This is a genomic window from Brucella sp. LJL56 (assembly GCF_054871705.1).
This window is the reverse complement of record NZ_JBTXLQ010000003.1, coordinates 1-57671: the sequence shown is the minus strand read 5'-3', so window position 1 is coordinate 57671 and position 57671 is coordinate 1. Positions and strand designations below refer to the sequence as shown.

Below are 57671 nucleotides of genomic sequence, written 5' to 3'. Positions count from 1 at the left end.
AACGTCTGCTCTATTTCATTCAGACGGTTGTTGGCGCGTGTTGGGTGATCGGGGCTCGGACGCCTACTGTTCTTCGCCATGACGCTCGATAACACTGATCTTCACGGTGCTGTGAGATCAGTTTTATCCGAATGAAGCAAAGCTGTGAGCCGAAAATTTCTTCGTGTATATGATTTTGCCTTTCTATTCCAAATTGGAATGGCAAGTCTAAAATTGCATTAGCCAGCGTATAAATTTGCTGCCTATAAATTCAAATAACAAAACTGCTGGTCAAGGGAAGCTGTTCTCCGGTTTTTCTTCACGCTCTTGAAAAAGCATGAAGATCAGCTTGGAGCAACGGCGGCTGACGCGCCTTTCAAACGAGCGCAAAAAATGGGGAAATGAATGACGGATGCGAAGCGCGTTCCGAAGGAAATGTCTTGTCCTTCTGAAAAAAAAGCGCAGCAAATCAATGATTTGGAGCTGAAAAGTGACGCCGTTGGGGCGGTAGGCACCGCGCAGCCGAGGCATGAGTTCCGTTTGCAAGTCAGCGACATACATGAGCTTTCCGTTCTGGAATATGGCAATCCGAAAGGTATCCCCGCTGTCTTTCTGCACGGCGGTCCCGGTGCGGGCGTCTCGGCCGCGCAGATCGCCAGTTTCGATCTCGACACCTATCGTGTCATTACCTTCGATCAGCGTGGCGCGGGACGTTCCACCCCTGTCGCTGAAATTGCTGAAAACACCACACAGCATCTGATCGCGGATATTGAAGCCGTGCGCGAGAGATTGGGCATCGAACGCTGGCTTGTGGCAGGTGGTTCCTGGGGATCGTGTCTGTCGCTTGCCTATGGCGTCGCGCATCCGCGGCGCTGCCTCGGCTTTCGGTTGCACGGCATATTTCTGGGCGGGCAGGATGACGCCGACTGGTGGTTCCATGGTTGCCGCGCCGTTTTCCCTGATCACTGGCAGGAATTTGCTGCATTCGTGCCGGAAGAGGAGCGTGGTGATCTGCTAGCCGCTTATTACAAGCGGCTCACGTCAGGTGATTTGGTGCAGGAACAGGCTGCGGCCCAGAGCCTGCGCGCATTCTCGGCGCGTACCCAAACCTTGGAACCGGACGCAAGGCACGTTGCCAAGCTTTTGAAGCCGGAAGCAGCCTTGGCGGTATCGCGCATTTTCACCCATTATTGCATCAACCGCGCTTTCCTTCCGGACAATTATCTCATCGAGAATATCGATCGTATTCGTCATCTCCCTGCTGAAATCGTGCAGGCGAGATACGACATGGTGACGCCGATGATGACGGCGTGGAAACTCAAGGAAGCCTGGCCGGAGGCCGGATTCACCATCGTCACACTTGCCAATCATCAGTCGACGGTCGGCCCAATGGTCGATGCGTTGGAAGCCGCCTCCGCCCGGCTGGCGCGGCAGTTGTTGTGAGCGCACTCATCCATATCTGGAATTAAGGAAAGTTCGATGTTCGATACAAAGGCCGCCGATACCTCGCTTTCGATGACGCACTACATCGATATCTGCAAGGCGGTGAAGCCCGCTGTCTCGCCGGACGGCGAACTTCTGGTCTATCTCAGCGATGAAAGTGGTACGGCACAGGTCTGGGCGCGCCCTCTTACAGGCGGTACGCCGCGCCAGCTTACCAATCTGCCGGAACCGGTCGGCAATCTTGCCTTCAATCCCAAGAGCCGCGACCTGCTCATTACGACCGACTGGGGCGGCGACGAACGCCATCAGCTCTGGCTGATCCAAAATGCCGAAGGCGAGCCGCACCTTCTTACCACCGATACTACGGTGGTTCATGCCTGGGGTTGCTGGTCGCCGGATGGCACACAGATCGCCTATGGCGCTAATTATCGTGACCGTTTCCACATGGATATTCATGTGATGACCATTGCAACCGGCGAGACGAAATGCGTTTACGAGGGGATCGGATGGCGCACGCCGGCCGCCTTTGCGCCCGACGGCAAGTCGTTGCTGGTCAATGATTGTCAGCGCGCAATGACGGATCAGGATTTCTGTCGCCTCGATCTTGAAACTGGCATCTATGAAAATGCCCTGCCGCATGAAGGACGGGCACGCTATCAAGCGCCGAAATTCTTCAAGGATGGCTCCGGCATTCTGCTGATTGCTGATCAGGAACGCGAATATCTCTCTGTCATGGTCAAGCCGCACGACGCGGCATCGCTGACTAAACTTGCGACCTTCGGCGGGCAGGATGTCGAAGCGCTCGCTATCTCACCGGATCAGCGCAGGATAGCACTCGTCCTGAACCGTCAGGGCTGGAACGACGTGGTTCTGATTGGCCGGGACGGGGCGGTACTCAAACGGCTTGAAATGCCGGTTGACGCAGTGGTCACTTCCGTTGCGTGGACACCGGATGGCACGTCACTGATCATGCCTGTGGAAGGTGCTGCGACGTCAAGCGACATCTGGCGCTGCGATGTTGAAAGCGGTGCTTTCACGCGCCTGACAGACGCACCAAAGGCCAAGGTTAAATTACCAGCTTTCCTCGAACCGATAGTGACAAGCGTTGCAAGCTTTGACGGTTTGGAGATTCCTTATTTCGTCTACAAGCCGGAGCGTGCTGCAGGTCTCGATGGTTATCCGGTGATGATAATCGTACATGGCGGTCCTGAAGCCCAGTGGAAGCCGGATTTTCGTGCGGACATTCAGTACATGCTGGCGCAAGGCATCATGGTCATCGCGCCCAATATTCGCGGCAGTACGGGATATGGCCGCGCCTACCAACACCTGGATGATCGCGAATTACGCATGAACAGCGTTGCTGATCTCAAGGCGGTACGCATGGCGGTCGCGGCACGCAGCGATGTCGATGCAAACCGTATCGGTGTGTTCGGTCGTTCCTATGGTGGTTTCATGGTCTTGTCGGCCATGACCGAATATCCCGATCTGTGGAAGCTTGGCGTCGAATATTACGGTATCGCCAATTTTCTCACCTTGTTGCAGACCACCGGACCGTGGCGCAAGGAACTGCGCGCCATCGAATATGGTCATGCGGAAACCATGCGGGATGAACTGGAGCGGTTCTCACCCATCAACCGCATCGGCAATATAGCAGCGCCGCTGATGATCGCCCACGGTCTGGAAGACCCGCGCGTCACCCCGTGCGAGAGCGAGATGGTCTATTCCTGCTTACGCGGCCTCGGCAAGCCCATCGAGTATCTGCGCGTGCCGCATGAAGGCCATGGCTTTGCGCGTATCGAAAATCGCCGCCGCGTGTTTGGCGCGCTTGCCCGTTTCATCGACGAGAATCTTTAAAGCATTGTTGGGAGAGTACGCCGTGAAGAATGGTGAAGAGATCTGGGATCTAGTGGATGCGAAGAAGGCTGATTTTGAAACCTTGAGCGATCGTGTCTGGGGGATGCCCGAGATCGCCTATACCGAATACAAGTCCTGTGCCGAGCACACCGAAATGTTGAAGGCACAGGGTTTTCGTATCACCGAGAATGTGGCTGGCATTCCCACTGCCGTGATGGGCGAGGCGGGTAAGGGCGGACCAGTCATCGCCATTCTTGGTGAATATGATGCGCTGCCGGGTCTTAGTCAGGAAGCGGGCATAGCAGAGCCGCGCCCGATCCCCGGTACGGGACATGGTCATGGTTGCGGCCACAATCTTCTGGGCTCCGCTGCCATTCTGGCTGCGACGGCGGTCAAGGATTGGCTGGAACAGGCCGGCAAGAAGGGTCGCGTGCGCTACTATGGCTGTCCGGCAGAAGAAGGCGGCGCGGCCAAGTCTTTCATGGCGCGAGCGGGCGCTTTCAACAATGTCGATATTGCCATCTGCTGGCACCCGGCTTCGTTTACGCAGGTCGATGACGCCCAATCGCTTGCCAATACGCGGATGGATTTCGAATTCACCGGAAGGGCCTCCCACGCCGCTGCGGCACCGCATCTGGGGCGTTCGGCTCTGGATGCGGTGGAGCTGATGAGCGTCGGCTGTAACTATCTGCGCGAGCATATCCCGTCCGATTGCCGTCTTCACTATGCTTATCTCAATGCGGGTGGCATCGCGCCGAACGTCGTGCAGGCCAAGGCCAAAGTGCGCTACGCCATCCGCGCCACTGATCTGCCGGGCATGTTCGCCCTCAATGATCGGGTGAAGAAGGTTGCAGCGGGCGCAGCAATGATGACGGAAACAACCGTCAATATCTCCATCATGAGCGCGGTCTCGAACCTGCTGGGCAATACGCCACTGGAAATCGCGATGCATTCGAACATGGAGCGTTTGGGCGGCGTGCCGTTCGATGATGCGGACCGTGCCTTTGCAGCGGAGATACAGGCGACTCTTTCGAAAGAAGATATCGAAACCGACTATCTGCGTGTCGGCCGGCCTTTGGCGGAAAACGAACCGCTTTGCGACTACGTGCTGCCGCGCGAACAGAAGGGCGTCCCGATGATCGGCTCCACCGATCTGGGCGATGTGAGCTGGGTCGTGCCGACTGTTCAGGCACGCGTGGCAACGCACGCTATCGGTTCGCCGGGCCATTCCTGGCAGATCACCGCGCAAGGCAAGATGCCGGCTGCTCATAAGGGCATGGTCTATGCTGCCAAGGTAATGGCGGGCACGGCGCTCGATGTTCTTCAAAATGAGAAGATTCTGAACGACGCCAAAGCCGATCACAAGGCTCGCACGGCAAAGACGCCCTATACGTGCCCGATTCCGCCGGAAGTCAACCCGCCGCTGCAACCGCGTCCGACCGATTGACTGGCTAAGAATATGCATTTCGTGCCCTGCGTCCGCGCGCGGCACCTCTCGAAAATGCCCAACCATAAAAGGGGATAACAATGCAAAAACAGAAGACATCCATCCTGCGCCGCACCACGGCGCTCGCGCTTGCCGCCGGTATGGGCGCCGTGACGTTCACAGCCGAAGCCGCCTCGCCGCCGAACGCACTCGTCATGGCCTGGAATATCGACGCTATCAGCACTTTTGATCCGGCGCAGATCGGCGAAGCCGCGACCAATGAAATTATCCAGAATATCTGCGATCCCATGGTCGATTTCGATCCGGCTGACGAGACCAAGATCGTGCCGCAGCTTGCCAAAAGCTGGGAGGTTTCGCAAGACGGGTTGCAGATCACATTCCACATGCGCGATGATCTGACGTTCGACAATGGCGACAAGGCGACGGCGGGTGATATGGCGTGGTCGCTCCAGCGCGCGGTCAAGCTCGGTTTCGGCAATGCAGCGACGCTGACAGAATACGGTTTCACCAAGGACAATGTAGATCAGACCATTTCGGCGCCGGACGACAACACAGTCGTTTTCAAGCTGGACAAGCCTTATCCGGTCAATCTCATCCTGGCGGCGATCGCCGCCAACCGTGTTGCCAGCCTTCTGAACCAGAAGGTGTTGATGCAGAACCAGGTCGATAACGATATGGGCAACAAATATCTGGCCACCCGGTCGGAATGCGTTGGCCCCTACAAGCTGATGCGGTGGAACCCGGCCGAAGTGGTTATCCTCCAGGCGACCGAAAATTATTGGGGTGAGGCGCCGAAGCTCAAGCAGGTCTTGATCCGCCATGTTTCGGAAGCGGGAACCCAGCGACTGTTGCTCGAAAAGGGCGATATCGACATCGCCCGTGACCTGACGCCGGAAGATCTGCGCGATCTGGAAACTCAGGACAAGGTGACCGCCTCACGCTCGCTGAAGCCTTCGCTGTTCTACTGGAACTTCAATAATGCCGATCCGATCTTCGCCAATGAGAAGGTACGCCTCGCGATGCGTTATCTCATCGACTATGAGGGCCTCGGCAAGACGGTCATCAACAATGTCGGCGTGCCGCGTGCAAGTTTCGTGCAGCTCGGTGCTTTCGGCGCGCTGGACGAGAAGGAAGGGCAGCCCTTCAAACTTGATGTCGAAAAGGCTCGCGAACTGCTGAAGGAAGCCGGTTACGAGAAGGGCTTCGAGACGACGATGTTCATCAGTACCGCGCCTTATGCCGCTCCGATTGCCCAGAGTATTCAGGACGCGGCCGCCAAGATAGGTGTGAAGATCAAGATCGAACGCATGGCCAATGCGCAATTGTTCAGCCGTATCCGTGGCCGTGAGTTCCAGACTTCGCTGATGGGCTGGCAGACGACTGTTCCGGACGCGCATGGCAATGCTTCGCGTCAGATATTCAATCCCGACAACCGGGCTGAAGCCAAGCAGACCATGTATCCGAGCTGGCGCGCGAGCTATTTCAACGATGCCGTGAACAAGGAAGTTGACGCTGCCCTGTTCGAGAAGGATGAGGCCACGCGCAAGCAGATGTATATCGATCTGCAGAAAGAGATGATGGAGAAGGGGCCGCATGCCTTCATTTTCCAGATTTACAATGTCGCCGGTGTCAACAAGGCCATGAAGAACTGGAGCTGGAACGGCTTCCGCGTCTACTACGATCTGGCCGCAAAATAACGGAAATTACGCACCCGGCGGCTTCTCTCAAAGTGGTTGGGTGCACATCGTTTCAATGGATGACCGCATGGTCGCCTGTGGTTCGCTTCGCGACCCGGACCGGGCATCCCGTTTTTCTCTTTCGGGAATTTGCAGATGACGACGCACGAAATCATTGAAGATGTGGAGGCGGTGGACCACGATCGGGAGGCCGGACCCGTACTTCAGTTTCTCGCCGCCACCGCGCGTCTGGTCGTTTCAGTGGCAATTACGCTTCTGGGGCTGATCACGCTGACCTTTTTCATCAGCCGCCTTTTGCCACTTGATCCGGTCATCGCGATGCTGGGCGATAATGTGTCCCAGGAAGCCTATGACACGATGTATAGAAAGCTGGGGCTCGACCAGCCATTGATCGTGCAATATGGCCTTTATCTCAAGAACGCGCTGATGTTCGATTTCGGCAACGCGCTGACTTCCGGTCGTCCGGTACTGGAAGATATTGCGCGCGTCTTCCCAGCCACCATCGAACTGGCGACCATGGCCATCGTCATCGGCACCGCGTTGGGCATTCCGCTCGGTGTTTTCTCTGCCATGTATCGCAATTCGCCGCTGGACCATGCCGTGCGTATGGTCAGTCTGCTCGGCTATTCAACACCAAACTTCTGGCTCGGCCTGATGGCGCTGCTGATTTTCTATGCCACGCTGGGCTGGATTGGCGGGCCGGGTCGGATAGACTTCATTTACGAATATTCCGTCGAGCCGACGACCGGCTTCCTGCTTCTCGACAGCGCGATGCAGGGCCAGTGGGATGCTTTTGGGAACGCCGTAAGCCATATCATCATGCCCGCGCTGATCCTCGCATTCGGCTCGATGGCCTATATCAGCCGCATGACGCGCGGTTTCATGATCGAGCAACTTAATCAGGAATATATTATCACAGCACGCGTCAAGGGGTTGTCCTGGGCGCGTACCGTCTGGGGCCATGCCTTCCGCAATGTTGCGGTTCAGGTCGTGACGGTTGTGGCGCTGTCCTATGCTTTCCTGCTGGAAGGTGCGGTGCTGACCGAGACAGTGTTCGCATGGCCGGGCTTCGGGCGTTACCTTACCAATGCACTTCTGGCTGGTGACATGAACGCAGTGGTCGGCTGTACGCTTATCGTCGGCATTCTGTTCGTCGGTATCAACCTGATCAGCGATCTTCTGTATCGCGTCTTCGATCCCCGCACACGATAGGAAACTGCCGATGAACACGCACACCAGCACGTCGCCGGCGCGAACTTCCAGTTCTCTGCGGGCCTGGCTGACCGCTCCCGTACCCACTTCTGCTTTTCAGGCTAATATACAGCAATTGCGCCGGTCCTGGTTCAAGCTGATGGCCAACACATCCGCTGTCTTTGGTCTTGCGGTCATCGTCCTTCTGGTCCTGGTGGCGATTTTCGCGCCCCTGATCGCAACACACGACATCGGTGCCAACAATCTTGCCAATCGGCTTCAACCACCGTCATGGGGCCATTTCTTCGGTACAGACGAACTGGGTCGCGATATTTTCAGTCGCCTTGTCTATGGTTCGCGCATCACACTCTACATCGTAACGCTGACCGCCGTCATCGCTGCACCTATCGGCCTCATCGTGGGTACCACCGCAGGCTATATGGGCGGCTGGGTCGATACGGCGCTGATGCGCATCGTCGACATCTTTCTCGCCTTTCCCAGTCTTGTGCTTGCGCTGTCCTTTGCCGCAGCACTCGGGCCGGGTATCGAAAATGCCGTCATAGCCATTTCGCTCGCTGCATGGCCACCCATTGCGCGTCTTGCCCGCGCGGAAACATTGACCATTCGCTCGTCGGATTATGTGGCTGCCATTCGCCTGCAGGGCGCTTCAACCATGCGGGTGATTGCGAGGCATGTCGTTCCTATGTGCATTCCCTCGGTCGTGATCCGCATCACACTCAACATGTCGTCGATCATCCTAACCGCTGCGGGCCTCGGCTTTCTCGGCCTTGGTGCGCAGCCGCCAAGCCCGGAATGGGGCGCGATGTTGTCCAGTGGCCGTGAATTTATGATGACCTCTTGGTGGCTTGCCGCAGTGCCGGGCACCGCAATCCTGCTTGCGAGCCTTGCATTCAACCTGTTCGGTGACGGCTTGCGCGATGTCCTCGACCCTAGAAACGGATAAAATCAATGACAAAACCATTGCTTGAAGTCGATGATCTGTGGGTGTCTTTTCCCGGTGCTGATCGCAACATCGATGTCGTTCGCGGCATCAGCTTTTCCATCGGGCGCGAAAAAGTCGGCATCGTGGGTGAATCCGGCTCCGGCAAATCGATGACCGGGCGCTCGATTCTCAAACTCACACCAAAGACGGCGCAGATCCGTGCCAAGGCCCTGCGTTTCGGCGAGGTTGATCTGTTGTCAGCCAGCGAACGCCAGATGCGCAGCGTGCGCGGCAACCGTATCTCAATGATCCTTCAGGACCCGAAATATTCGCTCAACCCGTTGATCCGTATCGGCGATCAGATCATGGAAGCCTATCACCTGCACCATCGTGTGAAATCGGCCGAAGCACGACAGAAAACAATTTCCATGCTGGAGGCAGTGCATATTCGCGATCCCGAGCGTGTCATGCGTCTGTTTCCACACGAGATTTCTGGCGGCATGGGCCAGCGTGTGATGATCGCCATGATGCTGATCCCCGAACCGGACATGATCATCGCCGACGAACCAACCTCCGCGCTCGATGTGACCGTGCGGCGCCAGGTTCTAACTATACTCGACGAACTGGTCAGCCGTTCAGGCACGGGGCTGATGTTCATCAGTCATGATCTCAACCTGGTTGCCGATTTCTGCGATCGGGTACTGGTCATGTATGCGGGGCGTATCATGGAAGATCTGCCGGCGAAGGAGCTGCACAAGGCGCGCCACCCTTATACGCAGGCACTGCTGGCCAGCCTGCCGCGGCTCGACCATCCGGTCGATATGCTGAAGGTGCCGGAACGCGACAAAAGCTGGCTGACCGAGCAGACGCTGGTGGGAGGAAACTCATGATACATGCAGCCAGTTCTTCATTTGTGGATGTCTCGGACCTTTCCATCAGCTTCGGCAAGGGGCGCAAGCGGGCCGCCGTCGTCAGGAAGGTGAAATTTCATATCGAACGCGGCGAAGCCTATGGTCTGATCGGTGAATCCGGTTGCGGCAAATCCACGATCCTGCGCGCTCTTGCCGGTCTCATCCCGCATTATCAAGGCAACTTCAGCTTTGACGGACGGAAGATGAGCGGCGAGCGCGACAAAGCATTTTTCCGTCGCGTGCAGATGGTGTTTCAAGACCCATATGCCTCGCTGCACCCACGCAAGCAGGTGCATAAGGTGTTGGCGGAATCGCTTGCCATTCACGGCATGGACCGCAAGGACGAGCGGGTTCGCGACATATTGCAAGCGGTGGGTCTCGGTCCGAGCTTTCTCTATCGCTATCCGCATGAATTGTCCGGTGGCCAGCGCCAGCGTGTCGCCATAGCACGTGCACTTATCATCGAACCGGACGTGCTGCTTCTCGATGAGCCGACATCCGCACTGGATGTTTCCGTGCAGGCGGAAATTCTCAATCTGCTCAAGGTGCTGCGCCGTGAGCGAAATCTGACATACCTCATGGTTTCGCACGATCTCGCCGTTGTGGCGCATATCTGCGAGCGTGTTGGGGTCATGCACAAAGGCATCATTCTGGAAGAATTGACGGCGGAAGATCTGCGCCGTTCGCGCGCCAAAGCCGAATACACGCAGGAGTTCCTGCATGCCAGTGTGGAAGCTGTTGCACATAATCAGTCTGAGGAAATACGAGTATGAACTATCATTCGGTGGCCAATCCGGGACAGGAATGGGAACGTCTGAAAAGCCCTGCTGCGGCGGGGTGGTCTGAAGTTGGGCTTGGTGCCGTCGACGCTTGTGCCGAAAGCCAGGAAACCGATGCGCTGATGATCGTTCAGGGCAACAAGATCGTCCACACATATGGCGACATCACGCACAAATATCTCTGCCACTCCATCCGCAAGAGTATTCTTGCCGCGCTGATGGGACAGGATGTAGCCGATGGCACCATTGATCTCAGCCTGACGTTGGAGCAGCTAGGCATTGATGACAATGAAGGCTTGAGCGAAGTAGAAAAACAGGCGACGGTCTATGATCTCCTGACCGCCCGTTCCGGCATCTACCATCCAGCGGGCTACGAGACGCCATGGATGCGGATGATCAAGGAAAAACGCCATTCCCACGCTCCCGGTACCTTCTGGTGCTACAACAATTGGGATTTCAATGCGCTTGGCACGATTTTTGAAAAATTGACCAGCAAGACTGTGCACCAGTCTTTCGACGAGCGTATCGCAAAGCCACTCGGATTTGAGGACTTCTCGCTTCATGGTGACAAGCCGGACGGCTGGCATGATCGTTTTACAGAAAGTCGTCATGCCGCCTATCCGTTTCGCCTTTCGACTCGCGATCTGGCGCGTTTTGGCCAGCTTTATCTGCGCGATGGCCGCTGGAATGGCGAAGACATATTGCCTGAAGGCTGGGCGCAGGAATGTGTCATGCCTTATTCCGATGCCGGCGCGCGTGGCGCCTATGGCTATATGTGGTGGCTGGAGCGCGACGGTGTGTTTTTTCCCGGTGTGGTGACTCCGAAAGGCAGCTATGCAGGTTTCGGTGCAGGTGGACATTTCTGCATTGTGCTGCCAGCGCTCGACATGGTGATCGTGCATCGCGTGGACACGGACATGGCTGGACGCCAGTTGAACCGACACAAGTTCGGACGTCTCCTGAAGCTCATTCTCGACGCATTTCAGGGGTGAAGCCATGCAGCGAGAGGAGATGACGGTCGCAACGGCGATTGCTTCAGCATGTGTGAAGCCAGTGTTGAGCGAGAATGCACGTGAACTTGCACGCGACGCAATTTTGGATACGTTGGCCTGCATGGTGGCAGGCTGCGGCGATGACAGCACACAAAGCGTGGCGGCGGCCTTTGACGAATTCAACACGAGCGGAAACGCCCTTCTGATTACGGGTGGCGTTGGCAGTCCGATGCTCGCGGCGTTGGTCAACGGCACTGCGGCGCATGCGCTCGATTTCGACGATAATTTCTTGCCGGGCATGAGCCATGCCTCGGCAGTGATCGTGCCCGCTATAACTGCGCTTGCTGATCTGGATAGGACTAAAGGCGCCCGCCTTGTCGACGCTTACCTGGCTGGCCTGCAGGCTCAGGCGCTAGTAGGCGAGGGACTTGGGCAGGCGCATTACACAGCCGGTTGGCATGGCACGTCGACTGTGGGCAGTATCGGCACGGCTGTCGCCGCAGCCCATATGCTGGCTCTTGATGTCGATGAGACGGCCCAGGCGATCACTATTGCTGCCAGTTTTGCATCCGGCACCAAGGGCCAGTTCGGCACGCTGATCAAGCCGTTTCACGCAGGCATGGCAGCGCGCAATGCGGTGGAGGCCGCCTTGCTTGCAAAGGCCGGAATGAAGGCACGACACGATATTCTGGAAGGTGATCAGGGTATTCGCGAACTGTTCGCGGGTGACCCGCGCCTTGGCTGGAGTATAGAAGATATTCTCGTCGATAGACCGCATGTGATCGAAACGGCAGGCGTTATGCCTAAGCGACATCCCTGCTGTGGGTCTACGCATATGATCATCGATGGATTGCTTGATCTTCAGGCAGAACACGGGTTCGGTGCCGAGGATGTCGTCGCTATAGACACATTGGTGGGAATCGCGAATTACCGGAATCTTGCCTATACGCAACCGACGGACCAGATGCAGGCCCGCTTCTCCATGCAATATTGCGTAGCACGCACCCTGCGGCAGAGATATCTCGCACTTGCGGATTTCACGCCGCAGGCTGTTACTGCCCTCGCAGATGATCCGCTGCTTGGTATTGTCAATATGCGCAGCTATTCCTTAGAGGAAGAACGGGCATCAGCGGAAAAGCTGCCCCATATTGCTACTGTTACCCTGAAGGACGGACGAGTGTTGCGTGCATCGCGTAGCTTCGCTGTTGGTACCCTGCAGCAACCTTTTGGTGCTGATGACCGGACGCGAAAATTTCTTGATTGTTGTTCGGCGATTCCGAAGGCAGATCAGATTTATTCGGATTTGTACAACCTTGATGATATAGCCAACTTGAGTGCAATTGTTGGACTTTTCTTTCGGCCGTGATCCGTTCTAACTCGGTTCTCGAGTGAGGCTTCCGGCGTTATGCCCGGCTTTCTGGGAAACCAGTTGCGAGGCACGGCGCCAGAAGAGCTCAGCCTGCTTGTTTCTGAATTGGAGCGCTCGGTAAACGCGGATTTCAATCAACAGATCAGTGTCCGTTTCGCCAGCACGGACAAGTACACCGCGTTTCATTTCATCGTCGACGAGGCTTTCGGGTATCCATGCCACACCGTGTCCGGAGACCGCCATTGCCTTGAGTGCAACTGACATTCCGTTTTCATAAACTGTGCTCAACTGAAAGCCATGTTTTTCGAACAACCAAGGCAGGGCAAGAGAAAAGAACGAATTACCGCGATAACTGAGGAAGGCCGTTGGTAGCGATTTGTCCTTGAGGCTGTGAAGGGCGTGCCCATTCGGCGTAGGAGCGGATACTGGAATGACCCTCTCGGTCCCCAATGCCAGAAAGGGGTAGGTGCCAAGATCATCCATCTGGGGAACAGCAGGATGCGCATAAGTCAGAAAGAAGTCGCAATGCCCGCTGACGAGCGTGGAAATATTGCCGACGAACGATGAGTGAGGATCGGCAAAACGTGCGCGAAATGAAGCACCGGATGCTTCGATCTGCGCCATCCAATGCGGGAAGAATGTAAGCGATAGAGTGTTGAGCGTTGCAAAAGAAATGATTTCCCAGGTAGCACTATAGCCATCGCTGACGCTCTTGCGAGCACTGAGCAGCATTTCGAGAGCATCCTGTGCTCGCGGAAGGAAGCATTCTCCGGCCTTTGTCAGACCTATGGGGTTTGAAGATCGATCGACCAATGGCAGGCCAACCCAATCCTCAAGCTGTTTGATGCGTTTGCTGAGAGCGGATTGCGTAATGTAGCGGTCTCCCGCAGCGCGGGAATAGCTTCTGTGTTCAGCGAGACTGACGAAATCTTCAAGCCATTTCAGTTCCATAGTCTGTACCGCTGCATCAGATAAGCAAAAGTGATCCCATCTTGATTTATAACGCGATCCGGCTCGATTGAGGTAGACCTCATCTGAGGTTTTCGATCAAACAGTAATCTGCTTAAAGCTGTTGCAGACAAAATTATGCGGCAGATAGTCCCTACAGCGAATCGCGTACGCGCTCCCAAGCCTTCGTCAAATGGCGTCCTAGCACCTCGGAAAGCCGAGTTGCATCACGGGCTTCCAAGGCCAGTATCATTTCTTCATGCTCAGCTACTGCTGCGGCCCATTTCTCCGCGCCTTCGTGGCCGACGAAACGGATACGTTTCAATCGTGTCTGCAGCATCTGGTGAATGTCAGCTAGCGTGGGGTTCTTGGCAAGGCGGACAATGGCCAGGTGAATCTGCTGATTCAGCTTATAATACTGGAGGCGGTCAGCATGATTATAGCGCTCGATCATTTCGTTGTGCAGCGTGCGGACCTCAGCGATTTCCTTGTCGGACGCCAGCTCGCAGGCGAGCTTTCCGGCAAGTTCTTCCAGAGTGCGCAGGACCGTGAGCATGTCTTTCACGTCGGCGGCACTGAATCGCTTCACAACGGCGCCACGACTTGGAACAAGCTCGACCAGACCTTCGCTCGCCAGATACTTGATCGCCTCACGCAGCGGTGTCCGGGACACGCCAAGTTGCTCCCCGAGTTGGCCTTCATGCAGACGCGTACCGGGTTCTAGCTGCCCTTCGATAATCATGTCGCGCAGATGGTTGACGAGCATGTCGTGCAAGGCAGTGCGGCGGAACGCCTGTGAGCCGTTGTCGGCTTGCTCGTTTTTTTGAATTTCGTCCATCGGCCTTTTTCTCAAAGAGTGGGTTCGAATCCTCACCTCACCAACTGTGGCGAAGATGGCTGGCCTGCTCTTAGCCGTCAATATAAAATGCTGCATACAGAATACAAAATGCTTGCGTCATTCAAGGGGCTGACATGCATGCTGCATACAGAATGCAGTTGAGGAGGATGCTAATGACCGTCACTGGCACTGAACCGAACGTAATTGCGCTTGCAATGGGGGATCCATCCGGTGTCAGTCCGGAGTTGACGGCACGTCTTCTCTCTTTGCCGGATGTCAGGAAGGAAGCGCATATCGTCGTCTTTGGTGATCGTCGCGTTCTGGACGAGGGTGCACACGTCGCGGGTGTCGAGCTTGATCTGGAAGAGGCCAGCCTCGAAAGCGCGCCGAACATGCCGGTCGGCAGGCATGTCTTCGTTGACTTGAAGAATCTCGATCCAAAGGACGTTGTGCGTAGTGAGGCCACGTTGGTGGGCGGGACGTTTGCCACCCAAAACTTTCGAGCAGCGCTGAAGTTTGCCGCTGCAGGTCACGCGCAGGCTGTTTGTTTCACTCCGTTCAACAAGCAGGCCATGCGATTTGCCTATCCTGGTTACGATGATGAAATCCGCTTTGTTGCTGATGTGTTGAATTTCACTGGCAAGGTGCGTGAGTTTAACGTTCTGGAGAAAGTCTGGAACGCGCGCGTGACGTCACATATTCCGCTCAAGGATGTGGCCTCGACTCTGACTGTTGAAGGAATTCTTGCCGAGCTGGAGCTGGCTTGGGCCTGTCTAAAGAAGGCGGGGCACGACAACCCAAAGATTGCAGTGGCCGGTCTCAATCCGCATGCCGGTGACGGCGGCAGTTTCGGTATGGAAGAAATCGAAATCATCGAACCTGCCGTTAAGGCAGCCAGGGCTAAAGGGTTCGATGTGGATGGGCCGTTCCCGGCTGATACGGTGTTCTTGCGTGCTCTGAAGGATGGCTTTCAGGCAGTGCTGACCATGTATCACGATCAGGGGCAGATCGCGATGAAGCTGATGGGCTTCGACAAAGGGGTGACGGTGATGGGTGGATTGCCGTTCCCGCTTTGCACGCCTGCGCACGGAACAGCCTACGATATTGCCGGGAAGGGCGTTGCCGACGTGGGAGCCACGCGCGAAGCGATCCTGCTTGCGGCACGAATGGCGAAAAGAGCAGCGGCGCTTTCAGACGCTGCCTGATTTTCGACATTTTAACACTATCGGCATGGGGGGAGGCCTGTGCCGTTTAACTGGGAGGATAGACCATGAAGAAGTCTTTGCACATTGCTTGCCTCGCGGCGGGAGTGGCGGTCATTGCATCGTCTGCACAGGCATTCGAACCAGCGCGGCCTGTGGAATTCGTCGTAACCGCTGGGCCGGGAGGCGGCACGGATATATTCGCGCGCACAATCCAGTCGATCATCGGTAAATATGACCTGATGAGCGCGCCAATTGTCGTTACAAACAAGGGAAGTGCAGGCGGGGCAGAAGGCTTTGTCTATACCGCTGGCTACAAAGGCGATCCCTACAAGCTGGCGTTCGGCACCAACAACGCCTATCTCTTGCCGGTACGCGCCAAGGTTCCTTATAAGTCGGCAGACCTGCTTCCTGTTTCGGCGCTTGCCTCGGACGAATTCATTCTTTGGGTTAACGGAAAGTCCGAATTCAAGACCGCGGCTGAGTTTGTCGCCAAGGCTAAGGATGATGCGCGCATGAAGGTTGGCGGCAGCCAGTCCAAGGACGTTGACCAGATTCTGACATCGATGATCAATGATGCCACAGGTTCGAAGCTTGGCTATATCCCGTTCAAGAGCGGCGGTGAAGCTGCTGTCCAGCTCGCGGGCGAGCACATCGCGGCCAATGTCAACAATCCGAGTGAGAATCTCGGTCAATGGCAGGCAGGTATGGTGAAGCCGCTCTGCGTCTTCAAAGGCCAGAAGCTCAAGGGCGAAGGCAAGGTTGCCGGCGATATGGGATGGAGCGACATTCCAACCTGCAAGGAAGCAGGCATCGCTATCGAAAATTATTCCATGCCGCGCACGGTATGGCTTCCGGCAGGGGTCGATCAGGAAGTCGTCGACTACTATGCTGGCATACTCAAGAAGGTTGCCGAGACGCCGGAATGGGCGAAGTATCTTGCCGATAGTTCGCAATCTGCCGCCTATATGAGCGGTAATGATCTCTCTTCCTTTATCAAGAACGATGAAACAGCGGTAACGGCTGTGCTGAAGCGTGAAGGCTGGCTTGCTAACTGACGCTTTGTGTATTTGTGCGGACGCCAAAGGCGTCTGCACCATTCATCGAAGGAGCTCATCCCATGAATGAAGAAGGTGGAGGCGGAGTTTCCCGCTTCATTGTCGAGGCGGGCGTCGCTCTCCTGACGGGCGCGCTGGGAGCGGCGGTTTGTTACGGCTCGCAACAGGCTGGCACTGGTTGGACGGAAATGGGCCCCGATGCCGGTTATTTCCCGTTCTACATCGGGCTGCTGATCATGTTCGGAAGTGCCGTCAATCTCGTTGCTGCATTTGTGAAACATCGCGGTAGCGATGAAGTCTTCGTTGAGGTCTCCCGGCTGAAACCGGTTCTTGGCTTCGCTTTACCTCTGGTTGGCTTCGCGGCCATATCGACGGTTCTGGGACTTTATGTCGGCACCGCACTCTACATCGCAGGAGCGATGATGTTTCAAGGGCGCTACAGGTGGTGGGCTTCCCTGCCAGCCGGTATTGTCGTTTCCCTCTTCTTTTTCGTCATCTTTGAAATCGGCTTCAAGGTTCCGCTCCTTAAAGGCCCGGTCGAGGCTTTCTTCGGGATTTATTGATACCGGAAAGTCCGATGTCTTTGGAGGAAAGACATGGAAAACTTCAGTCTCCTGATGGATGGCTTCGCTCACATACTCAGCTTCAATCATGTTCTGCTGATGATGCTGGGTGTGACGCTTGGAATTCTGGTTGGTGTCCTGCCGGGATTGGGAGCTCCCAACGGCGTTTCCCTGCTTCTGCCACTGACATTTACGATGGACCCTATCTCCGCGATTGTTTTGTTGTCCTGCATGTATTGGGGGGCTCTGTTCGGCGGATCGACGACGTCCATTCTGTTCAATATTCCGGGTGAGCCCTCATCTGTTGCCACAACCTTCGATGGATATCCAATGGCGAAGGCTGGACATGCGAGCCGCGCCCTGACACTTGCTTTCGTTTCGGCCGGCATTGGCGCACTGGCCGGTGTTGTGATGATTACTCTGCTTTCGAGCTGGGTCGCCAATTTCGCCCTGCGGTTTTCATCACCGGAATACTTCGCCGTTTATTTTCTGGCTTTTGCTAGCTTCATATCCATGGGTGCTCAATCGCCGTTCAAGACACTTGTTTCGATGATGATCGGCTTTGCCTTGGCTTCGGTTGGTATGGATACGATCTCCGGCAATTTGCGCCTGACGTTCGACATACCTGAACTTATCAAGGGTATCTCCTTTTTGATTGCTGTCATGGGCCTGTTCGGGATCGGCGAATTGCTGCTGACGACGGAGGAGGGGCTTCGGTTCGACGGTATCAAGGCGCGTGTGCGTCTCGGTGAAATCGGTCGCACGCTACTGGAAATGCCGCGCTACTGGTTCACACTCGCCCGCTCCACGCTTATCGGGATCTGGATGGGGATAACGCCCGCCGGGCCAACCGCTGCATCCTTTATGAGCTATGGCGTGGCTCGTCGCTCCGCCCGCGACAAATCGAAATTCGGTAAGGGTGAGCCGCGCGGTATCGTGGCGCCGGAAACTGCCGACCATTCTGCCGGTACATCCGCGCTGCTTCCCATGCTGGCGCTTGGCGTACCAGGTTCGGCAACCGCCGCCGTGATGATGGGTGGTCTGATGATCTGGGGCCTCACTCCCGGCCCCACACTGTTCACGGATCGTCCAGATTTCGTCTGGGGTCTGATTGCGTCCATGTATCTCGGCAACATTGTCGCCGTTATTCTGGTGATTGCAACCGTGCCGCTTTACGCGTCGATCTTGCGTGTGCCGTTCTCGATTATCGGCCCGATCATTGTAGCGGTTATATTTTCCGGGGCTTATCAGGTCGCCAATTCGATAACCGACGTCTGGCTGGTGATCGCATTCGGCGTGCTCGGTTACATCTTCAAGAAACTTGATTATCCGCTGGCGCCGTTGGTTCTCGCTATGGTTCTCGGAGACAAGGCAGAGGACGCATTCCGTCAGTCGATGATGATGTCCGGCGGTGAGCTTTCAATATTCTGGTCGAATGGCCTAGTCGCTTTACTGATGACCCTCGGCGTCTTCCTACTGGTTTCACCCGCCGTCTTCTGGGGCATTGGCAAGCTGCGTAGTCGGAAGCCCGAAATCTCCTCTGGCAATGGCAACGCCGCCTGATGTCGATGGATCAAGCAAAAGAACTGGAAAGCAAGTTGAAAAAGACGACTTCCAAATGGACGCGCGAAACCTGGCCTATCGCAGCAGCGATGATTCAGTATCCCAATATGCTGCCTGATGGCAGCTCGATACAGGATCAGCCAGCGGAAGATTGGGCGCGCACCTTGGCCGATGTTGCGGATGCAGGCTTTACAGAACTTGACCCGACTGACAGTTGGTTGCGAGTGGCTGATTTGTCACCTGCCCGTCGCGGTGAATTTATGGCGGTGGTCAAGTCTCTTGGCTTTACGATTCCAGCAATTTCGACCTCGCGCCGTAGCGTGATCGACGCAAAACGCGGCGACGAATATCTGGCCTATGGGCACAGGGTCATCGACACCGCAAAGGAAATCGGTGCCAGTTGCGTTTCCTTCGGGCTTTTTGAACCGCTGACAGACGTGCAGAAACAGGCATTATGGTTCTGGACGGTCAACGGAGCGAAGAACCCGGACGATCCGGCTGTCTGGAACAAGGCTGTTGAACGAATTCGCGAACTCGGTCGCCACGCAGAGGAGCTTGGCATAGAGCTGTCTCTTGAAATGTATGAGGATACTTATCTCGGTACTGCGGACAGTTCGGTTCGTTTTGTCGAGGAAGTCGGCCTCGATAATGTCGGGATCAATGCCGATCTGGGCAATCTCATTCGTCTGCATCGTCCGGTCGAGCATTGGCAGCAGATGATGGAGAAGGTGGCGCCTTATGCAAAATTCTGGCACGTGAAGAACTACACCCGTACAGAAGACCCGGCCTCTGGTGTGATAATCACGCATCCAGCTCCGCTTGAAAGCGGGATTATCAATTATCGTGCAGCTATCCGCATGGCGCTGGATCACGGTTTCGCCAGCCCGTTTTTATGCGAACATTATGGTGGCGATGGGCTTTCCGTTTCGGCTACAAATCGTGACTATCTGCGCCGCATCCTGCCACGCGGCTAATGACCCAGACCAAGGACTGTTTCAATGACGACGATTTTCGATGCGCCGGAGGAGTTTGCCTCGACCGCTCTCGCCGGGTTTGCCAGTATCTATAACCGCTATGTTCGCCACGTTCGCGGCGGAGTTGTTCGCTCCACCAAGGTGCCTCAAGGCAAGGTAGCTGTGGTCGTGGGAGGCGGCTCTGGTCACTACCCGGCATTTGCCGGATATGTGGGGTCGGGCCTCGCGGATGCAGCCGTCGCAGGCGACGTATTTGCGTCTCCTTCCACGGCGGCGGTGGCGCGTGTCTGCCGACAGGCCCACAAGGGCGGCGGTATCCTGCTGGGCTTCGGCAATTATGCTGGAGACGTCCTCAATTTTGGTGTTGCTGCCGAACGCTTGCGCGCTGAGGGCATCGACGTTCGTATTGTGCCTGTAACCGATGACGTAGCCAGTGCTCCAGCGGAAATGCATGAGAAGCGGCGCGGAATTGCGGGCGATCTGGTTGTGTTCAAGATTGCGGGCGCTGCTGCCGAAGCCGGTCTGTCGCTGGACGAGGTTGAACGGCTGTCACGTCACGCCAATGCGAACACCGTGTCGTTTGGTGTCGCCTTTAAAGGCTGCACACTGCCGGGTGCGCCGCGCCCACTCTTTACAGTGCCAAAAGGTCAGATGGCTCTCGGTCTCGGTATTCATGGCGAACCGGGGATCAAGGAAGAAGCAATCTTACCTGCTTCCGGTTTGGCGAGCCTGTTGGTGGAAAAGCTTCTGGCGGAACGTCCGAAGGGAACGCAGAGGGTTGGTGTTATCCTGAACGGTCTAGGTGCGACGAAATACGAGGAATTATTTGTCCTCTGGACGGCCGTTGCATCGCTTCTGGAAAAATCCGGTCTTGATTTGGTTGCGCCGGAAGCGGGTGAATTTGTTACCAGCCTCGACATGCAAGGCTGTTCGCTGACCCTTCTATGGCTTGATGACGAATTGGAGCATTACTGGACGGCTGCTTGCGATACGCCGGTTCTGCGTCGAGGGGAAGCCATTGCCGCCGAGCCTGCGACTGAGGTTGTCGCCGATGAGGATGTCGCACCCGATTTTGCTCAGGCGGATGAGGCTGGGCGCGCAGGTGGTGCGTGTATTCAAGGCATTCTGCACGCTGTTGTTGACGTGCTGGTCGAGGCCGAGGAAGAACTTGGCCGCATTGATGCCTTTGCGGGCGATGGGGATCACGGGCAGGGTATGCGACGTGGCTCCGCCGCTGCGAAGGATGCGGCCGACCAAGCCGTCGAGGCCGGAGCCGGGACAGCAAGTGTGCTGGCTGTTGCGGGCGATGCCTGGGCAGATCGTGCCGGAGGGACATCTGGAGCGCTATGGGGACTTCTGTTGCGTTCGTGGAGCACTGAATTTTCCGACAATGGCCCAATCGACGATAGTGCTGTCGTTCTGGGTGGCAGACGCGCGCTCGATGCGGTGATGACCCTCGGTCGCGCGAAACCCGGCGACAAGACCCTGGTGGATGCCTTTGTACCTTTCGTGGACACGCTTGAAAGCGCATTTGCTAGCGGCAAGCGGCTGGTCGACGCATGGAATGAAGCCGCCGAAATAGCCAAGTCAGCAGCCGAAGCGACAGCACCGCTTGCGCCAAAGCTCGGTCGCGCAAGGCCACTGGCCGAAAAGAGTATCGGTCATCCAGACGCGGGGGCCATTTCGCTGGCGCTGGTCGTAGAAACCGTTGGCAACAAACTGAAAAGCTGAATATTGAATCAGACGGACTGTCTCAAAGTCGGTCCGTCTGATGGCCGTTTCGCCAATCCAGATTTTCCAATGCTTCACCGCTGGTTCGAAAAGAAACGGGGTGTTGCCGTTCCCGGATAGCCGTCAGGCTTTGAGTATCTGGTGGAAATTATCAAGTTTCCCCGGCTTCGAATGCGCTACGAGCATGACCAGCTTTTCTTGGTCGAACACGCGAAACCAGTCTTCCCATTCAACAACTTCGAGGCCGCCAGCATCCAATGGCCGTTCGACATCGGCGACGAACTCGGGTTCAAAAACAATTCGCAAGACCGGCGCTGCGTCGGGGTCTATAGAAGTGCTTATAAATGCTGGATTCCCGTTGCGGGCAGCCACCCAGTCCCGAATGGCTTCATGCGTATCAAGGGTGATTGTTTCGCTCATAGGGAGCATTCCCTCCAGTTGCTATTGCACAAGACATCATTGGCCCAGTTGGCAGGTGAGTCAAATACGGGCTTGCGTTATTAGCCATGTCAGTCAGATGCGGCTCGTCCAGCGTTCCAGAAGACGCCACTCCGTTCACTTTCTTCGTGAATTTGTCATCAGATTGAATTCTTTCAGTTCATCCTGTTGACGACGGCTGTGCGTTCATTCATGTCGTAAACCGACTATTCGCTGTTACAGCCTGGAAATCCCCAAAATGACCGAACGTCTCTCTTTCGCACGCGACCGCATCAATGTTCTTCTACTGGAAGGCATCAATCAAACTGCGGTCGATTACTTCAAAGCCTGCGGTTACACCAATGTCACGCATTTGCCGAAGGCGCTGGATAAAGCCGATCTGATCGAGGCGATTTCTTCTGCGCATATCGTCGGCATTCGTTCCCGAACCCAACTGACCGAAGAGATTTTTGCCGCGGCAAACCGTTTGATTGCAGTCGGTTGCTTCTCGGTCGGGACTAACCAGGTTGAGCTGAAAGCCGCACGCAAGCGCGGTATTCCCGTTTTCAATGCGCCATTTTCGAACACCCGGTCTGTTGCTGAACTGGTAATCGGTGAGATCATCATGTTGATGCGCCGGATATTCTCTCGTTCGGTCTCCGCACATTCAGGGGGCTGGGACAAGACGGCAACCGGTAGCCGCGAAGTGCGCGGCAAGACGCTCGGTATCATCGGTTACGGTAATATCGGTTCGCAGGTCGGTAATCTTGCCGAGAGCCTTGGCATGACAGTGCGTTATTTCGACACTTCCGATAAACTGCAATATGGCAATGTCAAACCGGCAGCCAGCCTCGACGAGTTGCTCAAGATTTCGGATGTCGTCAGCCTGCATGTTCCATCCAACAAGTCCACATCGAAGCTCATTACCGAAGCAAAACTGCGCAAGATGAAGAAGGGTGCCTTCCTCATCAACAATGCACGTGGCACGGTCGTTGATCTGGAGGCCTTGGCAAAGGTATTGCAGGAGGGGCATCTTGCAGGTGCTGCGATTGACGTTTTCCCGGTTGAACCAGCTTCCAATAACGACAGGTTCGTCTCACCGATTCAGGGGCTGGAGAATGTTATTCTTACGCCACATATCGGCGGGTCAACGGAAGAGGCACAGGAACGTATAGGTACTGAAGTTACCAGAAAGCTGGTCGAATATTCCGACGTTGGCTCCACGCTGGGCGCCGTCAATTTCCCGCAAGTGCAGTTGCCACCGCGTCCGACGGGCACACGTTTCATGCATGTGCATGAAAATCGCCCCGGCATTCTCAACAGCCTCGTCAATGTTTTCTCGACGCATAACATCAACATCGCCAGCCAGTTTCTGCAGACCGATGGCGAAGTGGGTTATCTTGTTATGGAAGCCGATGGTGTAGGCGAGGCCAGCGAAACCGTACTACAGGCCATACGCGAAATTCCTGGAACTATCCGTGCCCGCCTGCTCTATTAAGCTAACTTCGCAGCGCGGTTATGTCCGACGCTGCGATTTCTCATAGCGTTTGATGAGGCGGTCCCGGCGCAATCGCGTAAGGCGATGAATCCAGAAAATACCGTTGAGCTGATCTATTTCATGCTGATGGCAAACGGCGAGCAAACCTCCCGATTCATCGGTTTGCTCGTTGCCGTTCAAATCCTGATAGCGAATTTTAATGCGTGTGTGGCGCTCGACTTCGTCGACCACACCCGGCATGGACACACTGCCTTCCTGATGATGGATTTTATCGTCGGACGTCCAGAGGATCTCCGGGTTCACATAAAACTTCGGACCTGTTTCCGTAGGCAGCTCGAGAACCACCAGACGTCTTGATATGCCGATATGTGGCGCGGTGATCCCGATGCTGGGTGCCGCACGCATCGTATCGAGAAGATCGGTGCCAAGTTCCTGCAAGGCACCGTCGAACAGGGTGACTGGTTCCGCTACAATACGCAGTCGCTTATCCGGATAGTTTACGATCGGGCGGACAGTCATTTGGCCTCACATTATGCGCGGTTGCCTTTTGTAGCGGCGCGCAATCTTTTGGCCGATTTTTGCCGTGACTTGCAAACACTATCGTGGCTAGCCGTTACAATCCTCGCGCGATAACGAGACGCTGCACGTCACTAGTGCCTTCATAAATCTGGCAGACGCGAACATCGCGATAAATGCGTTCAACCGGATAATCTGCCAGATAGCCATAGCCGCCATGAATCTGGATTGCAGCCGAACAGACCTGTTCGGCCATTTCGGACGCGACGAGTTTGGCCATTGAGGCTTCTGTCAGGCAGGGCTTACCAGCTTCGCGTAGCGCGGCTGCATGGAGCACCATCTGACGGGCCGTTTCAATCTTCGTCGCCATGTCGGCGAGCCTGAAAGCGACCGCCTGATGTTCGATGATCGGCTTGCCAAATGTTATGCGCTCTTTGGCGTAACCAGACGCTGCTTCGAATGCCGCGCGCGCCATGCCGACTGATTGTGCTGCAATGCCGATACGCCCGCCTTCCAGGTTGGCAAGCGCGATCCTGTAGCCTTGACCTTCTTCGCCCAGTCGGTTTTCCACTGGAATGCGCATGTTCGAAAAGGCGAGCGCACATGTGTCCGACGAATGCTGACCGAGCTTGTGTTCGACGGAAACGACCTCGTAGCCCGGAGTGTCGGTTGGCACGATGAAAGCGGAAATGCCCTTCTTGCCCGCCGATGGATCGGTAACGGCAAACACGATCACCACACTGCCATTTTTACCCGATGTGATGAACTGCTTGGAGCCGTCGATCACATAATGATCCCCGTCGCGGCGCGCGCGGGTTTTGAGCGCGGAAGCGTCTGAACCTGCCTGTGGCTCGGTCAACGCGAACCCGCCAATCCATTCGCCGGAAGCCATCTTGGGTAGAAATCGCTGTTTCTGTTCTTCGGTGCCAAAACGCAGGATCGGGACGCAGCCGACCGATGAATGGACCGAAACGATGGTCGAGCACGCCCCATCGCCTGCCGCAATCTCTTCCAGTGCCAGCGCGTAGGCGACCGTGCCGAGATCGGAACCACCCCATTCTTCCGGCACCAGCATTCCGAGAAAGCCAAGCTCACCCATTTCGACTAGTTCTGCGCGCGGAAAAGCGTGATCCCTGTCGCGTGCGGCGGCACCTGGCGCAAGCTGCTCCTGTGCAAACTGTCGGGCGGCGTCGCGGATCTGCTCCTGGGTGTCGGTCAAGAGCATCAGATGACCCTCTCTATGCCGACGGCAGTTGCTTCACCGCCGCCAAGACAGATACCAGCCACGCCGCGCTTCAGGCCGTGGGTTTCAAGAGCTGAGAGAAGGGTGACAAGGATACGCGCACCCGATGCGCCGATAGGATGGCCGAGGGCGCAGGCACCACCGTGAATATTGACTTTGTCGTGCGGCAGGTCGAGATCGCGCATCGCAGCCATAGTAACGACTGCAAAAGCCTCATTTATCTCGAAGAGATCGACATCCTTCAAGTTCCAGCCGATTTTCGTAGAAAGTTTGTTTATGGCACCGATAGGGGCGGTGGGGTAAAGGTTTGGCTTGTCAGCATGGGTTGCATGGCCGACCAGAACCGCGCGCGGGGTGAGTCCGCGTTTTTCTGCTTCGGAGGCGCGCATGAGAACGAGGGCTGCCGCACCGTCCGAGATTGAGGAGGAGTTTGCGGCCGTCACCGTGCCGCCGTCACGAAATGCCGGGCGAAGGGTTGGAATCTTGTCAAGTTTTGCCTTGCCGGGTTGTTCATCGATGGAGATTTCGATCTCGTTGCGCCCAGCTTTCACGGTAACGGGCGTAATCTCGGCTGCGAAAAGACCATTCTTGATGGCATTTTGCGCACGTGTGAGCGAGGCAATGGCGAACTCATCCTGAGCTTCGCGAGTGAACTGATAAGCCTCCGCGCAGTCTTCGGCAAAGGTGCCCATCAGGCGACCTTTGTCGTAAGCATCTTCAAGCCCATCAAGGAACATATGGTCCAGAATCTGGCCGTGTCCCATGCGATAACCGCCACGCGCTTTGGGCAGCAGATAGGGCGAATTGGTCATGCTCTCCATGCCGCCGGATACGATCACATCGGCGGAACCGGCGAGCAGCAAATCATGCGCGAGCATGGTTGCCTTCATGCCGGAGCCGCACATCTTGTTGACCGTCGTTGCGCCGGTGGAAACCGGCAATCCGGCCTTGATTGAGGCCTGACGCGCTGGAGCCTGTCCCTGACCGGCAGGCAGGACGCAGCCCATATAGACATCCTCGACCGCTTCCGGTGCAAGGCCTGCCCCTGCAAGTGCACCACGAATGGCGGCTGCACCGAGGTCAGTTGCCTGAGCATTGGCGAAATCGCCCTGAAAGCCGCCCATGGGAGTACGGGAAGCGCCGACAATGACAATAGGATCGCTGTTGGACATGATTGTTCCTCGTTACTTTGCTGCCATGCGAAGTGCGCCGTCCAGACGGATGACTTCACCGTTGAGCATCTGGTTTTCCAAGATGTGGCGGGCAAGAGCGGCATATTCCTCCGGGCGCCCCAGTCGAGGTGGGAACGGTACTGACGCACCGAGGGCATCCTGCACTTCCTGTGGCATGCCGGCCATCATCGGCGTGGCGAAAATTCCGGGCGCGATCGTCATGACGCGGATGCCGTGACGCGCCAGTTCGCGGGCAATCGGCAAGGTCATGGCAGCAACGCCACCCTTGGAAGCAGAATAGGCGGCCTGCCCGATCTGGCCATCAAAGGCTGCAACGGACGCCGTATTGATGATGACGCCGCGTTCTCCGCCTTCGCCGGGTTCGTTCTTTGCCATGGCTTCGGCCACAAGGCGCAGCATATTGAAGGTGCCAATCAGATTGATCGAGATCGCACGTGTGAAGCTTTCCAGCTTGTGCGCACCGTCGCGACCGAGAACCTTTTCGCCCGGTGCCACGCCAGCACAATTGACGAGTACGTCGACGCGCCCGAAAGCCTCAAGGGCAGCAGTTATGGCGGCCTTGCCATCCGCATCGCTGGTGACGTCTGTGCGATGAAATTTTGCCGCCGTGCCAAGTGCCTCAGCCTGTGCTTCACCAGCTTCCGCATTCACATCGAGAAGCACGACTTTGCCACCTGCATCGACGGCCATTTTCGCAACCGCTGCCCCGAGGCCGGAGCTTGCGCCGGTAATCAGAAATACCCGATCCTTAATCTGCATATTCTTGTCCTCAGGCCTTCGTCTGTTGCTGTTTGTCGATTTCCGCCTTGCGCAGAAGGAAACGCTGGATTTTTCCGCTTGGCGTCTTGGGAAGTTCGTTCAGGAAATCGATTTCTCGCGGATAGGAATGGGCAGAGAGCCGTTTCTTCACATGCAAGGCCAGCTCATCCTTTAGTTCCTGCGTACCTTCGAAACCGGGCGCAAGGATAACGAATGCCTTCACAATTTCCGTTCGCTGCGGGTCCGGTACACCGACAACCGCCGCTTCATTCACGGCTGCATGTTCAAGGAGGGCGCTTTCGACATCGAATGGTCCGATGCGATAGCCGGAGGATGTTATAACATCATCAGCGCGACCGATGAAGCTGATCGAACCGTCCGGCTCGAATTCCACGGTATCCCCCGTGCGATAGTACCCATCGGCAATGGCTGGTGTTTCTTGTTTGTAATAACCGGAAAACCAGAGAAGTGGCGATTTCGCGATGTCTACCGCAAGAATGCCCGGCTGGTTAGGACCAAGCTCATTGCTTTGCTCATCCAAAACGGCGACGCAATAACCCGGCATTGCGTAACCGGCTGAACCGTGTCGGATGGGGTGTTCAAGACCATGATGATTATTCACGACCATGCCAAGCTCGGTCTGGCCGTAATGATCATAGATCGGCGCACCAAGATATGCGTCGAACCAGCGAATGACTTCCGGGTTGAGCGGCTCTCCAGCACTGGACACCACACGCAGGCGACCTTTGACGCGTTTCGCAGCATCTGGCCCTTCTGCCATAAGCAGACGAAACGCGGTCGGCGAACCGGCGAGGCTGGTGACACCAAGACGCTCGATGATGTCGTAGGTGCTTTCCGCTGTGAAACCACCTTCGTAAAGCGTCGTTGCCATGCCAAGCTGCAACGGACCCGTCACGGCATAATAAAGGCCATAAGCCCAACCAGGATCGGCAATATTCCAGAAAATATCGTCAGAACGCAGACCGACGGCTTCACGCATGTAGGCGCCGAATGCCATCAGCGCATAAAGTGGAACCGGCACGCCTTTGGGCAGGCCAGCGGTGCCGGAAGTCGACATCATCATGAACAGATCGCTGCCCTTGCCAAGCACCGGCGTACAATCGACCGAAGCGGAAGCGGTCGTCGCGCGAAAATCGACGTCACCTGCTGGCAGGTCTTCGCCGGACGCCAGCACGATTGCGACTTTGGGGCAGTTTTCAACCTCAGCCAGTTTGGCGCGATTGGCCGTGTTGGTGACAACCAGTTTTGCGCCGCTGGTTTTCAGGCGATGTTCGATTGCTTTCGGGCCAAAGGCGGTGAAAAGCGGCTGATAAATAGCGCCGATACGCCATGCGCCGAGAATGGTTGCAATGAGTTCCGGCGTGCGCGGCAATAGGCCTGCGACTACGTCGCCAGCGCCGACACCTGCATCTTTCAGTACATTGCCGACGCGAGCGGCCATATCGCGCAGATTCTCGAAGGTGAACTCGGAAAGTTTGCCATTGGCTGCAATGGCGCGCAGGGCGATGCGATTGTCGCCAGTATGCCGGTCACAGCATTCAACGCAGGCATTGATGCCGGTTTCAGGATTGCCGTGAAGCTTTGTAATGGCATCTTCGATGCGAAATTGCGCGACGGCATCATCATAACGCGCCAGTCGTGCTGAAACGGACGTTTCAGTCATCCAGTATAACCTCCCAGACCGCCACCTCCTCGTGGCCAACCATGCTTAAAGGTTAACCCGTCATGCATTGCAAACAATGACATTAGATGCATTAATGCATGATCGATTTTGCAATATAGAGAAATCATGGAACGCCATAACATCGCGCCGGGCTTTGTCGAGGATGCGCTCGAAAGCGTGCGTATCCGGGGGATAGATACAGCTCCTCTGATGGCGAGGATTGACCTGCCGGGAGCAGTGACGGAGCCCGTCACTAATATTGAATATGGTCGTTTGTGGTGGCTGATCGCTGAAACGATTGACGACGAATTCTTCGGACTTGCGGCAAGGCCGATGCGCCCGGGTAGCTTCAATCTGCTTTGTCATGCAGTGCTGCACGCGGGTACGCTGGAACGCGCTTTGCGGCGTGCCTTGCAGTTTCTCAATGTGGTGTTGGACGATCCGCAGGGTGAATTGCGGATCCGAGATGGCATGGCCCATGTCGTTCTGACCGATGCCGGGGCTCCGCGACCTGCCTTTGCCTATCGTGCTTACTGGCTGATCCTGATGGGTGTTGCCTGCTGGCTGATCGGGCGGCGTATTCCGTTGCGCACACTCGACTTTGCTTGTCCCGCTCCGGTTCACCGTCAGGATTATCATAAGTTCTTCGGCGCGCCGGTACTATTCGATCAACCGGTGACCAAGCTGGTTTTCTCCTCGTCTTATCTACCGCTGCCGATCATTCGCAGTGATATGGCGCTCGAAAGTTTTCTGCGCGAAGCTCCCGCCAATATTCTGATCCGCTATCGTCACGATAATGATCTTTCCGCAAGAGTACGCGCGCAATTGAATGCCTTGCCAATCACGGACTGGCCGTCATTTGAAGAAATTGCAGGCAGACTGGGCATGTCCGCGCCAACCTTACGGCGCAGGCTGCGCGGGGAGGGACAGAGTTTCGGCACGATCAAGGACGAGTTGCGTTTCGTGATTGCCGAAAGGCTTTTGCGGGAAAACAGGCTGAGTGTGGCGGAAGTGGCTGCTGAACTTGGTTACAGCGAACCGAGTGCCTTTTATCGCGCATTTCATAAATGGATGGGCCAAAGTCCGGGACGATTTCGGACCATGCAGGGAGAGGAATAAAAAATGCCGGGCTTTGGGCCCGGCATTTCATTGCTTGGGAGGCAATTCGTCAGTCTTCCTTGATCATGCTGTCCTTGCTGGTATCCCGCATACGCAGATAAACGATCAGGGAAATGCCGATCATGACGGTGACGTACCAATAAAAGCCACGCTCCCAGCCGCCGTTCTTGAAGCTCAGTGCCACATATTCGGCAGTACCACCGAAGAGAGTGTTGGCCAGCGCGTAAGGCAGGGCCACGCCAAGCGCGCGAATATGTGCCGGGAAAAGTTCCGCCTTCACCACGGCATTGATCGAGGTGTAGCCGGTGACGATGATGAGCGCACCCATGACCAGCAGACCGGCTGTTATCGGGTCACGGGTTTGTTCCAGCGTTGTGAAGATCGGATAGGTGAAAAGAACACCTGCCGCGCCAAAAGCAATCATCAATGGCTTACGGCCGATCTTGTCCGACAAAGCGCCCGCAATAGGCTGCAGACACATGAAAACGAACAATGTCACGGCATTGATCTGGCTTGCCACTTCGCGGCTGAAGCCGGAAGTATTCACCAGAAATTTCTGCATGTAGATCGAGTAGGCGTAGAATGCGAGCGTACCGCCAGCGGTCAAGAGCATGACCAGAGCCGTTTCCTTCGGATGATGCTTTATAAGCGTCCAGAAGCCGGATTTCGGAGCATCATTGGCCTTTGCATTCTTGAAGCTCTCGGTTTCCGCAAGACCGCGACGCAGCCAGAACACGACAACAGCAAGCAATGCGCCCACGAAGAACGGGATACGCCAGCCCCAGGATTCCAACGCCGGGGGTTCCATGGTCGACTGGAGCACAATCAAAAGCAGGATTGCGAGAAGCTGCCCTGAAATCAGCGTGACATACTGAAAGGAGGAGAAGAATCCGCGGCGGTCTTTGCCTGCCATTTCGGATAGATAGGTGGCACTGGCACCGTATTCACCGCCGACGGACAGGCCCTGCATCAAACGTGCAAGGACGAGAAGAGCGGGTGCTGCCAGCCCGATGGTCTGGTAATCCGGTGTAAGCGCAATAATCAACGAACCCGCGCACATCAGTGTTACCGATAGAGCCAGACCCGCCTTGCGACCCTTGCGATCAGCATAAACACCCATGACCCAGGCGCCGATGGGGCGCATGACGAAGCCAACGGCAAAGACTGCGGCGGCACTCATGAGCTGCGCGGTCTGGCTTTCCGACGGGAAGAAGTGTGGTGCAAAATAGAGCGCAAATGCTGCATAGACATACCAGTCGAACCATTCGACCAGATTGCCGGTCGAGCCGCCAATAATGGACTTCAGGCGGCTGTTGGTGCCTGGCACGTCACTCCGTTCGCTTGCAATTGAGACCATGGGTTACTCCTTCAAACTCTCGATTTTTTTTGAATTTCACCCCTTGTGTGGAACCGGATCGCGGAAACGGTTTCGGGGTGTTTTCCGTTGCCATCAACTCGGCTCTCCGCACCCTCTTGGGCCTGTGCGATAAGTCTTGTGTTGGCGCTGGTGAATAATGTCAGCCGTACTTCGGCTTAGCTTCGAGCACGCAATAAGCTGATCTCTGTGAGTGGCCCAGAGTTGGTTGCAATGCTTGGGCTATATCGATGTTGCATGGCTAAGTTCCTCCCTTCGAAACTCCCTTTTCGAAGTGGTGCTAAGATGCTGTAGCGAAGCATTGATCGCCAGAGAGAGGGAGCAAAAATATCAAGCCATTGAAATAAAAGTAATTTTGGCACATTCCGTCACATTCTCTTGTATATTTTGTGCAAGAATCTGCGTGACTCTTCAATTAACTTTGCATAAATCAGCACAAATGATGGTGCCCTCGAAAATTGCAAAACTCTTTTTGGTTGCCCTTGTTTTCTTGCTGGCAATCGGTGTGTGGTTTTCCGCCCGGCTATGGGCTGAAAGCGGGGCGCTTGATGGTCTCCGACAGGACGCGACGCTTATAGCGCGCCAGCAGACCCGTCTCATCGACAGTGAATTGGCGAAGTTCCGGTTATTGCCTGTCGTTTTAAAGGAGTATAGCGATCTGCGTGACGTGCTCGCGGGCGGTTCGCTAGAGGCGACAGCACGTCTCAATCAGAAGCTGGAGCTTCTCGCGCATCAGGTCGGGTCGCCAATCATCTATGTGATAGCTCGCGACGGTACTGTTATTGCGTCATCGAACGCCGATACGCCGGAAAGCTTTGTCGGCCGCAATTACGCTTTCCGTCCTTATTTCAAGGGCGCAATGGCCGCAGGTTCGGCAGAATATTATGCCATGGGCGATTTGAGCGGTCGCTTTGGCCTCTTCCTGGCACGCCGTATTGGCGATCAGGCCTATCCGGTTGGTGTGGTCGTTATCAAATTCGAGTTCCACAGGCTGGTGCAGACATGGTCGAACGATCCCGGTCAAACCTTCGTCGTCGATCCTCGCGGGATCATACTTGCCTCCACAGACAAGATTGAAGACCTTCGTTCCTTTCAGCTGATCTCAACATCAGAACGTGCAAAGATCGTAGAGAGCGGGCAGTTCAATGCTGCGGATATGAAACCGAGCAATTATCGCTTTGCAACAGATGGGATGATTATTGGGCCCTCCGACCAATATTCAGTCGCTGTCGATGAACCAATTGCTGAAACAGCATTGAAACTGGTTCATACGGTACCAACTGCACCAGCGCTACGTGCCGCAAACGATCTCGCGCGCCTGATCGCGGTGGTGGCAACACTCGTTTTTGTCGTAATTGCCGGTTCAGTTTATTGGCGAGTGGGTCGTGCGGCGCGCGCTGAGGCCTATCGTACCGAACTTGAGGCCGCAGTTGAAGAACGAACGGCTGCGTTGAGCGCAGAAATGACGGAACGCGAACTGGCCGACAAACGATTCCGCGATGCGCGGGAGGAACTGGCACAGGCAAACAGGCTCGCATCTCTTGGATCGATCACCGCAGGGCTGGTGCACGAGATCAACCAGCCGGTTGCGACCATTCGGACACTCGCCGAAAACGCACAGCATCATCTCGCGAATGGCAAGCTCGACAAGGTTGCCGATAATCTCAATACATCTGTGGAACTGACGGTACGGATCGGTTCGATCACACAGGAAATGCGCCGATTTGCACGTCGTCGCGGTAGTATTGTTCGACCGCTCCCACTGAATGAGTTGGTGGATGGCACGATGCTACTTATGGGAGATCGGTTTCGTAATGCCAATGTTCGACTGGATATACCGGGGCGGTCCGACATGGTGATATTCGCATGCCGTGTTCGATCGGAGCAGGTCCTGGTGAATTTGCTGCAGAATGCTCTGGATGCGGTGATAAACAGCAACAATCCGTGCGTTTCATTTACCGTCCGCGAGGAAGGCGATCAGGTTTCCCTTATCGTCGACGACAACGGGCCAGGCATTGATCCCCAACTGGGCGATGAGATATTCAGCCCTTTTGTAACAGGAAAGGCGGACGGTCTCGGTCTGGGTCTCGGCATCGCAAGAGACCTCATGGCCGAACTGGAAGGAACGTTGCGTGTCGTTCCATCGCAGCTCGGCGGCGCGGCTTTTGCTGCCACTTTGAAGCGGGTAAACAAAGGAAACGGCCATGACGGAGAGTGAACCTTTACGGGTTATGCTGGTCGATGACGATGTTGCGTTTCGAACGGCCTTGGCCGATTCATTTGAGATCGCTGGTCTCGATATCGAAACGCATGGCGACGGTCAGTCCGCTTTGACCAGTTTGACGCCTGATTATCCGGGCATCGTTGTGACTGATATCCGCATGCCGCGCGTCGATGGACATGCGATGATGGAAGTACTGCTGGCGCGTGACCCGGAACTGCCGGTCATCTTGATGACGGGGCATGGTGACATCGGAATAGCTGTGGCATCGCTCAAAAAAGGAGCGTTCGATTTCATCGCCAAACCATTTGCCGCCGATCATCTGATGTCAAGTGTGCGTCGTGCGCTGGAAATGCGCCGATTGGTACTGGAAAACCGCCGTCTTCGCCGGGCCGCGGCTGAGGCCGAGCAGGATTATCCCTTGCTTGGTGAAACCCCGGTGATGATGCGGTTACGTGACACGATCCGCCAGCTTGCCAGCGTCGATGTCGATGTACTCATCGAAGGCGAAACCGGGACAGGCAAGGAGTTGGTGGCCCGTCTCCTGCATCGCTGGAGTGCGCGTCACGCTCGCAGTTTTGTCGCCATCGATTGTGCGGCTTTGCCCGACACGATCGCGGACGAAGTTCTGTTCGGCAGTCGTATCCAGCGTGGGCGAATAGTCGATGCCGATCGGGGCACACTGTTTCTTGATGAGATAGACAGTATGTCGCCATCCGTTCAGGGCAAGCTTCTCCGGGTTGTCGAAGAGCGTGAGCTGCCGTCGTTTTCAGGAGAACCGCGCGCAGTTAATCTGAGAATCGTCGCTGCTGCGAAAGGTAATCTGGAAGAAGCCGTGTCTGCGGGTCGTTTTCGTTCCGATCTGCTTTATCGCCTTGAAACAGTTAGATTGCGGGTTCCTCCGCTGCGTGAGCGGCGCAAGGATATCGGTTTGCTTTTTTCCTATTTTCTTGATGAAGCAGCAGCCCAGTTTGGGCAGCCCCGGCCTTCTATCGACGCTGCGATGGAAGCGCGGCTGAAATCAGACGAATGGTCAGGAAATGTCCGGGAATTGCGCAATTATGCCAAGCAGATCGTGTTGGGACTAGGACAAGAGCCCGTCAGCGAGCCCAGCCCGCTTTCACTGTCGGAGCAACTTGACCATTTTGAAGATAGCGTTATTCGCGCGACATTGGATCGGTGCAACGGTGACGTGGGGGCTGCTGCCGTTCTATTGCAGTTACCGCGCCGAAGCCTTTACGCCCGTTTGCAAAAGCTCGTTATTGATGCATCGACTTTCAGGAAGCGCGATTAGTGTTTTCATTCCGGGTCTGGTCTGGTAGCGATGCCACTGATGCCGCTGATATTGACGCCAAGTTTTTCCGCCGGCCGGCGGCGTGGCAATGAGGATGTGATGGCTACCCCCCTTGATAAAACACATATCCGCCCCCTGCCGGTCTTTGCCGGTATGGATGATGCAAGTTTTGACCAGTTTCTTAGCCAGTCTACACAGCGTATCGTGCCCAAGGGAGCCGCCGTCTTCAATCAAGGCGACGATGCAAGCCATTTCTATGTATTGCTACGCGGACGACTGAAAGTCATGCAAGTTACAGTGGATGGCCAACAGATTATCGTGCGGGTTGTCAATCCTGGAGAGCTTTTCGGCTTCGCGGTGGCGCTGGGACGCGAGGATTATCCAGGCACGCCTTTGGCTGCTGTCGATAGTTTGGTGTTAGCCTGGCCGATGGAAATGATGACCGATTTCATGGCGCGCAGTCCAGCACTTGCCGTCAATACGATGCAGATAATCGGGCGTAGACTGGACGCAGCACATAACCGCATCAGGGAAATCTCGACGCAGGAAGTCGAACCACGTGTTGCTCATGCAGTGTTGAGGCTGGTCGGTGAAGCAGGGGTAAAAGAAAGCGGCGGCGTGCGTATCGATTTTCCTGTTTCGCGACAGGATATCGCTGAATTGACCGGGACAACCTTGCATACGGTATCGCGTATCATCAGCCAGTGGCAGGCCAAAGGCTGGGTTGAAGGTGGCAGGCAATCATTGCTTGTTCGCGACCTCCGACATCTGAGATCGATAGCCGAAGGCGAAAGCTAGAGCGCACCTCGAAAAGTGTGAAACGGTCTTCGGATAAGATACGCGTTAAAACAATATTATGATTATGAGCGCCGATCTGATTCAATCAGATCGAAACGCGATCCAGATTATGTCTTCTGAAAGTGGAAACTGCCTGTATCTAGTTTGCAGCAATTGAACGCTGACGGCTAATCCAGGCCGCCCCAATATTCCCGTGCAGGAATCCATTCGAGAGCGGCACGCTCGGATAGACCGCGCGCAAGCGTGCTATCCCCTCGTCGGGACTGATAAGCCGGTTCAGCACCTCGGTATGTATATGAGCGATTTCCACCATATCGCAATCCTGCGGCGATAGTCTGAAACGTCTGATTCCCGCTTCCTGCAGATCAGGCAAATCCTCAAGCAGGGACTGACAGGTATGTGAGAGGGTCTGTACGCCGTTCAGTGCCAGGAAAGGTTGGCTGTCCAGTGTTTTGACCGGCAATCCGTCCGGCTCTTCGCCGCAGACGAACTGGCAATTGTCCTTTATATGTCCTTTGGACCGTGCATGCGCGCAACGGGCCGAAATGGCTAGCGGCACGCGTCCGAACGTGAATATTTCAAAGGCAATATCAGGTGCGGCTTTGACGATCTCGCATATCGAGCTGAGCGGTAGTTCTGGCGGGAGGCAGATCGATTGCGCGCCGCGTGCTGCAAGAACTTTCGCGGTAGCGGCATTGTAAACGTTGACCAGCGGGCCGATTGTGTGCGGCGTGCCGGACAAAAGCCCCAGCGCCGATAGATCGTTTGCTTCCACCGGCAGCGTAGCTTCCTTGATCGTTTGACGGACCTGCTTGGCTTCCCTTTCAAGCATGACAAGTGCCAGTGAGCCGAGGCTTACTGTTTTTCCTGCGCGCTGCAGTCGCTCAATTACTGTGTCCATATAAGGTGTCAGGAAGTGGAACCGTTTGGAGCATACGATTTCACCTACGGTAACATTGTCGACGGGGGCTTCATCGGCGATGCGGAAATAAAAATCCCGCCATTTTGGGCCATTCCACAGAAAGAGTACGGGACCGAGGCTGAGGCTGTCTGCTGACATATCTATCTCCAGCGTTTATCGTATGCGCCTGAAGTCGTCTGCTGGCCTTCACTCAGCAGACGGAGGCGGGACAGCAAGGCAGCGCGGCTTTCAGGGCTTGCCGCGAGTGTCTGGCGAAGTGTGGAGACGACCTCGCCAACATAAGCCTTGCCACGCTGGCGACCTTCAATCTTGAGCGCCGAGACCCCCGCTGCTCGTAACTCATCTATATGGTTCATGACGTCCAGCGAAACCGGGTCTTCGAATGCATAACCTTGCTCATCTGCAATATTGAACCGGCCTTTACAGAGTGTCGGATAGCCGGTGGGCTCGCCCACTGGAAAACGATTGATCGTATAGTCACCGAGTTCGGAAACGAGTTCCTGTCCGTCCTGGCGGTAGCGGACATGGCTTGCCGGCGAACAAACGCCGTTCATGTTAGGTGATCTGCCTGTGGCATAAGAAGACAGGGAACATCGTCCTTCTGCCATCACGCACAAGCCACCGAATACGAAAACTTCCATTTCGCAATCGATCTTGCGGCCAAGTTTTGCGATATCTGCAATGGTCAGAACGCGTGGCAACACGACACGCTTTGCCTTGAATGCATCGACCAGAAACTGAATTGCATCGGAATTGGAAGCGGAAGCTTGTACGGATACATGAAGCCGCTGCGTGGGATGTTTCTCGGCCGTATAGGCCATTAAACCGAAATCGGCGAGGATAACCGCGTCTGCGCCGAGGGCAGAGGCATCATCCACAGCCTGATACCAAATCTGTTCGTCGCCCGCGCGCATGAACGTGTTGATGGCCACAAAAACCTGTGTTTTGCGAGCGTGAGCGAACTGGATCGCATCGTGCAGTTCGTCACGATTGAAGTTAAGTCCGGGAAAGTTGCGCGCATTCGTTTCGTCGCGAAATCCACAATAGACAGCATCCGCTCCCGCGCCTACCGCTTCGCGCAAGGCCGACGGCGTGCCTGCAGGACAAATCAGTTCCATCCGGTAGATTCCTTGCCCAAGGCTTTGCTGCGTACGTAATTTGCGATGCCACGCACCACCGGGCCAAACGGTCCGACACTTGTGCCGAGGTCGGATGGAAGGTCGATGTTACAGTCATCCAGTGCATTGCGAAGCGCCAGCATGGCCTCCATGTCACCCGTCACGGTAATATCTCGGGAGAAGAACAGTGCATCCCCGTCAAGCTTACCTTCGAGAAGTGCGAGCAACATAACCAGCGGGCCTTCGATACCTGCGTCGACTTCCGTGACTTCATCGTCGCGCAAGATTGTGATGCGCGGTTTATCCGGCTCGATCACGAAGGCGAATGGTATATCGCAGGGGCGAAAACGGAAACGCTTCGTCGCATAATCTCCGAGACGTTCGAACAGACCTGGATGTGCGCGCATCACCTGAAGGAAAATGCGCGAGACAAAAGGGGCGATCAGAAACGGCGGAACAAGCCGGACTGGAACAGCCACAGCCGGAGGTATTTTCATCATCACTCCGCTCCGATGAGCTTTACAAGATGATTTTAGAATTATGCGATTCAATAAGCGGACAGTTTGATTCAGATCAAAGACGGCGAAAGAATTCGATATTCAAAAGTCGGGGATGAAAACGTCTTCTTCTTCTCTGCCGCACTACGACTGCCTGCAAAGCTTTTTGTCGGAACTTGAACGCCGTAACGATCTTGTCAGGATCAAGCGTCCGGTGTCGCTTGTTCAGGAGATAACGGAGATCCACAAGCGTGTGCTCGAGATGGATGGTCCGGCATTGTTCTTTGAGCAACCGGTCGATGCCGATGGTCGTCATCATTCGATGCCTCTGGTGGCCAATCTTTTCGGGTCCGAACGGCGGATTGCATTGGGCTTTGGATGTTCTGCCGATGGAATTTCCGACCTGGCCAATATGCTGGCGGAATTGCGGGCACCAACGCCGCCGCGTTCAGCGGGCGAAATATGGAGCAAGCTGCCTCTGGCAAAAGCTGCGTTGAATATGCGGCTTCGTCACGTGCGATGCGCATCTGTACAGGCAACGATACTGGAAGGCGAAGATGTCAATCTCGATTTACTGCCGATCCAGTGGTGCTGGCCGGGAGAGCCCGCACCGCTTGTTACATGGCCGCTGATCATAACGCGGGCACCGGATGATCCATCGGACATAAATGTTGGCATTTACCGAATGCAGAAGCTTGGTCCGGACAGGCTGATCATGCGTTGGCTCGCTCATCGTGGCGGTGCACGCCATCACCGTATGTGGCAAAGGCGAGGGGAGGATATGCCTGTTGCAGTGGCTATCGGAGCCGATCCGGCGACGATTCTTTCCGCCGTCATGCCCCTGCCTGAAGGAATGAGCGAGCTTGCTTTCTCTGGACTGCTTGCCGGGCGCAGACTATCCGTGGTCGATGCGCGTACTGTGCCATTGGCCGTACCGGCCAACGCTGAAATTATTCTTGAAGGGCGAGTTTCCGCATCAGTCACCGCGCCAGAGGGCCCGTATGGCGATCACACCGGCTACTATAACAGTGTCGAGGATTTCCCGGTCATTCAAGTGACCGCGATGACCATGCGGAAGAATCCGGTTTATCTCTCCACCTATACCGGTCGTCCACCGGACGAACCAGCCAGACTTGGCGAGGTGATGAATGAGCTGTTCGTGCCGATAGTGCGAAAACAGTTCCCGGAAATTGCAGATTTGTGGCTTCCTCCGGCGGCATGTTCTTATCGTGCAATGGTGGTTTCGATCGATAAGCGCTATCCCGGTCAGGCGCGGCGGGTCATGATGGGGCTTTGGTCGATGCTACCGCAATTCAGTTATACGAAACTTATAATCGCAGTCGATCCGGACATAAATGTCCGCAACTGGGATGATGTGATGTGGGCCGTTTCCACCCGTTTCGATGCGAGTCGCGATGTCGTTACACTTGCTGATACGCCGGTGGATTATCTCGATTTTGCATCGCCGCGTTCGGGCTTGGGCGGAAAGCTGGGCCTTGATGCGACCAACAAGATCGGTGCCGAAACCGAACGGGAATGGGGCACGGTGTTGGGTATGAGTGATGATGTTATAGCACGCGTGGATGCGATGTGGCACGAGCTTGGGTTAGACAAGGGAAAAATGCAATGAAACGGGTCGTTGTCGGTATTTCCGGCGCATCAGGCGCCCTTATCCCGCTCAAACTGCTGGAGCAGCTTTCATCTTTGAATGACGTCGAAACCCATCTTGTCGTATCGGATGCCGCGCAACAGACGTTGCGGCACGAGTTGGGTCCTGACGGTTATGCGCTTCTACATCGGCTGGTGCACAGAAGTTATTCCGTCAGTGACATCGGTGCTCTGATCGCGAGCGGATCAGTCGCAACTGCGGGTATGATCGTTGCGCCATGCTCCATGCGCACGCTCGCGGCGATTGCAACAGGCCATAGCGACAGTCTCCTGACCCGTGCTGCCGATGTTCATTTGAAGGAACGGCGCAGGCTGATCCTGATCGCAAGGGAAACACCATTGCATCTGGTTCATTTGCGCAATATGTGCACGGTGACAGAAATGGGTGCAATTGTAATGCCGCCTGTTCCGGCCTTCTATTTCAAACCGCAGTCGGTCGACGAAGTGGCCAATCAGATCGCGGCCCGAGCCATCGATCTGATTGGTGTTGGCGAAAAGAAATCGGAAAGCTGGGCAGGAATATCCGGCAATCGATAGCAATAATGCGGCTTTACGCGAAAGGTTCGGTTGGGCCCTTTGCCGGTTGGGTGAACCATTTCGGTCCGGTTGCCGTCATATGGATATGATCTTCCAGACGAATGCCGAACTTGTCAGGAACCACAATCATAGGCTCGTTGGAAAAGCACATGCCTTCAGCGAGCGGGAGCGAATTACCGCGGACGATATAAGGGGCCTCGTGAATCTCCAGACCAAGGCCGTGACCGGCCCGATGCGGAAGGCCCGGTAACGCGTAATCTGGTCCCAATCCATGTTTCACAAGTGTAGTGCGAGCGGCCTCATCGAGTGTTGAGCAAGCCGCGCCGAGCTTCGCAGTGTCGAAAACTGCTTGTTGCGCTTCGCGTTCGATTGTCCATATGCGCGAAAACTCTGCACCAGGCTCTTCCAGCATGTAGGTGCGTGTGAGATCCGAATGATAGCCATCGATGCGGCATCCGGTATCCACAAGGATAACGTCGTCTGGCTGATAGAATTGCTCCCCATCTGCGCCATGCGGCAGCGAAGTCGCCGCCCCGAAAGAGACAATGCAGAATGTCGACCCGCCGGTAGCGCCGAGCGCGCGGTGCTGCTCATCAATGAAGCGCACCACTTCGCTTGCCGCGATGCCAGGCTTGATCAGCGCATGCGCCCGGCGATGAACTTCAAGCGTCAGATCCATCGCGTACTGAATAATTGCAATTTCGTTGGCTGATTTGCAGAGGCGCTGTTCCCGGATCAATTCTCCGCCGTCGAGCAGACGCTCAGGAGCGATTTCATGCTTGAGAGCGTTGTAGACGAACAGCGGGACGGCATCGTCTACAGCAAGCGTGACACCTTCCGGAATGAATGATGCTATCAGTGCAGCGCTGCTCTCTTCTTCCTGCCATACACGGATTTCTCCCGGTAGGTGCGGTAGGCTCTCGACACGGCTCTGTTCAAAACCGGGTACGATATAAATAACTTCCGACGGTGTGACGAGGGCACCCAGAAAACGTTCACTGATATGCCAGACAAGCCCGGTGTAATAACGCAAGCTCGCGGTCGGTCCGAGCAGAAGGCCGCCAATACCGCGCTCGCTCAGCTTGTTTTGCAACAGTGCCAATCGCTCAAGGCGTTCTTCTTGTTCGATTCGCGGAGAAGATGACGGTGAAGTCATTATGCATACCTTTGTGATCTTGTTTCAGTGCAAAGCCTGCGCTTGAACACGGTTCGTTTCTCTGCAGATATATCACGACTTTCGCCGTCTGAAAGTCAACTTTCCGGCCTATATTCAAAAGCTTGTGCAGTCGTCGGCGTCGACGGCAGTCACAGAACAATCGAAACGGGTCCGTAATCTCCGATTGTGAAAATGCAACGCTGTGGCGAATTTGAGAGGGAATCGAGCAATTACAAATTGATGATCGTGTGGTTTGAAAGCCCCATGTTGCATTGCTTAACTGAACCGGAAACATTATGTGAGATCACACTGCGGTAATAAAGTTTCGATAAACGGTCCGCAGTTTCAAAAGTTGGTTTATCGTTTGTGAGGTTTCATGCCTGAGTTATGGCAGTGGGTTTCCGCTTTCGCTTTTTCGATTGGTATCATCGTAGCGGCGCTCGTTTATCTCAACATGTCAAACCGCGAAACGCCGGGCGATGCGTTTAATCTGTTCACGAAGGTTGGTGCAGTTGCAGTGGCATTCGTTGCCGCTTTTGCAAGCCTTGCTGCTGCCGCTATTATTGATTGAACCCGCGGCTCATATTTTCAGCGAAGACACCGCAGCTTCGCTTTTATGTACATAATCATTGGCATCCTGTTGGCGTTGGAACAGCAGAATAAAAAGCAAATCCGTCAGAACCAGTTGCGCGTCGCGCGCCGTTATTGATGATGAGCGAACACGCTCTTCGTCGGCGACCGTGTACAGGCGAATATCGGCGATTTTATTGAGCGGGTTCTCGTTGAGGCCCGTAACAGCGATTACGGTCGCTCCCCACTTCTTCGCCTGTTCGGCGATGCGCAATGTTTCGATGCTCGTTCCAGAGTAGGAAAGGGCAAACAGAACATCGCCCTCGTGCAAGGTCGAGACATTGGCCATCTGGATATGACTATCACTATCGTGCATCACGTTGCGGCCAAGTTTCATCAGCTTGTAAGAAAAATCGCGTGCGACGAGTGACGATGCACCGACACCGGCCAGGTGGATACGCCGGGCGCTGATGAGGGCTTGCAATGCACCGTCGATGCCTTGTTCATCATTGGCGGAAATCGTTTTCTGCATGGATTGGAGCTTGCTGCCGATCAGCTTCTGCAGCACCGTGATATAGCTGTCGCCGGTCTCGATCGTGCCGTGGACCATCCCGGCCGGAACCTGCCACTCTTTGGCCCGAGCCTCGCTGACGGCAAGCTTAAGTTCCTGATAGCCGTCAAAACCGAATTTCTGACTAAATTTGACGACGCTCGACTGGCTGCGCCCCGTCGCTTCCGCCAATGCAGAGGAGGAAAGCCGCAACACCTGTTCCGGATGGTCGATGATGAACTGGCCGATCTTTCGGTCTGCAACAGTCAGTTCATTTAGTTTGGCGTTGATTTTTTGCAGGATCGACATGTGCGATTATTCCCCATTCCGGCGTCGGAGGGTTCGATATTCGGTTGCCTTGATCCATAAGACAACCCAAATTGATTTGGAATATAAAATTCCTACATGTTAAAAAATGTGGAATGAGCTAACTCTCTGTAAGCGAGGACATGGTGGCAAGACATGGAACGATTGCGAATTGTCGGCGGAAAACCCTTGCAGGGTGCGGTGAGTATCTCCGGTGCGAAGAATGCCGCACTGCCTCAAATCGCGGCTTCCCTGCTAAGCCCATATTCTGTTGAACTCACAAACCTTCCTGCGGTCAGTGATGTCGAAAACATGCTTAATGTCGTGCAATCGCATGGGGCACAGATTTCCTGTGCGCCGCACTCAACGACAATAACTGCGACAGATCTTGTTATAGGAGAGACGCCTTATGACACAGTAAGGCGGATGCGTGCGACGGTTCTGGTGCTGGCACCTTTGTTGGCGAGACTGGGTAAAGTTCGTGTTTCCTTGCCGGGCGGATGCGCCATTGGCGCGCGTCCTGTCGATATGCATCTGAAAGCGCTCGCCACGCTTGGCGCAAATGTTTCCATTGATCGCGGCTGGATTGTCGCTGCGACCGATAATGGCCTGATCGGGAGCCGCATTGTTTTGCCTGCACCTTCCGTCGGTGCGACGGCAACGGCGATGATGGCGGCAGCCTCGGCCCGTGGCGAAACCGAAATACTGAATGCAGCTCGTGAGCCTGAAATTGCTGATCTTGCTGCATGTCTGAGCGCCATGGGAGCCCAGATTGAAGGAGCGGGTACACATCGCATTTTAGTTCAAGGCGATACATCGTGGCGGCCTGCACGTCACCACGGCATACCGGATCGCATCGAGGCAGGTACTTACGCTGTTGCAGCGGCTATTACCGGCGGCACTCTCGAACTGACTCACGCCCGTCTTGAACATCTCGCTTCTGTTGTGCAAGTGCTTGAAACCATAGGCGTCAGTGTATGGCCAAGCGATCGCGGGCTGGTTATTTCGCGCAACGGCTCCTTGCGTGGTGCTGATCTGACGACCGAACCGTATCCCGGTTTTCCCACCGATCTGCAGGCCCAATTTATGGCACTGGCAGCTTGTTCCGAAGGCGCCTCACTCATCCGTGAGACGGTGTTCGAAAGCCGGTTCATGCATGTGCCTGAACTGATGCGGCTTGGCGCGGACATCAAACTGCAGGGGACGACCGCGTTGGTGCGCGGCGGGCGCCCGCTACATGGCGCACAGGTCATGGCGACGGACTTGCGGGCATCGGTTTCTCTCGTTCTGGCAGCACTCGTTGCCGAGGGAGAAACTGTCGTTAATCGCATCTATCATCTGGATCGCGGATATGAGCAGCTTGACCGCAAACTGAAGCTTTGCGGCGCAGATATAGAACGGCTGTCAGAATGATGTCGGACGGGATAGGAAAAAATCGGTTCTATCTTGGTGTGGATGGCGGCGGTACGGGCTGCAGGGCCCGGCTGGAAGATGAAGCTGGCAATGTTCTGGGGCAGGGGTTATCCGGCCCGGCGACAACACGCCTCGGAATAGAGAAAGCCTGGGAATCTATCGCGCGAGCATTCGATGCAGCAATTAGCGAGGCGGGTCTGGAGGTGGAGGAGCTGTCAAGAACGCATGTAGGTGTGGGACTTGCAGGCATAGGCAGACAGGGTGCGCTCGAAGCGCTTCAGGCCATATCGCACCCATTTTCGAGTATTCATTTCATGAGTGACGGCAAAGGCGCTTGTCTCGGTGCACATTCGGGTAATGACGGAGCTATCGTTATTGCGGGAACCGGTTCGATCGGCCTGGGCTTCGTGAATGGCGTCGATATCCGCGTTGGAGGCTACGGCTTTCCCATCTCAGACGAAGGCAGTGGTGCCTTTCTGGGGTTGTCAGCGATTCAGCGGGCGCTTCAGGCCCATGATGGACGTATTGAACGCACGCCACTTCTCAACGAAGTCATGGAGCGTTTTAATCAAAGCCCGATGGAGGCGGTCGCGTGGATGGACCGGGCCACTGCCACGGAATATGCATCTCTTGCACCTATGGTCATGCGCCATGCGGATCAGGGTGATGCAGCAGCGCGCCAGATCGTTCAAGCTGCTGCGGGTCATATAGATACTATCGTGCGCGTACTTTTCGAAAAAGGGGCACCTCGCGTTGCGCTGATCGGCGGGCTTGCTACTCCACTCGAACCGTGGCTGGCGCCGGATGTCCGCCGGCGACTCAAACCTGCCGATGGCGATGCTGTTTCAGGTGCGATCATTCTTGCTCGAAATATGGTGATCTCCAGTTGAGCGCAAACGTATGGCACTCATCGAATGGGAATAATTTATTCCATTGTGTGGTTGACTAAGGGAATTTATAATCTTACCGTTCGTTAACCATATGGCAGCGGATCCTGAACGCTGTTCTATAAGCAGGCAGAGGCATGACTGAACAGGCTTTGTTATCTGAGCTGGAAAGGCTGGTTTCAGAAGAGCGAAATCCGTCCACGATGGATATCGATCTTTTGTCGAGCCTCGCTATTGTACGTCGTATCAACAATGAGGACCATCGAGTTCCGACTGCCGTTGAGAATGTGTTGCCTCATGTCGCACAGGCGGTCGATAAGATTGTCGAAGCATTTCGATCGGGCGGTCGGCTGATCTATATGGGTGCTGGAACAAGCGGACGCCTTGGTGTCCTCGATGCATCGGAATGTCCGCCAACTTTCAGCGTACCAGAAGGTATGGTGATCGGGTTGATCGCTGGCGGTGTGAATGCGCTACAACATGCAATCGAAGGGGCAGAAGATAACCCGTCGTTAGGCGAATCTGATCTGCGCGATATCGGTTTGGCTCCGCACGATGTCGTTGTAGGAATCGCAGTCAGCGGACGCACACCCTATGTGATCGGCGGCTTGGCCTACGCAGCATCAATCGGTGCCACAACGGTGGCTTTGTCCTGCAATCCCAATTCGACCATTGCGACTATGGCCGAAATTGCCATATCGCCGGTTGTCGGACCTGAAATATTGACAGGTTCTACGCGTCTTAAATCCGGTACGGCGCAGAAACTGGTTCTCAATATGCTGACGACGGCGAGCATGATCCGAATCGGCAAGACATACGAGAATCTCATGGTGGACGTCAGCGCCACCAACAAGAAGCTTGTCGCGCGTGCGTCACGAATTGTTATGCAGGCAACCGGTTGTGGGGCGAGGGAAGCGAAACGCGTTCTCTCCGTGACGGACAATGACGTTAAGCTCGCAATTCTCGTGGTCATCACGGGAATGCCAGTGGATGAAGCAAGAACGGCATTAAAGAATGCTGGGGGATTTCTTAGACAGGCAATAAATGCCAATAAAGTGTAAGCCGAAGCGGGGAAGCAGTCGGACATTAGCATTGCAGTAATTTGCGAGGGAAGAAAATGGGAGCGAGTTTCAAAAAGAGCCTTGTTGCGGGTGCCGCCGCAATAGCGATGAGCATTGGGAGTTTTGGTGGATTGGGTGTTTCGGCGGCATTTGCCGCGACACTCCGGATGGCTTGGTCGCAGGATGCCACCGGCCTCGATCCACATAAACAACCAGCATTTTCATCGATTCGCCTGTTGGAACTTATCTATGAGCCGCTTGTCCGTCTTGGTTCGGACCTTCAAATCGCACCTGCCATTGCACAGAGTTGGCATTTTTCCGATGGCGGCAAGATTCTCACATTCAAACTCGACAAGAATGCAAAATTCCAGAACGGACAGCCGGTAACGCCTGCCGATGTGAAAGCATCTTTCGAGCGTATTCTGGATGAAAAGACAGGCGCAGTGGCACGTGCCAATTTCGGTTCTATTGCTGCTATTGAAACGCCGGACGCCGAAACGGTTGTCTTTAAGCTTTCTCAGCCAGATGTTCCGTTGTTGGCAGCTATTGCCAGCATCAATGCGGCGGTAGTTCCCGAAAGTGAGATCAAGGCTGGCAACATCGGCACGAAGGCCGTTGGATCAGGGCCATTCATCCTTGAGCGCTGGGAGCCAAATTCCAAGGAAGTGCTGAAAGCCAATCCCGACTGGGCGGGCGGTAAAGTAGCAGTTGATGGTATAGACATCAGTGTTCTACCGGATGAAACAGCAATTCTTGCGGCGCTTCGCGCCAAGCAGATCGATTTCGCTCTCCTCAACGACCCGCTGGTCGCAACGATGGTGCCGCGTGAGAGCACGCTGGAACTGGTGCGCACACCGGCACTAGCCTATCACGTGTTGCAGCTAAATCCCTCGCGCAAACCAATGACAGAGCTGGCCGTGCGCCAGGCCATTTCCTGCGCTGTTGATCGCCAGGATGTGCTCGACACCGCATTGCTTGGTGAAGGCAAGGTGACAGGTCCCTTGACCATGCCCACCTATGCGAACGATCCGAACACGCTCTTCTGTTACAAACGCGATATCGAAAAAGCGAAGAAGCTGATGGCGGATGCCGGTTATGCGGATGGCTTTTCGGCAACCATCATAGCTGCAAATGGAGAGCCAGCAACCGCTGCGGCTGAAGCTCAGGTCCTCCAGTCGCAACTCGCCGAAATCGGCATCAAGCTCGATATCCGGATGATGGAACTCAACGTCTATGTCGATACATGGCTGAAGGGTGATTTCGACATGGCCGTGGCTTTGAACGGCGGTTCGGCTGATCCCTATACGATGTATGGTCGTTACTGGACCAAGGCGGGAAATCTTCAAAAGGTCGCGCAGTATATCGACGATACGCTCGATGATCTGATGCAAAAGGGAAGAGTTGAGACCGATCCTAAAAAACGAAAGGTGATCTTCACCGATTTCGAAAAGCACATAACGGAAATTTCTCCATGGGTTTGGCTCTATACGGCCAACAACTATGTTGCTCACCAGAAGAATATTACAGGTTTTGAGCCTCGCGCCACCGGTTCGCTATTCGGCGTAACCAAGCTGCAGATTGGGCAGTGATGTCATGAAATCCGCCACGCCTTCATCAGGAAGGCGTGGCTTTCAGTTGCCTTCCTTAACGGCAGGCCGTGAGTAATCTGACATGAATTATCTGACACGTCGGCTGCTGACATTTCCCCTGGTCATGCTGGGGGTGTCGATCCTTGTCTTCGTTTCGATCCGTATGGTTCCGGGCGATTCCATCACGGCAATGCTCGGAACGGAGGCTGGATTACTGACGCCGGAACAACGGCAGTCACTGGCGCAATATTTCGGCATCGATCAAAGCTGGACTACACAGTACTGGCGCTGGCTCGGTGACGTGTTGCAGGGTAATATGGGAGTGTCTGTCACATTCGGAAAGCCGGTTCTGACAGTTATTCTGGAGCGTTTTCCGCTGACGCTGCAACTGGCATTGATGTCGATGACTATCGCGTTGATTGTCGGTCTCCCGGCTGGGGTTTATGCGGCTACGCGCAACGAGAAAATGTCCGATCTTGCGGTTCGTATTTTTGCGATGATTGGCCAGTCGACGCCAAGCTTCGTTCTCGGTCTCCTCTTCATTTATATTCTTTCTGCAGGCTTCGGCGTACTGCCCGCCATGGGCGAATTCACGCCGCTATGGGTAAATCCGTGGCAGAATTTTTTGCAGATGATTTTGCCTGCCATAACGCTCGGCTTCGCATTTGCAGCGTCGGTTACACGCATATCACGTTCGGCAATGCTGGATGTTCTCAGCGACGATTATGTTCGCACAGCCCGCAGCAAAGGTGCTTCGGCCCGCGCTGTCATCTGGCGGCATGCATTGCCCAATGCACTTATCCCGGTCGTGACGTTGAGCGGCGTGGAATTCGGTTATCTTCTGGGTGGGGCTGTGCTGGTTGAGCAGATTTATGCTTTACCGGGGCTGGGACGTATGGTGCTTGATGCCATTTTGCAGCGCGATTATGCGCTGGTGCAGGGTAGTATTCTCTTCATCGCCTTCAACTTCATGATCGTTAATCTGCTGGTTGATCTCCTCTACGTCACGCTCGATCCGCGCATTCGTCTGGGAGAGAACTGATGCAGATAGTGCGGTCCGTTCTTGCTCATCCGAGTGGCCGCATTGGCGGCCTCATTGTGCTGGTCTATCTGATTGTAGCGTGCCTCGGTTATTTTGGTTTCACGCCGCATGACCCGTTGTTGCAGTACCGTATAGACAGGCTGCGCCCTCCAGGTGCTGCCCATTGGATGGGAACGGACCTCTTTGGGCGTGACGTGATGAGCCGCCTGATGGCTGGTATTGCACAATCTTTCGTCGTCGGTTTTTCAGCAGTCGGAATGGCTGCTTTTGCTGGTACTGTTCTTGGATTGACTGCAGCCTGGTTCGGGCGCTGGTGGGACGGCACCGTCATGCGTGTGATGGACGTGCTGCTGGCATTCCCGGCAATTTTGCTTGCGCTTCTCATCATTGCCGTGGTCGGGCCGGGAACCGGGACAAGCATTGCTGCCATTGCCATTGTCTACACCCCGATATTCACGCGGGTTGTGCGCGGTCCGGCATTGTCGATCAAAACGCGCGAATTCGTAGATGCGGCACGTACGTTCCACAGCAGCAACCGTTATATCCTTTCGCGCCATCTGCTGCTTAATCTGATCGCGCCTCTGACTGTGCAAATCACTTTGGCGCTGGCCTGGTCGCTGCTAACAGAGGCAGGCTTAAGCTTCCTCGGTCTCGGCACTCAGCCACCTGCTTCGTCGCTTGGCCTCATGCTGGCAGATGCGCGTAATCTCATGGAAACCGCGCCATGGCTGCTGGCCTTTCCGGGGCTGGCGATCATGATCGGTATTCTTGGCTTCAATCTTCTGGGTGACGCCCTGCGTGACATTCTCGATCCTCGAATGCGGAGGATCGCAGCATGAACAAACTTATATCCGTCTCGAATCTTCGTGTCGGGTTTGGCCGAAATCCGGAAGCGAACGAGATTGTGCGTGGTGTGAGTTTCGATCTCGCCGCCGGAGAAACGCTGGCGATTGTCGGTGAAAGTGGTTCGGGCAAATCGGTCACCGCTTTGTCGATCAACCGTCTTGTGGATTTCGGTGGAGGTCGCATTATCGACGGAACGATCAAGCTGAACCGCGCCGATGGCACCATGATTGATCTGGCTGTTGCGAACGAAGGTGAGTTGACGAGAATCCGTGGTGCAGAAATCGGCATGATCTTTCAAGAGCCGATGACGTCACTCAATCCTGTGCTCACGATCGGCACTCAGATTGAGGAATCGTTCCGTCTCCACCGCGGGCTTACTGGAAGGCAGGCCGCTTCCGCAGCCAGAGACGCACTTGATCGTGTGCGCATTCCAGACGCTGCACGACGTCTTAAATATTGTCCGAACCAGCTTTCGGGCGGTATGTTGCAGCGGGTGATGATTGCCACAGCGCTTGCTTGTAATCCACGTCTCATGATTGCCGACGAACCGACCACCGCGCTTGATGTTACGGTACAGGCGCAGATTATGGCACTGCTCGCAGAGCTGAAACGCGAAACCGGCATGGCGATGATTTTCATCACCCATGACATAGGGCTGGTCGCAGGCATGGCCGACAAGATCATGGTGATGCAGCATGGCGAAGCGGTCGAACAAGGTGAGTTGAGTGCCGTGCTTGATCGCCCGCAGCATCCTTACACGCAACATCTCCTGAAGGCCGTGCCGCATTTTGAAAGTGGTAATGCAGTGCGAACCGATAATGCACGCGCAGAGCGCAGCGCAAGGCCAATTCTGGCTGTGGAAGGGCTCACGGTTCGTTTCCCCGTAAGGGGTGGCTTTCTCGGCCGCAAACTTGGTGCAGTTCATGCAGTGGAGAGCGTTGATTTCGATCTTGTTCCGGGTGAAACACTCGCTGTTGTGGGAGAAAGTGGTTCAGGCAAGTCAACGACTGCGCGGGCGATCCTCGGACTTGTCAAAGCCTCACGTGGCAAGCTTGATGTCGGTATAGCAGGCACCATTGATGCCCGAAGCTCCACTTCAGTGCAGATGGTTTTCCAGAATCCCTATGCATCGCTCAACCCGCGCCTTCGTATCGACAGCATCCTTGCTGAGCCGGTTATCGCTGCTGGCGGGCGCGATGGGCCGGAAACGCGGCAGAAGATGCTGCAGCTACTCGACCGTGTGGGATTACCCACAAACAGTCTGGAACGATATCCGCATGAATTCTCGGGTGGGCAACGCCAGCGGCTTTGCATCGCCCGCGCGCTGATGCTTAGTCCTTCGGTGGTGGTGCTGGACGAAGCTGTCTCCGCGCTCGACGTTTCAGTACAAGCCAAAGTTTTGGAATTGCTAATCGATCTCCAGAAGGAACGCGGCCTTGCCTATCTGTTCGTATCGCACGACATGGCGGTGGTAGAGCGCATCGCGCACCGAATCGCAGTTGTTTATGCCGGGCAGATCGTGGAAATCGGCGATGCCGCATCGGTTCTTTCTGCGCCGAAACATTCCTATACGAAGCGACTGATCTCTGCTGTTCCAAGCATTGATCGGCGTAATGAACATTTTACCCTCGACACACGGCAAGTGCCGTCGCTCGTTCGCCCACTCGGTTATGAACCGATGCCGGCTCATTGGCAGACATATGGTCATGATCACATGGCCCGGACCGAGGCTTAGTCATCATGGCAGAACTGAATGTCCGCCACCCTGTCGATACCGCCTTTACGGCTCGCTTTGAAAATGCGTTCCGTCTGCTGACGGAAGCGTGTGATTCAGGGCGTATTCCGGGTGGGGTGTTTGGAATGGTCGATCTCTCCGGGCACCGGGCTGTCCGGGCGACCGGTTATGCACAGGTCATCCCGACCCGACGTGCGATGACAACGGATACATGGTTCGACCTCGCATCGCTGACGAAGGTGATTTTTACGACTCCCCGCATCTTGGCGCTGGCCGAGGAAGGAAACATTGATCTCGATGCTCCATTGGTCACTTTGCTTCCAGATCTCAGGCAATATGATAACGACGCCTGGGAGCGCAAAGTCACCTTTCGCGAATGTCTTGGTCACCGGACACCATTTCCATCGGTCGAACCCATCTACACCTATGGGCGGGATCCGGAATTGTTGCGCGCATTTATTCTGCAGCGTGAATGGCGAAAATCCACACCGGTTTATTCGGATATCAATTTCATCCTGCTCGGCTTTGCGATGGAAAGACTTTACGGCAAAACCATTCGCGAGATGGATCCTGGTAATGGGTTTGCTTTCTCAGCGGAGGCCGAAATGAGCGCGGCCACCGAAGATTGTACATGGCGCAGTCGCGTACTCTGTGGAGAAGTGCACGACGACAATTGTTCGGCATTGCAGGGTGCTGGCCATGCGGGTCTATTCGGTACGGCTGCTTCCATACTCGATTTCGCAATTGGCTTGCTCGATGGTAGTGGCGCATCGCAAAATGCCATCAGCTTGATGCGCCAGCCATTGTCCGCGACCCGCACGCATGGCTGGGAAAGGCCCTATGAGGGCTGGTCAGGCGGTAACTTCAATTCGACGGACACGATCGGTCACACTGGTTTCACGGGAACCGGCTTGTGGATCGATTTTGAAGCGGGTAGGGCATGGACCTTGCTCACCAACCGCATCCATCCGACGCGCCATTCCGACAGCGGTATCCTTGCGCTGCGGCAGGGCGTCGGCGACGCAATTTCATTGGGATAGGAGACGTTATGCAGCCAATATGGGCCGTCGGCCTGATGACGGGCACCGTGCTTGATGGAAACATCGACGTTGCTCTTTTGAAAACTGATGGTGAAACTATTGCAGAATTCGGCGCTTATGCGTTGAAACCCTATCCGCGCTGGATTTGTGATCTTTTGGAACAGGCGCAAGCCGAGGCCCGCATCTGGAATTTTGAGGGGCCAGAGCCTGCTGTATTTGCCGAGGCCGAGGAAGCGCTGACACGCGCGCAGTCCGCGGCTGTGCGGGAATTGGTCGAGGAAAATGGATTGTCGATGGCGGACATCGGCGTCGTCGGTTTCCATGGACAAACAGTGCTGCATCGCGCGCCGCAAGCAGGCAAGCTAGGCGACACCCGGCAACTTGGTGATGGTGGCTTGATGAGCGAGCTGCTCGGAACCCGAGTAGCCTATGACTTCCGGACAGCGGACATACGCGCAGGCGGGCAGGGTGCTCCACTCGCGGCTGTGTATCATGCGGCCTTGTTGCGCGGTGCCGATGCGAGCGGCAGTACAGCAATACTCAATCTTGGCGGTGTCGGTAACATTACGTGGTGGGATGGCGATGATGTGCTTGTGGCATTCGATACTGGCCCCGCCAATGCGCCGATCAATGACTTCATGAAGAAGCATGGATTGGGCGAAATGGATCGCGACGGGGCGCTGGCTGCAAAGGGCAAGGTAGACGAGATGCGGCTAGCTGAACTGCTCAAGCACCCCTATCTATCTGCTCCGTACCCCAAGTCGCTGGATCGATTCGATTTTACCGAGGCCATGGCCGATGGACTTGGTGAGGAAGATGGCGCGGCGACATTGACTGCGTTCACGACCTCTGCGGTGGGCAAGGCCCTGGATATTCTGCCGCGTCGACCGAAACGACTTGCAGTTAGCGGTGGTGGGCGTCGCAATCCGACCATGATGCGCATGTTGGTTGAGCGTGCGAATGTGGAACTCGTCCCTGCCGAAACACTTGGCTGGCGCGGCGATGCTGTAGAGGCTGAATGCTTTGCTTTCCTTGCAGTGCGGGTCTTGCGCGGCTTGCCGATCAGCTTTCCGAGCACGACCGGAGCTCCAGAGCCAATGACTGGAGGGCAACTGGCCGGTTGAACAGACGATATTCGTCGAATTTCTTCAAAGGGTAATGTTACTCACGTTGCCCTTTTTCTTTTTGCCGGATGTACTGAAGTGTTTTCAGTTGATGCGGAAGTGTTGAAACTGATCTATCCAATTGTTTTCATATATTATTTCACGCAAATCCGTTCTGCGCTTATGCTGGAAATCTGCTGTGTTGGATTCACAGTGCGCCCATCTGCGACGGCATGGTAAAAGCGTTACTATCGTATAAAGCGATCAAACAGCAGGATAACTCGCGGGCCGCGATCATTTGAAGTTACGTTGCGTCACACTTGCTGCTGATATTTCATTTTTATTGCATATGAACATGAAAAAATACAAAACTCATGCGATCTTCACGTTGATTTAGGCAATTCTCTTTATTGGTCTAATTTATCATGGAGAAATGCAATGAAACTCATCCGACTCTTTTTCTGTCTGCTCTTGCCTTTCGTCTGGTTATCCGGGGCGGCTGCGGAGCCGTTGGCCAAGCCGATGGGGAAGCCGATCCTGGTCATATCCGGCAATATCACTAATACCAATGTTGGTGATACTGCGCAATTCGACCGGGACATGCTGGAGGCTATCGGTTTGGTGACCGTAGAAACGGCTAATCCATGGTACGATGGCCGCGTGCGTTTCGAGGGCGTATCGATGGACAAGCTTATGACGCTTGTCGGCGCTAGGGGAACGAAAGTGACAGCGGTAGCGTTGAATGACTATGTCAGCTCGCTACCGATGGAGGACTTCAAGAAGTTCAATGTTATTCTTGCTATGAAGCGGGATGGCAATTACATGGCGGTTCGCGATAAAGGACCATTGTTTATAATCTACCCATATGACAGCGACCCACAGCTCCAAAGCCAGACCTATTACACACGTTCCGCGTGGCAGGTTGCCAAGCTGATAGTTGAATAGAGGCAAAGTGTGAGACGAATTCTAGGCGTTATTATCTGTTGTTTCGTGGTGGCAACGGCCTACATCGCCTATGTCATTGCCGAACGACAGACAGCGCTTCAGAAATTCTCCCGTTACAATGACTCCTGGGCTGTTGGGCAGACGGTGTCGGAATATATGCGGCTTGAACATGTTCTGGCTGGTTATGCCCTGAATTTGAACGAGGACACACATGACGAAGTACGCCTTCGTCTCGATATTATGCTCGGTCGGCTGGAGTTGCTACAGCAGGGTAATCTGCGTTCCTTCATTCAAGATGATCCACAGCGGCGCGATCTGTTTTTGAAGCTGAGCGACGTTCTGCAGACACTTGATGTCCAACTGGATAAGCTCGACGCAGAGGGAATCAAAACCCTTCTGCAATCAATGAGTACACTTGACGGGCCAATGACGGCGCTCGCGTCATCCGCAGTCGAATATGACGTTGGGCTTATCGATGTCGCGCAGGCTGAAGTTCGCCAGCTACATCTCATCTACACCGGATTGGCGGCGGGTCTTATTCTTTGCGGTGTGGTGCTGGTTATTCTCCTACTTCGTCACAATAAGCTTCTTGATCGGGCCCACGGTAGCATGCAGCGCCTGACGAGCGATCTCCGGCAGGCGACGGGTGAACTGCAGTCGCAGAATTTTCGGCTTGAGCACGATGCGCATCACGACGCTCTGACAGGATTACCCAATCGTGTCCTGTTCCGGCAGGATTTGGAGAAAAGGCTACAGGCCGCGCAAGCCGGAAGCCAGTCAGCCATTATTCTTCTTCTGGATCTCGACGGCTTCAAGGACGTCAACGATACACTTGGGCATGACGTCGGTGACGCGCTGTTGCAGGCAGTTGCGCGGCGTCTCACCAAGCTCGGCGAACGTGGTGACATGGTATGCCGACTGGGCGGAGACGAGTTTGCCCTGCTTTCAACAGGGCTGAGGGAAGAAGAAGCTCTGGAGCTTTCGGATCGTCTAATGGACGCGATCAGCCAGCCTTATCATGTTGGCGAACTGGAAATAAAAATCGGAACCTGTGTCGGCGTTGCAATTTCCCAGGGTGAACCGGACACAGAAGAACTTTTCAAACACGCTGATCTCGCGCTCTATGAAGCAAAGGCACTCGGGCCTGGTCATGCAAGTGTGTTCAAATCGCAGATGCAGACGCGCTTGCGGGAAAAGAAGTCATTCGAAGCTGACCTTCAGAAAGCGTTGGAGAATGGCGAAATGGAGGTCTATTATCAGCCGCAGGCTTGCACCATAACACGTGAAATATGTGGTTATGAGGCGCTGCTCCGTTGGACTCATCCTATCCGTGGCTCTGTTTCACCCGTTGAATTTATTCCGGTCGCCGAAAAGATCGGCTTCATTCATGCTCTTGGAGACTGGGTGCTCGCCACAGCCTGCCTGGAAGCCGCCCATTGGAACAGGCAGCTCAAGATTGCGGTCAATCTCTCTCCTGTCCAGTTTCGCAGCCTGAACCTTATTCAGAGCGTAGTTGGTGCGCTTGAGCAAAGCGGACTTCATGCGGAGCGGTTGGAACTCGAGATTACAGAATCGGTTTTGCTGGACAAGAACGAACAGACCTTGAGCACACTACGCCAATTGAAGGCGTTGGGTATCCAGATTGCGATGGATGATTTCGGAACGGGCTATTCGTCGCTCGGCAGCCTCAGCGGATTTCCATTCGATAAGATAAAGATTGATCGGTCTTTCGTGCGCGATGTGACAACGCGACCGGATGCTCTTGCTATTGTCGAGCTCGTAACCGGGGTGGGGCGGAGCCTCAGAATGGTAACGATTGCAGAAGGCATTGAGACCGAGGAGCAGTTTGAGTGTCTTAAAAGATTGGGATGCGATCAGGTGCAGGGCTATCTTATAGGTAAGCCGATGCCGGCCTCAAAACTTAAACATCTTCATGATCGCAGTGGACAGGCTGCGAAGGCAGTTGGCCAGGCTTCAGATCGTTGATGGTGCCATGCCGTGGCAACTGGCATAAGCTGCACAAATCAGTTTATGTTCACATACGGGTTGCATCGCAAAGTTACGTTGCGATGTGTTGAATAAGTCGGGGCATTCTCTGCTACGACGTTTGATATGATACTCTAATGCTGGGGAATTGGGGCGCAGGAATTGCTGAAAGTACATGGGATTAACGTACCGATCGCATCCGACGAAGTGTCACCTGTTATATGGCAGGCTTTGACGAGCGGGAGCTACGAGGCCAAGGAAGCGCGGTCCATTTTCAAGGCGGTGAAGCCGGGCGACCGCGTGCTGGAGTTGGGTTCGGGTATCGGGATCATCACATCCATTATCGCAAAGATTTCAGACGTGTCGGTTTGGGCCTTTGAGGCGAATCCATCTACGGCGGCACTCGCTCGGCGCGTTATCGACGCTAACTGCCTCAATAATGTTGTGCTTTCGCAAGGTATCTTAACGGCGGGTGAGCCTAGCTCCTTCCGCTTCTATGTGCGGCGCGACCTCTGGATGTCATCCATGGATGAGAAGCAGGGGCCGTATGAGCACGCTATCGAGTTATCCTCGATCAATATTGACGAATTTATTGTTTGCCACGGTATCAATGTTCTCGTCATGGATATTGAAGGTGCTGAGCGCGATCTGCTCCAGAGTGCCGATTTGAAAGGTGTGGAACGCATTTTCCTTGAATTGCACGATCACCTTTATGGCTTGGCCGGAATTCGCGACATGACGCACGCGCTCGCAGCCAAAGGATATGCATATGATCCGCGAGGTTCCCACGGACCATGCGTATTGTTTGCCAAGGATGACGGCATACGCGAATACGAACCCGATTAAACTAAGCGTGTTTTTCAAAAGGGCCGCTTTTAGAGCGGCTCTTTTTGTTTGTTGGTCTGTGGAAAGAAAATTCCTGAATTTTTGCGAAACTGCGTTGACAGTTTGGAATGATGGGGTCTATATGGCGCCACAACGAGGGCGGCGACGCTGCTAGCGGCAGGTTGGTTCGTCCGTTGAGTTGGTTGATTGGGTTTGGCGGTGACGTTGGATTTGGTTGGCTGGCGGCATTGACGGGATGAGAGTTCTGTTGATGTA

General features: G+C 55.1%; 52 protein-coding genes. 36 read left to right on the top strand and 16 right to left on the bottom strand.

What is annotated here, in order from left to right; all coding sequences use genetic code 11:
* Nucleotides 1–270 precede the first annotated feature (270 nt).
* On the bottom strand, nt 271–540 hold the full coding sequence (locus ACYSN1_RS12260; protein WP_461725936.1) for a hypothetical protein: 270 nt from the start codon (nt 538–540) through the stop codon (nt 271–273).
* On the opposite strand from ACYSN1_RS12260, the gene pip reads away from it, so the two are divergent.
* The 10 genes from pip (at nt 520) to ACYSN1_RS12210 (ending at nt 12602) form a co-directional block, all read left to right on the top strand.
* Entirely contained in the window at nt 520–1422 is a 903-nt protein-coding gene (gene pip / locus ACYSN1_RS12255) for a prolyl aminopeptidase (protein ID WP_461725935.1), read from the top strand. The two genes, ACYSN1_RS12260 and pip, sit on opposite strands and share 21 nt — an antisense overlap.
* Nucleotides 1423–1458: 36 nt before the next feature.
* Nucleotides 1459–3276, top strand: coding sequence for a S9 family peptidase (locus ACYSN1_RS12250; protein ID WP_461725934.1), 1818 nt, complete (start codon nt 1459–1461; stop codon nt 3274–3276).
* Nucleotides 3277–3298: 22 nt separating this feature from the next.
* Nucleotides 3299–4723, top strand: a complete 1425-nt coding sequence (locus ACYSN1_RS12245) for a M20 family metallopeptidase (RefSeq protein WP_461725933.1) — start codon at nt 3299–3301, stop codon at nt 4721–4723.
* Nucleotides 4724–4803: 80 nt separating this feature from the next.
* The gene (locus tag ACYSN1_RS12240) at nt 4804–6420 is read left to right on the top strand and encodes an ABC transporter substrate-binding protein (protein ID WP_461725932.1); all 1617 of its coding nucleotides are present in this window, start codon (nt 4804–4806) and stop codon (nt 6418–6420) included.
* A gap of 135 nt (nt 6421–6555) precedes the next feature.
* On the top strand, nt 6556–7632 hold the full coding sequence (locus ACYSN1_RS12235; RefSeq protein WP_461725931.1) for an ABC transporter permease: 1077 nt from the start codon (nt 6556–6558) through the stop codon (nt 7630–7632).
* 10 nt (nt 7633–7642) lie between these two features.
* Nucleotides 7643–8575, top strand: coding sequence for a nickel transporter permease (gene nikC, locus ACYSN1_RS12230; protein WP_461725930.1), 933 nt, complete (start codon nt 7643–7645; stop codon nt 8573–8575).
* Nucleotides 8576–8580: 5 nt separating this feature from the next.
* The gene (locus ACYSN1_RS12225) at nt 8581–9444 is read left to right on the top strand and encodes an ABC transporter ATP-binding protein (RefSeq protein ID WP_461725929.1); all 864 of its coding nucleotides are present in this window, start codon (nt 8581–8583) and stop codon (nt 9442–9444) included.
* Nucleotides 9441–10238, top strand: a complete 798-nt coding sequence (locus ACYSN1_RS12220) for an ABC transporter ATP-binding protein (protein WP_461725928.1) — start codon at nt 9441–9443, stop codon at nt 10236–10238. The genes ACYSN1_RS12225 and ACYSN1_RS12220 overlap by 4 nt, the downstream gene beginning before the upstream one ends.
* A complete protein-coding gene (locus tag ACYSN1_RS12215) occupies nt 10235–11236 on the top strand; it encodes a serine hydrolase domain-containing protein (RefSeq protein WP_461725927.1) in 1002 nt (333 codons plus the stop codon). The genes ACYSN1_RS12220 and ACYSN1_RS12215 overlap by 4 nt, the downstream gene beginning before the upstream one ends.
* Before the next feature lie 4 nt (nt 11237–11240).
* Complete coding sequence (locus ACYSN1_RS12210) at nt 11241–12602, top strand: MmgE/PrpD family protein (protein ID WP_461725926.1); 1362 nt, start codon at nt 11241–11243, stop codon at nt 12600–12602.
* Nucleotides 12603–12608: 6 nt separating this feature from the next.
* Here the strand turns inward: ACYSN1_RS12210 and ACYSN1_RS12205 are convergent, their stop codons facing one another.
* Together ACYSN1_RS12205 and ACYSN1_RS12200 are read right to left on the bottom strand one after the other, a co-directional pair.
* Entirely contained in the window at nt 12609–13556 is a 948-nt protein-coding gene (locus tag ACYSN1_RS12205; protein ID WP_461725925.1) for a LysR family transcriptional regulator, read from the bottom strand.
* 151 nt (nt 13557–13707) lie between these two features.
* Nucleotides 13708–14391 (bottom strand): GntR family transcriptional regulator, encoded by a 684-nt coding sequence (locus ACYSN1_RS12200; protein WP_461725924.1) that lies wholly within the window; start codon nt 14389–14391, stop codon nt 13708–13710.
* A 173-nt stretch (nt 14392–14564) separates the two neighbouring features.
* Here ACYSN1_RS12200 and ACYSN1_RS12195 point away from each other — a divergent pair, with 173 nt between their 5' ends.
* From ACYSN1_RS12195 to ACYSN1_RS12170, 6 genes are all read left to right on the top strand, one after another.
* Nucleotides 14565–15596 (top strand): 4-hydroxythreonine-4-phosphate dehydrogenase PdxA, encoded by a 1032-nt coding sequence (locus tag ACYSN1_RS12195; protein ID WP_461725923.1) that lies wholly within the window; start codon nt 14565–14567, stop codon nt 15594–15596.
* Between the two features lie 65 nt (nt 15597–15661).
* Nucleotides 15662–16651 carry a Bug family tripartite tricarboxylate transporter substrate binding protein gene (locus ACYSN1_RS12190; RefSeq protein ID WP_461725922.1) on the top strand — a complete coding sequence of 330 codons (990 nt, stop codon included), beginning with the start codon at nt 15662–15664 and terminating at the stop codon, nt 16649–16651.
* Between the two features lie 62 nt (nt 16652–16713).
* Nucleotides 16714–17214: a tripartite tricarboxylate transporter TctB family protein gene (locus ACYSN1_RS12185; protein WP_461725921.1), complete on the top strand. Its 501-nt coding sequence runs from the start codon at nt 16714–16716 to the stop codon at nt 17212–17214.
* Between the two features lie 33 nt (nt 17215–17247).
* A complete protein-coding gene (locus ACYSN1_RS12180; RefSeq protein WP_461725920.1) occupies nt 17248–18777 on the top strand; it encodes a tripartite tricarboxylate transporter permease in 1530 nt (509 codons plus the stop codon).
* The gene (locus ACYSN1_RS12175) at nt 18777–19751 is read left to right on the top strand and encodes a sugar phosphate isomerase/epimerase family protein (RefSeq protein WP_461725919.1); all 975 of its coding nucleotides are present in this window, start codon (nt 18777–18779) and stop codon (nt 19749–19751) included. The genes ACYSN1_RS12180 and ACYSN1_RS12175 overlap by 1 nt, the downstream gene beginning before the upstream one ends.
* 24 nt (nt 19752–19775) lie before the next feature.
* On the top strand, nt 19776–21482 hold the full coding sequence (locus tag ACYSN1_RS12170) for a dihydroxyacetone kinase family protein (protein ID WP_461725918.1): 1707 nt from the start codon (nt 19776–19778) through the stop codon (nt 21480–21482).
* 123 nt (nt 21483–21605) lie between these two features.
* Here the strand turns inward: ACYSN1_RS12170 and ACYSN1_RS12165 are convergent, their stop codons facing one another.
* Nucleotides 21606–21902 carry a hypothetical protein gene (locus ACYSN1_RS12165; protein ID WP_461725917.1) on the bottom strand — a complete coding sequence of 99 codons (297 nt, stop codon included), beginning with the start codon at nt 21900–21902 and terminating at the stop codon, nt 21606–21608.
* Between the two features lie 256 nt (nt 21903–22158).
* Here ACYSN1_RS12165 and serA point away from each other — a divergent pair, with 256 nt between their 5' ends.
* Nucleotides 22159–23397 carry a phosphoglycerate dehydrogenase gene (gene serA / locus ACYSN1_RS12160; protein ID WP_105544703.1) on the top strand — a complete coding sequence of 413 codons (1239 nt, stop codon included), beginning with the start codon at nt 22159–22161 and terminating at the stop codon, nt 23395–23397.
* Between the two features lie 18 nt (nt 23398–23415).
* Here serA and ACYSN1_RS12155 read toward each other — a convergent pair whose 3' ends face one another.
* The 5 genes from ACYSN1_RS12155 to ACYSN1_RS12135 all read right to left on the bottom strand — a co-directional run bounded on the left by ACYSN1_RS12155 (nt 23416) and on the right by ACYSN1_RS12135 (nt 28792).
* Nucleotides 23416–23916, bottom strand: coding sequence for a peptide deformylase (locus tag ACYSN1_RS12155; protein WP_461725916.1), 501 nt, complete (start codon nt 23914–23916; stop codon nt 23416–23418).
* Between the two features lie 94 nt (nt 23917–24010).
* On the bottom strand, nt 24011–25138 hold the full coding sequence (locus ACYSN1_RS12150) for an acyl-CoA dehydrogenase family protein (RefSeq protein ID WP_461725915.1): 1128 nt from the start codon (nt 25136–25138) through the stop codon (nt 24011–24013).
* A complete protein-coding gene (locus tag ACYSN1_RS12145) occupies nt 25138–26328 on the bottom strand; it encodes an acetyl-CoA C-acyltransferase (protein ID WP_461725914.1) in 1191 nt (396 codons plus the stop codon). Before ACYSN1_RS12145 ends, ACYSN1_RS12150 begins: the two co-directional genes overlap by 1 nt.
* Before the next feature lie 12 nt (nt 26329–26340).
* Nucleotides 26341–27108 carry a 3-hydroxyacyl-CoA dehydrogenase gene (locus ACYSN1_RS12140; RefSeq protein ID WP_461725913.1) on the bottom strand — a complete coding sequence of 256 codons (768 nt, stop codon included), beginning with the start codon at nt 27106–27108 and terminating at the stop codon, nt 26341–26343.
* Between the two features lie 10 nt (nt 27109–27118).
* Nucleotides 27119–28792, bottom strand: coding sequence for an acyl-CoA synthetase (locus ACYSN1_RS12135; protein ID WP_461725912.1), 1674 nt, complete (start codon nt 28790–28792; stop codon nt 27119–27121).
* Nucleotides 28793–28918: 126 nt separating this feature from the next.
* Between ACYSN1_RS12135 and ACYSN1_RS12130 the strand changes: the two genes are divergently transcribed.
* Complete coding sequence (locus tag ACYSN1_RS12130; RefSeq protein ID WP_461725911.1) at nt 28919–29911, top strand: AraC family transcriptional regulator; 993 nt, start codon at nt 28919–28921, stop codon at nt 29909–29911.
* A gap of 49 nt (nt 29912–29960) precedes the next feature.
* On the opposite strand, the gene ACYSN1_RS12125 is transcribed toward ACYSN1_RS12130, so the two are convergent.
* Entirely contained in the window at nt 29961–31268 is a 1308-nt protein-coding gene (locus ACYSN1_RS12125) for an MFS transporter (RefSeq protein ID WP_461725910.1), read from the bottom strand.
* A 457-nt stretch (nt 31269–31725) separates the two neighbouring features.
* Between ACYSN1_RS12125 and ACYSN1_RS12120 the strand changes: the two genes are divergently transcribed.
* The 3 genes from ACYSN1_RS12120 (at nt 31726) to ACYSN1_RS12110 (ending at nt 35599) form a co-directional block, all read left to right on the top strand.
* Nucleotides 31726–33504, top strand: a complete 1779-nt coding sequence (locus ACYSN1_RS12120) for a sensor histidine kinase (protein WP_461725909.1) — start codon at nt 31726–31728, stop codon at nt 33502–33504.
* The gene (locus tag ACYSN1_RS12115) at nt 33491–34801 is read left to right on the top strand and encodes a sigma-54-dependent transcriptional regulator (protein WP_461725908.1); all 1311 of its coding nucleotides are present in this window, start codon (nt 33491–33493) and stop codon (nt 34799–34801) included. The genes ACYSN1_RS12120 and ACYSN1_RS12115 overlap by 14 nt, the downstream gene beginning before the upstream one ends.
* 99 nt (nt 34802–34900) lie before the next feature.
* On the top strand, nt 34901–35599 hold the full coding sequence (locus ACYSN1_RS12110) for a Crp/Fnr family transcriptional regulator (protein ID WP_461725907.1): 699 nt from the start codon (nt 34901–34903) through the stop codon (nt 35597–35599).
* Nucleotides 35600–35738: 139 nt separating this feature from the next.
* On the opposite strand, the gene ubiV is transcribed toward ACYSN1_RS12110, so the two are convergent.
* The 3 genes from ubiV to ubiT are packed head-to-tail and all read right to left on the bottom strand — an operon-like array spanning nt 35739 to nt 38139.
* Complete coding sequence (gene ubiV / locus ACYSN1_RS12105; RefSeq protein WP_461725906.1) at nt 35739–36659, bottom strand: ubiquinone anaerobic biosynthesis protein UbiV; 921 nt, start codon at nt 36657–36659, stop codon at nt 35739–35741.
* 2 nt (nt 36660–36661) lie between these two features.
* Nucleotides 36662–37639 carry a ubiquinone anaerobic biosynthesis protein UbiU gene (gene ubiU / locus ACYSN1_RS12100; RefSeq protein ID WP_461725905.1) on the bottom strand — a complete coding sequence of 326 codons (978 nt, stop codon included), beginning with the start codon at nt 37637–37639 and terminating at the stop codon, nt 36662–36664.
* A complete protein-coding gene (gene ubiT, locus ACYSN1_RS12095) occupies nt 37630–38139 on the bottom strand; it encodes a ubiquinone anaerobic biosynthesis accessory factor UbiT (RefSeq protein WP_461725904.1) in 510 nt (169 codons plus the stop codon). The genes ubiU and ubiT overlap by 10 nt, the downstream gene beginning before the upstream one ends.
* A gap of 112 nt (nt 38140–38251) precedes the next feature.
* Between ubiT and ACYSN1_RS12090 the strand changes: the two genes are divergently transcribed.
* Together ACYSN1_RS12090 and ACYSN1_RS12085 are read left to right on the top strand one after the other, a co-directional pair.
* Nucleotides 38252–39766 carry a UbiD family decarboxylase gene (locus tag ACYSN1_RS12090; RefSeq protein ID WP_461725903.1) on the top strand — a complete coding sequence of 505 codons (1515 nt, stop codon included), beginning with the start codon at nt 38252–38254 and terminating at the stop codon, nt 39764–39766.
* Entirely contained in the window at nt 39763–40341 is a 579-nt protein-coding gene (locus ACYSN1_RS12085; protein ID WP_461725902.1) for a UbiX family flavin prenyltransferase, read from the top strand. Before ACYSN1_RS12090 ends, ACYSN1_RS12085 begins: the two co-directional genes overlap by 4 nt.
* Before the next feature lie 13 nt (nt 40342–40354).
* On the opposite strand, the gene ACYSN1_RS12080 is transcribed toward ACYSN1_RS12085, so the two are convergent.
* A complete protein-coding gene (locus ACYSN1_RS12080; RefSeq protein WP_461725901.1) occupies nt 40355–41497 on the bottom strand; it encodes a M24 family metallopeptidase in 1143 nt (380 codons plus the stop codon).
* A gap of 376 nt (nt 41498–41873) precedes the next feature.
* Here ACYSN1_RS12080 and ACYSN1_RS12075 point away from each other — a divergent pair, with 376 nt between their 5' ends.
* Nucleotides 41874–42068 carry a hypothetical protein gene (locus ACYSN1_RS12075; RefSeq protein ID WP_461725900.1) on the top strand — a complete coding sequence of 65 codons (195 nt, stop codon included), beginning with the start codon at nt 41874–41876 and terminating at the stop codon, nt 42066–42068.
* 9 nt (nt 42069–42077) lie between these two features.
* Here ACYSN1_RS12075 and ACYSN1_RS12070 read toward each other — a convergent pair whose 3' ends face one another.
* Nucleotides 42078–42926: a MurR/RpiR family transcriptional regulator gene (locus tag ACYSN1_RS12070; RefSeq protein ID WP_140022556.1), complete on the bottom strand. Its 849-nt coding sequence runs from the start codon at nt 42924–42926 to the stop codon at nt 42078–42080.
* A gap of 153 nt (nt 42927–43079) precedes the next feature.
* Here ACYSN1_RS12070 and murA point away from each other — a divergent pair, with 153 nt between their 5' ends.
* The 12 genes from murA to ACYSN1_RS12010 all read left to right on the top strand — a co-directional run bounded on the left by murA (nt 43080) and on the right by ACYSN1_RS12010 (nt 57416).
* Nucleotides 43080–44336 carry a UDP-N-acetylglucosamine 1-carboxyvinyltransferase gene (gene murA, locus ACYSN1_RS12065; protein ID WP_461725899.1) on the top strand — a complete coding sequence of 419 codons (1257 nt, stop codon included), beginning with the start codon at nt 43080–43082 and terminating at the stop codon, nt 44334–44336.
* Entirely contained in the window at nt 44333–45226 is an 894-nt protein-coding gene (locus tag ACYSN1_RS12060) for a glucosamine kinase nucleotide-binding domain-containing protein (protein ID WP_461725898.1), read from the top strand. The genes murA and ACYSN1_RS12060 overlap by 4 nt, the downstream gene beginning before the upstream one ends.
* Before the next feature lie 134 nt (nt 45227–45360).
* The gene (gene murQ, locus ACYSN1_RS12055) at nt 45361–46284 is read left to right on the top strand and encodes an N-acetylmuramic acid 6-phosphate etherase (protein WP_461725897.1); all 924 of its coding nucleotides are present in this window, start codon (nt 45361–45363) and stop codon (nt 46282–46284) included.
* Between the two features lie 56 nt (nt 46285–46340).
* Complete coding sequence (locus ACYSN1_RS12050) at nt 46341–47873, top strand: ABC transporter substrate-binding protein (RefSeq protein ID WP_461725896.1); 1533 nt, start codon at nt 46341–46343, stop codon at nt 47871–47873.
* An 82-nt stretch (nt 47874–47955) separates the two neighbouring features.
* Nucleotides 47956–48915 (top strand): ABC transporter permease, encoded by a 960-nt coding sequence (locus ACYSN1_RS12045; RefSeq protein ID WP_461725895.1) that lies wholly within the window; start codon nt 47956–47958, stop codon nt 48913–48915.
* The gene (locus ACYSN1_RS12040; RefSeq protein ID WP_461725894.1) at nt 48915–49754 is read left to right on the top strand and encodes an ABC transporter permease; all 840 of its coding nucleotides are present in this window, start codon (nt 48915–48917) and stop codon (nt 49752–49754) included. The genes ACYSN1_RS12045 and ACYSN1_RS12040 overlap by 1 nt, the downstream gene beginning before the upstream one ends.
* Entirely contained in the window at nt 49751–51496 is a 1746-nt protein-coding gene (locus ACYSN1_RS12035; RefSeq protein ID WP_461725893.1) for an ABC transporter ATP-binding protein, read from the top strand. Before ACYSN1_RS12040 ends, ACYSN1_RS12035 begins: the two co-directional genes overlap by 4 nt.
* Before the next feature lie 5 nt (nt 51497–51501).
* The gene (locus ACYSN1_RS12030; protein ID WP_461725892.1) at nt 51502–52536 is read left to right on the top strand and encodes a serine hydrolase domain-containing protein; all 1035 of its coding nucleotides are present in this window, start codon (nt 51502–51504) and stop codon (nt 52534–52536) included.
* A gap of 8 nt (nt 52537–52544) precedes the next feature.
* Nucleotides 52545–53660: an anhydro-N-acetylmuramic acid kinase gene (locus ACYSN1_RS12025; protein ID WP_461725891.1), complete on the top strand. Its 1116-nt coding sequence runs from the start codon at nt 52545–52547 to the stop codon at nt 53658–53660.
* Between the two features lie 417 nt (nt 53661–54077).
* Nucleotides 54078–54584: a putative pterin-binding protein gene (locus ACYSN1_RS12020; RefSeq protein ID WP_461725890.1), complete on the top strand. Its 507-nt coding sequence runs from the start codon at nt 54078–54080 to the stop codon at nt 54582–54584.
* Nucleotides 54585–54593: 9 nt separating this feature from the next.
* Nucleotides 54594–56570, top strand: a complete 1977-nt coding sequence (locus ACYSN1_RS12015) for a putative bifunctional diguanylate cyclase/phosphodiesterase (protein ID WP_461725889.1) — start codon at nt 54594–54596, stop codon at nt 56568–56570.
* Nucleotides 56571–56732: 162 nt separating this feature from the next.
* Nucleotides 56733–57416, top strand: a complete 684-nt coding sequence (locus ACYSN1_RS12010; RefSeq protein ID WP_461725888.1) for an FkbM family methyltransferase — start codon at nt 56733–56735, stop codon at nt 57414–57416.
* Nucleotide 57417: 1 nt separating this feature from the next.
* Here ACYSN1_RS12010 and ACYSN1_RS12005 read toward each other — a convergent pair.
* Nucleotides 57418–57671, bottom strand: a 254-nt coding sequence (locus ACYSN1_RS12005; RefSeq protein WP_461725887.1) for a hypothetical protein, incomplete at its 5' end; no start/stop codon positions are given.

What these genes read in the sequence shown, in the direction of transcription:
- ubiV (WP_461725906.1), bottom strand. Translation starts at nt 36,659, where the DNA reads ATGTCAGCAGACAGCCTCAGCCTCGGTCCCGTACTCTTTCTGTGGAAT.
- ACYSN1_RS12135 (WP_461725912.1), bottom strand. Translation starts at nt 28,792, where the DNA reads ATGACTGAAACGTCCGTTTCAGCACGACTGGCGCGTTATGATGATGCC.
- ACYSN1_RS12060 (WP_461725898.1), top strand. Translation starts at nt 44,333, where the DNA reads ATGATGTCGGACGGGATAGGAAAAAATCGGTTCTATCTTGGTGTGGAT.
- ACYSN1_RS12075 (WP_461725900.1), top strand. Translation starts at nt 41,874, where the DNA reads ATGCCTGAGTTATGGCAGTGGGTTTCCGCTTTCGCTTTTTCGATTGGT.
- ACYSN1_RS12215 (WP_461725927.1), top strand. Translation starts at nt 10,235, where the DNA reads ATGAACTATCATTCGGTGGCCAATCCGGGACAGGAATGGGAACGTCTG.
- ACYSN1_RS12140 (WP_461725913.1), bottom strand. Translation starts at nt 27,108, where the DNA reads ATGCAGATTAAGGATCGGGTATTTCTGATTACCGGCGCAAGCTCCGGC.
- ACYSN1_RS12220 (WP_461725928.1), top strand. Translation starts at nt 9,441, where the DNA reads ATGATACATGCAGCCAGTTCTTCATTTGTGGATGTCTCGGACCTTTCC.
- ACYSN1_RS12155 (WP_461725916.1), bottom strand. Translation starts at nt 23,916, where the DNA reads ATGACTGTCCGCCCGATCGTAAACTATCCGGATAAGCGACTGCGTATT.
- murA (WP_461725899.1), top strand. Translation starts at nt 43,080, where the DNA reads ATGGAACGATTGCGAATTGTCGGCGGAAAACCCTTGCAGGGTGCGGTG.
- ACYSN1_RS12110 (WP_461725907.1), top strand. Translation starts at nt 34,901, where the DNA reads ATGGCTACCCCCCTTGATAAAACACATATCCGCCCCCTGCCGGTCTTT.
- ACYSN1_RS12250 (WP_461725934.1), top strand. Translation starts at nt 1,459, where the DNA reads ATGTTCGATACAAAGGCCGCCGATACCTCGCTTTCGATGACGCACTAC.
- ACYSN1_RS12190 (WP_461725922.1), top strand. Translation starts at nt 15,662, where the DNA reads ATGAAGAAGTCTTTGCACATTGCTTGCCTCGCGGCGGGAGTGGCGGTC.
- ACYSN1_RS12225 (WP_461725929.1), top strand. Translation starts at nt 8,581, where the DNA reads ATGACAAAACCATTGCTTGAAGTCGATGATCTGTGGGTGTCTTTTCCC.
- ACYSN1_RS12030 (WP_461725892.1), top strand. Translation starts at nt 51,502, where the DNA reads ATGGCAGAACTGAATGTCCGCCACCCTGTCGATACCGCCTTTACGGCT.
- ACYSN1_RS12205 (WP_461725925.1), bottom strand. Translation starts at nt 13,556, where the DNA reads ATGGAACTGAAATGGCTTGAAGATTTCGTCAGTCTCGCTGAACACAGA.
- murQ (WP_461725897.1), top strand. Translation starts at nt 45,361, where the DNA reads ATGACTGAACAGGCTTTGTTATCTGAGCTGGAAAGGCTGGTTTCAGAA.
- ACYSN1_RS12035 (WP_461725893.1), top strand. Translation starts at nt 49,751, where the DNA reads ATGAACAAACTTATATCCGTCTCGAATCTTCGTGTCGGGTTTGGCCGA.
- ACYSN1_RS12025 (WP_461725891.1), top strand. Translation starts at nt 52,545, where the DNA reads ATGCAGCCAATATGGGCCGTCGGCCTGATGACGGGCACCGTGCTTGAT.
- ACYSN1_RS12195 (WP_461725923.1), top strand. Translation starts at nt 14,565, where the DNA reads ATGACCGTCACTGGCACTGAACCGAACGTAATTGCGCTTGCAATGGGG.
- ACYSN1_RS12120 (WP_461725909.1), top strand. Translation starts at nt 31,726, where the DNA reads ATGATGGTGCCCTCGAAAATTGCAAAACTCTTTTTGGTTGCCCTTGTT.
- ubiT (WP_461725904.1), bottom strand. Translation starts at nt 38,139, where the DNA reads ATGATGAAAATACCTCCGGCTGTGGCTGTTCCAGTCCGGCTTGTTCCG.
- ACYSN1_RS12210 (WP_461725926.1), top strand. Translation starts at nt 11,241, where the DNA reads ATGCAGCGAGAGGAGATGACGGTCGCAACGGCGATTGCTTCAGCATGT.
- ACYSN1_RS12080 (WP_461725901.1), bottom strand. Translation starts at nt 41,497, where the DNA reads ATGACTTCACCGTCATCTTCTCCGCGAATCGAACAAGAAGAACGCCTT.
- ACYSN1_RS12085 (WP_461725902.1), top strand. Translation starts at nt 39,763, where the DNA reads ATGAAACGGGTCGTTGTCGGTATTTCCGGCGCATCAGGCGCCCTTATC.
- ACYSN1_RS12180 (WP_461725920.1), top strand. Translation starts at nt 17,248, where the DNA reads ATGGAAAACTTCAGTCTCCTGATGGATGGCTTCGCTCACATACTCAGC.
- nikC (WP_461725930.1), top strand. Translation starts at nt 7,643, where the DNA reads ATGAACACGCACACCAGCACGTCGCCGGCGCGAACTTCCAGTTCTCTG.
- ACYSN1_RS12115 (WP_461725908.1), top strand. Translation starts at nt 33,491, where the DNA reads ATGACGGAGAGTGAACCTTTACGGGTTATGCTGGTCGATGACGATGTT.
- ACYSN1_RS12185 (WP_461725921.1), top strand. Translation starts at nt 16,714, where the DNA reads ATGAATGAAGAAGGTGGAGGCGGAGTTTCCCGCTTCATTGTCGAGGCG.
- ACYSN1_RS12165 (WP_461725917.1), bottom strand. Translation starts at nt 21,902, where the DNA reads ATGAGCGAAACAATCACCCTTGATACGCATGAAGCCATTCGGGACTGG.
- ACYSN1_RS12040 (WP_461725894.1), top strand. Translation starts at nt 48,915, where the DNA reads ATGCAGATAGTGCGGTCCGTTCTTGCTCATCCGAGTGGCCGCATTGGC.
- ACYSN1_RS12235 (WP_461725931.1), top strand. Translation starts at nt 6,556, where the DNA reads ATGACGACGCACGAAATCATTGAAGATGTGGAGGCGGTGGACCACGAT.
- ACYSN1_RS12125 (WP_461725910.1), bottom strand. Translation starts at nt 31,268, where the DNA reads ATGGTCTCAATTGCAAGCGAACGGAGTGACGTGCCAGGCACCAACAGC.
- ACYSN1_RS12175 (WP_461725919.1), top strand. Translation starts at nt 18,777, where the DNA reads ATGTCGATGGATCAAGCAAAAGAACTGGAAAGCAAGTTGAAAAAGACG.
- ACYSN1_RS12045 (WP_461725895.1), top strand. Translation starts at nt 47,956, where the DNA reads ATGAATTATCTGACACGTCGGCTGCTGACATTTCCCCTGGTCATGCTG.
- ACYSN1_RS12020 (WP_461725890.1), top strand. Translation starts at nt 54,078, where the DNA reads ATGAAACTCATCCGACTCTTTTTCTGTCTGCTCTTGCCTTTCGTCTGG.
- serA (WP_105544703.1), top strand. Translation starts at nt 22,159, where the DNA reads ATGACCGAACGTCTCTCTTTCGCACGCGACCGCATCAATGTTCTTCTA.
- ACYSN1_RS12050 (WP_461725896.1), top strand. Translation starts at nt 46,341, where the DNA reads ATGGGAGCGAGTTTCAAAAAGAGCCTTGTTGCGGGTGCCGCCGCAATA.
- ACYSN1_RS12200 (WP_461725924.1), bottom strand. Translation starts at nt 14,391, where the DNA reads ATGGACGAAATTCAAAAAAACGAGCAAGCCGACAACGGCTCACAGGCG.
- ACYSN1_RS12130 (WP_461725911.1), top strand. Translation starts at nt 28,919, where the DNA reads ATGGAACGCCATAACATCGCGCCGGGCTTTGTCGAGGATGCGCTCGAA.
- ACYSN1_RS12170 (WP_461725918.1), top strand. Translation starts at nt 19,776, where the DNA reads ATGACGACGATTTTCGATGCGCCGGAGGAGTTTGCCTCGACCGCTCTC.
- ACYSN1_RS12145 (WP_461725914.1), bottom strand. Translation starts at nt 26,328, where the DNA reads ATGTCCAACAGCGATCCTATTGTCATTGTCGGCGCTTCCCGTACTCCC.
- ACYSN1_RS12240 (WP_461725932.1), top strand. Translation starts at nt 4,804, where the DNA reads ATGCAAAAACAGAAGACATCCATCCTGCGCCGCACCACGGCGCTCGCG.
- ACYSN1_RS12090 (WP_461725903.1), top strand. Translation starts at nt 38,252, where the DNA reads ATGAAAACGTCTTCTTCTTCTCTGCCGCACTACGACTGCCTGCAAAGC.
- ACYSN1_RS12260 (WP_461725936.1), bottom strand. Translation starts at nt 540, where the DNA reads ATGTATGTCGCTGACTTGCAAACGGAACTCATGCCTCGGCTGCGCGGT.
- ACYSN1_RS12150 (WP_461725915.1), bottom strand. Translation starts at nt 25,138, where the DNA reads ATGCTCTTGACCGACACCCAGGAGCAGATCCGCGACGCCGCCCGACAG.
- ubiU (WP_461725905.1), bottom strand. Translation starts at nt 37,639, where the DNA reads ATGGAACTGATTTGTCCTGCAGGCACGCCGTCGGCCTTGCGCGAAGCG.
- ACYSN1_RS12070 (WP_140022556.1), bottom strand. Translation starts at nt 42,926, where the DNA reads ATGTCGATCCTGCAAAAAATCAACGCCAAACTAAATGAACTGACTGTT.